Annotated in this window: 52 protein-coding genes and 1 tRNA gene (2 of these 53 running past the window's edge); 41 read left to right on the top strand and 12 right to left on the bottom strand. The window is 68.2% G+C overall.

Translation table 11 applies throughout. The features are described 5' to 3' along the window. The 7 genes from sctN to NX784_RS09715 form a co-directional block, all read left to right on the top strand. Window positions 1-20 carry the end of a type III secretion system ATPase SctN gene (gene sctN / locus NX784_RS09745; RefSeq protein WP_258816444.1) on the top strand. The gene continues 1,312 nt to the left of window position 1, outside the view, so the window shows 20 of its 1,332 coding nt (coding positions 1,313-1,332); its start codon lies off the left edge, out of view; its stop codon occupies window positions 18-20. Further along, window positions 17-526: a hypothetical protein gene (locus tag NX784_RS09740; RefSeq protein WP_258816443.1), complete on the top strand. Its 510-nt coding sequence runs from the start codon at window positions 17-19 to the stop codon at window positions 524-526. Before sctN ends, NX784_RS09740 begins: the two co-directional genes overlap by 4 nt. Beyond that, window positions 523-1,350 carry a type III secretion system export apparatus subunit SctT gene (gene sctT, locus NX784_RS09735; RefSeq protein ID WP_258816442.1) on the top strand — a complete coding sequence of 276 codons (828 nt, stop codon included), beginning with the start codon at window positions 523-525 and terminating at the stop codon, window positions 1,348-1,350. Before NX784_RS09740 ends, sctT begins: the two co-directional genes overlap by 4 nt. An 8-nt stretch (window positions 1,351-1,358) precedes the next feature. Beyond that, the gene (locus NX784_RS09730) at window positions 1,359-3,917 is read left to right on the top strand and encodes an ATP-binding protein (protein WP_258816441.1); all 2,559 of its coding nucleotides are present in this window, start codon (window positions 1,359-1,361) and stop codon (window positions 3,915-3,917) included. A gap of 64 nt (window positions 3,918-3,981) precedes the next feature. Continuing rightward, window positions 3,982-4,473, top strand: a complete 492-nt coding sequence (locus tag NX784_RS09725; protein WP_258816440.1) for an Hcp family type VI secretion system effector — start codon at window positions 3,982-3,984, stop codon at window positions 4,471-4,473. Further along, window positions 4,451-4,906, top strand: a complete 456-nt coding sequence (locus NX784_RS09720; protein WP_258816439.1) for a Rap1a/Tai family immunity protein — start codon at window positions 4,451-4,453, stop codon at window positions 4,904-4,906. Before NX784_RS09725 ends, NX784_RS09720 begins: the two co-directional genes overlap by 23 nt. A 14-nt stretch (window positions 4,907-4,920) precedes the next feature. After that, window positions 4,921-5,403, top strand: coding sequence for a T6SS effector amidase Tae4 family protein (locus tag NX784_RS09715; protein ID WP_258816438.1), 483 nt, complete (start codon window positions 4,921-4,923; stop codon window positions 5,401-5,403). 15 nt (window positions 5,404-5,418) lie between these two features. Here the strand turns inward: NX784_RS09715 and NX784_RS09710 are convergent, their stop codons facing one another. Then, a complete protein-coding gene (locus NX784_RS09710) occupies window positions 5,419-6,102 on the bottom strand; it encodes a response regulator (RefSeq protein ID WP_258816437.1) in 684 nt (227 codons plus the stop codon). Between the two features lie 201 nt (window positions 6,103-6,303). Between NX784_RS09710 and NX784_RS09705 the strand changes: the two genes are divergently transcribed. The 10 genes from NX784_RS09705 to NX784_RS09660 all read left to right on the top strand — a co-directional run bounded on the left by NX784_RS09705 (window position 6,304) and on the right by NX784_RS09660 (window position 21,327). Continuing rightward, window positions 6,304-7,698 carry a helix-turn-helix transcriptional regulator gene (locus tag NX784_RS09705; protein WP_258816436.1) on the top strand — a complete coding sequence of 465 codons (1,395 nt, stop codon included), beginning with the start codon at window positions 6,304-6,306 and terminating at the stop codon, window positions 7,696-7,698. 29 nt (window positions 7,699-7,727) lie between these two features. Next, window positions 7,728-9,467 (top strand): type III secretion system outer membrane ring subunit SctC, encoded by a 1,740-nt coding sequence (gene sctC, locus NX784_RS09700; RefSeq protein WP_258816435.1) that lies wholly within the window; start codon window positions 7,728-7,730, stop codon window positions 9,465-9,467. A 98-nt stretch (window positions 9,468-9,565) separates the two neighbouring features. After that, entirely contained in the window at window positions 9,566-13,285 is a 3,720-nt protein-coding gene (locus tag NX784_RS09695) for a hypothetical protein (protein ID WP_258816434.1), read from the top strand. After that, window positions 13,285-13,698, top strand: coding sequence for a lytic transglycosylase domain-containing protein (locus tag NX784_RS09690; RefSeq protein ID WP_258816433.1), 414 nt, complete (start codon window positions 13,285-13,287; stop codon window positions 13,696-13,698). The genes NX784_RS09695 and NX784_RS09690 overlap by 1 nt, the downstream gene beginning before the upstream one ends. Before the next feature lie 126 nt (window positions 13,699-13,824). Further along, window positions 13,825-15,081: a hypothetical protein gene (locus NX784_RS09685; protein ID WP_258816432.1), complete on the top strand. Its 1,257-nt coding sequence runs from the start codon at window positions 13,825-13,827 to the stop codon at window positions 15,079-15,081. A 62-nt stretch (window positions 15,082-15,143) separates the two neighbouring features. Continuing rightward, on the top strand, window positions 15,144-15,533 hold the full coding sequence (locus NX784_RS09680; RefSeq protein ID WP_258816431.1) for a hypothetical protein: 390 nt from the start codon (window positions 15,144-15,146) through the stop codon (window positions 15,531-15,533). A gap of 227 nt (window positions 15,534-15,760) precedes the next feature. Beyond that, window positions 15,761-17,032: a dicarboxylate/amino acid:cation symporter gene (locus tag NX784_RS09675; RefSeq protein WP_258816430.1), complete on the top strand. Its 1,272-nt coding sequence runs from the start codon at window positions 15,761-15,763 to the stop codon at window positions 17,030-17,032. A gap of 48 nt (window positions 17,033-17,080) precedes the next feature. Continuing rightward, a complete protein-coding gene (locus NX784_RS09670; protein WP_258816429.1) occupies window positions 17,081-18,076 on the top strand; it encodes a porin in 996 nt (331 codons plus the stop codon). Between the two features lie 29 nt (window positions 18,077-18,105). Continuing rightward, window positions 18,106-19,968: a sensor histidine kinase gene (locus NX784_RS09665; RefSeq protein ID WP_258816428.1), complete on the top strand. Its 1,863-nt coding sequence runs from the start codon at window positions 18,106-18,108 to the stop codon at window positions 19,966-19,968. 9 nt (window positions 19,969-19,977) lie between these two features. Next, window positions 19,978-21,327, top strand: coding sequence for a sigma-54-dependent transcriptional regulator (locus tag NX784_RS09660; protein ID WP_258816427.1), 1,350 nt, complete (start codon window positions 19,978-19,980; stop codon window positions 21,325-21,327). Here NX784_RS09660 and NX784_RS09655 read toward each other — a convergent pair. From NX784_RS09655 to NX784_RS09645, 3 genes are all read right to left on the bottom strand, one after another. After that, window positions 21,318-21,554 (bottom strand): hypothetical protein, encoded by a 237-nt coding sequence (locus NX784_RS09655; RefSeq protein WP_258816426.1) that lies wholly within the window; start codon window positions 21,552-21,554, stop codon window positions 21,318-21,320. The two genes, NX784_RS09660 and NX784_RS09655, sit on opposite strands and share 10 nt — an antisense overlap. Before the next feature lie 263 nt (window positions 21,555-21,817). Continuing rightward, entirely contained in the window at window positions 21,818-23,359 is a 1,542-nt protein-coding gene (locus tag NX784_RS09650) for a sensor histidine kinase (RefSeq protein WP_258816425.1), read from the bottom strand. An 8-nt stretch (window positions 23,360-23,367) separates the two neighbouring features. Then, complete coding sequence (locus NX784_RS09645) at window positions 23,368-24,066, bottom strand: response regulator (protein WP_258816424.1); 699 nt, start codon at window positions 24,064-24,066, stop codon at window positions 23,368-23,370. Window positions 24,067-24,240: 174 nt separating this feature from the next. On the opposite strand from NX784_RS09645, the gene NX784_RS09640 reads away from it, so the two are divergent. The 11 genes from NX784_RS09640 to NX784_RS09590 all read left to right on the top strand — a co-directional run bounded on the left by NX784_RS09640 (window position 24,241) and on the right by NX784_RS09590 (window position 35,885). Next, on the top strand, window positions 24,241-25,296 hold the full coding sequence (locus tag NX784_RS09640) for a porin (protein ID WP_258816423.1): 1,056 nt from the start codon (window positions 24,241-24,243) through the stop codon (window positions 25,294-25,296). 23 nt (window positions 25,297-25,319) lie between these two features. Then, window positions 25,320-26,282, top strand: coding sequence for a Bug family tripartite tricarboxylate transporter substrate binding protein (locus NX784_RS09635; protein WP_258816422.1), 963 nt, complete (start codon window positions 25,320-25,322; stop codon window positions 26,280-26,282). A gap of 49 nt (window positions 26,283-26,331) precedes the next feature. Further along, window positions 26,332-27,429: an ABC transporter substrate-binding protein gene (locus NX784_RS09630; RefSeq protein ID WP_258816421.1), complete on the top strand. Its 1,098-nt coding sequence runs from the start codon at window positions 26,332-26,334 to the stop codon at window positions 27,427-27,429. A gap of 76 nt (window positions 27,430-27,505) precedes the next feature. Next, window positions 27,506-29,305 (top strand): ABC transporter permease, encoded by a 1,800-nt coding sequence (locus tag NX784_RS09625; protein ID WP_258816498.1) that lies wholly within the window; start codon window positions 27,506-27,508, stop codon window positions 29,303-29,305. 18 nt (window positions 29,306-29,323) lie between these two features. After that, a complete protein-coding gene (locus tag NX784_RS09620; RefSeq protein ID WP_258816420.1) occupies window positions 29,324-30,391 on the top strand; it encodes an ABC transporter ATP-binding protein in 1,068 nt (355 codons plus the stop codon). A gap of 8 nt (window positions 30,392-30,399) precedes the next feature. After that, entirely contained in the window at window positions 30,400-31,434 is a 1,035-nt protein-coding gene (locus NX784_RS09615; protein WP_258816419.1) for an AbrB family transcriptional regulator, read from the top strand. A gap of 169 nt (window positions 31,435-31,603) precedes the next feature. Beyond that, window positions 31,604-33,499 carry an MFS transporter gene (locus NX784_RS09610; protein ID WP_258816418.1) on the top strand — a complete coding sequence of 632 codons (1,896 nt, stop codon included), beginning with the start codon at window positions 31,604-31,606 and terminating at the stop codon, window positions 33,497-33,499. 67 nt (window positions 33,500-33,566) lie between these two features. After that, window positions 33,567-33,643 (top strand) — tRNA-Pro (locus NX784_RS09605). Window positions 33,644-33,756: 113 nt separating this feature from the next. Then, a complete protein-coding gene (locus NX784_RS09600; RefSeq protein WP_258816417.1) occupies window positions 33,757-34,047 on the top strand; it encodes a nucleotidyltransferase family protein in 291 nt (96 codons plus the stop codon). Continuing rightward, window positions 34,044-34,421 (top strand): HepT-like ribonuclease domain-containing protein, encoded by a 378-nt coding sequence (locus tag NX784_RS09595; RefSeq protein WP_258816416.1) that lies wholly within the window; start codon window positions 34,044-34,046, stop codon window positions 34,419-34,421. The genes NX784_RS09600 and NX784_RS09595 overlap by 4 nt, the downstream gene beginning before the upstream one ends. Window positions 34,422-34,580: 159 nt before the next feature. Then, window positions 34,581-35,885 carry a GGDEF domain-containing protein gene (locus NX784_RS09590; protein ID WP_258816415.1) on the top strand — a complete coding sequence of 435 codons (1,305 nt, stop codon included), beginning with the start codon at window positions 34,581-34,583 and terminating at the stop codon, window positions 35,883-35,885. An 11-nt stretch (window positions 35,886-35,896) separates the two neighbouring features. Here NX784_RS09590 and NX784_RS09585 read toward each other — a convergent pair whose 3' ends face one another. Further along, on the bottom strand, window positions 35,897-36,370 hold the full coding sequence (locus tag NX784_RS09585; RefSeq protein WP_258816414.1) for a lipocalin-like domain-containing protein: 474 nt from the start codon (window positions 36,368-36,370) through the stop codon (window positions 35,897-35,899). A 119-nt stretch (window positions 36,371-36,489) separates the two neighbouring features. On the opposite strand from NX784_RS09585, the gene NX784_RS09580 reads away from it, so the two are divergent. From NX784_RS09580 to NX784_RS09560, 5 genes are all read left to right on the top strand, one after another. Beyond that, entirely contained in the window at window positions 36,490-37,341 is an 852-nt protein-coding gene (locus NX784_RS09580; protein ID WP_258816413.1) for a LysR family transcriptional regulator, read from the top strand. Window positions 37,342-37,458: 117 nt separating this feature from the next. After that, window positions 37,459-37,860 (top strand): BPSL0067 family protein, encoded by a 402-nt coding sequence (locus tag NX784_RS09575; RefSeq protein WP_258816412.1) that lies wholly within the window; start codon window positions 37,459-37,461, stop codon window positions 37,858-37,860. Beyond that, window positions 37,857-38,264: an STY0301 family protein gene (locus tag NX784_RS09570; RefSeq protein ID WP_258816411.1), complete on the top strand. Its 408-nt coding sequence runs from the start codon at window positions 37,857-37,859 to the stop codon at window positions 38,262-38,264. The genes NX784_RS09575 and NX784_RS09570 overlap by 4 nt, the downstream gene beginning before the upstream one ends. A 250-nt stretch (window positions 38,265-38,514) precedes the next feature. Beyond that, window positions 38,515-41,262 carry a phosphoenolpyruvate carboxylase gene (ppc, locus tag NX784_RS09565; RefSeq protein WP_258816410.1) on the top strand — a complete coding sequence of 916 codons (2,748 nt, stop codon included), beginning with the start codon at window positions 38,515-38,517 and terminating at the stop codon, window positions 41,260-41,262. Between the two features lie 186 nt (window positions 41,263-41,448). Continuing rightward, complete coding sequence (locus tag NX784_RS09560; protein WP_258816409.1) at window positions 41,449-43,101, top strand: methyl-accepting chemotaxis protein; 1,653 nt, start codon at window positions 41,449-41,451, stop codon at window positions 43,099-43,101. A gap of 19 nt (window positions 43,102-43,120) precedes the next feature. Here NX784_RS09560 and NX784_RS09555 read toward each other — a convergent pair whose 3' ends face one another. Further along, window positions 43,121-43,420, bottom strand: a complete 300-nt coding sequence (locus NX784_RS09555) for a hypothetical protein (RefSeq protein ID WP_258816408.1) — start codon at window positions 43,418-43,420, stop codon at window positions 43,121-43,123. Next, complete coding sequence (locus NX784_RS09550) at window positions 43,417-44,127, bottom strand: S24 family peptidase (RefSeq protein ID WP_258816407.1); 711 nt, start codon at window positions 44,125-44,127, stop codon at window positions 43,417-43,419. Before NX784_RS09550 ends, NX784_RS09555 begins: the two co-directional genes overlap by 4 nt. A gap of 130 nt (window positions 44,128-44,257) precedes the next feature. Between NX784_RS09550 and NX784_RS09545 the strand changes: the two genes are divergently transcribed. After that, window positions 44,258-44,470, top strand: coding sequence for a class II holin family protein (locus NX784_RS09545; protein WP_258816406.1), 213 nt, complete (start codon window positions 44,258-44,260; stop codon window positions 44,468-44,470). Window positions 44,471-44,575: 105 nt separating this feature from the next. Here the strand turns inward: NX784_RS09545 and NX784_RS09540 are convergent, their stop codons facing one another. After that, complete coding sequence (locus tag NX784_RS09540; protein ID WP_258816405.1) at window positions 44,576-45,673, bottom strand: glycosyltransferase family 9 protein; 1,098 nt, start codon at window positions 45,671-45,673, stop codon at window positions 44,576-44,578. A 152-nt stretch (window positions 45,674-45,825) separates the two neighbouring features. Continuing rightward, window positions 45,826-46,779, bottom strand: a complete 954-nt coding sequence (locus NX784_RS09535) for a hypothetical protein (protein WP_258816404.1) — start codon at window positions 46,777-46,779, stop codon at window positions 45,826-45,828. Window positions 46,780-47,082: 303 nt separating this feature from the next. On the opposite strand from NX784_RS09535, the gene NX784_RS09530 reads away from it, so the two are divergent. From NX784_RS09530 to NX784_RS09505, 6 genes are all read left to right on the top strand, one after another. Then, on the top strand, window positions 47,083-47,322 hold the full coding sequence (locus tag NX784_RS09530; protein WP_166861557.1) for a KGG domain-containing protein: 240 nt from the start codon (window positions 47,083-47,085) through the stop codon (window positions 47,320-47,322). 155 nt (window positions 47,323-47,477) lie between these two features. Then, on the top strand, window positions 47,478-47,879 hold the full coding sequence (locus NX784_RS09525) for a hypothetical protein (RefSeq protein ID WP_258816403.1): 402 nt from the start codon (window positions 47,478-47,480) through the stop codon (window positions 47,877-47,879). A gap of 102 nt (window positions 47,880-47,981) precedes the next feature. After that, window positions 47,982-49,106, top strand: a complete 1,125-nt coding sequence (locus tag NX784_RS09520; RefSeq protein WP_258816402.1) for a M14 family metallopeptidase — start codon at window positions 47,982-47,984, stop codon at window positions 49,104-49,106. Between the two features lie 12 nt (window positions 49,107-49,118). After that, window positions 49,119-49,595, top strand: a complete 477-nt coding sequence (locus NX784_RS09515) for a CYTH domain-containing protein (protein ID WP_258816401.1) — start codon at window positions 49,119-49,121, stop codon at window positions 49,593-49,595. A 93-nt stretch (window positions 49,596-49,688) separates the two neighbouring features. After that, window positions 49,689-51,398, top strand: coding sequence for an FAD-dependent oxidoreductase (locus NX784_RS09510; RefSeq protein ID WP_258816400.1), 1,710 nt, complete (start codon window positions 49,689-49,691; stop codon window positions 51,396-51,398). 110 nt (window positions 51,399-51,508) lie between these two features. Then, a complete protein-coding gene (locus NX784_RS09505; RefSeq protein WP_258816399.1) occupies window positions 51,509-53,581 on the top strand; it encodes a diguanylate cyclase in 2,073 nt (690 codons plus the stop codon). Window positions 53,582-53,594: 13 nt separating this feature from the next. On the opposite strand, the gene NX784_RS09500 is transcribed toward NX784_RS09505, so the two are convergent. The 3 genes from NX784_RS09500 to NX784_RS09490 all read right to left on the bottom strand — a co-directional run bounded on the left by NX784_RS09500 (window position 53,595) and on the right by NX784_RS09490 (window position 56,324). Beyond that, complete coding sequence (locus NX784_RS09500; RefSeq protein WP_258816398.1) at window positions 53,595-54,044, bottom strand: MarR family winged helix-turn-helix transcriptional regulator; 450 nt, start codon at window positions 54,042-54,044, stop codon at window positions 53,595-53,597. Then, entirely contained in the window at window positions 54,041-54,925 is an 885-nt protein-coding gene (locus NX784_RS09495) for an alpha/beta hydrolase family protein (protein WP_258816397.1), read from the bottom strand. The genes NX784_RS09500 and NX784_RS09495 overlap by 4 nt, the downstream gene beginning before the upstream one ends. A gap of 145 nt (window positions 54,926-55,070) precedes the next feature. Further along, the gene (locus NX784_RS09490; protein ID WP_258816396.1) at window positions 55,071-56,324 is read right to left on the bottom strand and encodes a DUF2863 family protein; all 1,254 of its coding nucleotides are present in this window, start codon (window positions 56,322-56,324) and stop codon (window positions 55,071-55,073) included. A 167-nt stretch (window positions 56,325-56,491) separates the two neighbouring features. On the opposite strand from NX784_RS09490, the gene NX784_RS09485 reads away from it, so the two are divergent. Further along, on the top strand, window positions 56,492-57,154 hold the 5' portion of the coding sequence (locus tag NX784_RS09485) for a TonB-dependent receptor (RefSeq protein WP_258816395.1). 1,707 nt of this gene lie beyond the right edge of the window; the window shows 663 of its 2,370 coding nt (coding positions 1-663); its start codon is at window positions 56,492-56,494; its stop codon lies beyond the right edge, outside the window.

The following is a 57,154-nucleotide window of genomic DNA, read 5'->3' as shown; positions in this document are numbered from 1 at the left end:
TGGCCGCGCTCGCATCATGAGCGGGGCCCGCCGCTCGCCCTGGCACACGCTGCACGGGGTCACGACGCGCGCCATCGGCCGCCTGGAGCGCACGCTGGCCACGCGCCGGGCGGCGCTGGCCGAGGCCGAGGAGGCCGCGTCGCAGCGCGCCGCCGCCGTCGCCGTGGCCGACGCCGCGCTGGCCGATCATGCCGCGCGGCTCGACGCGCTACTGGCCGGCGCGGCCGGCGTATCGCCGCAGCGGTACCTCGAGTACGACGCGTGGCGCGGCCAGCTCGCCGCCCGGTGGGCCGCGGCCGGCGCCGCGCTGGGTGCGGCGCAGCAAAATGTCTTGGACAAACGGGACGACATTCGGCAAACTCGGCAGGAAATCGCCGCGGCCACCGCGCGGCGCGACGACCTGGCGCGCCGCCTGGCCGACGAAGCCCGGTTTGCCGACGCGGCGCAGCAGGATGCGCAGGACGAGGAAGCGGCCGAGGCGGCGCTGGCGCGGCGCGGCGCGGGCAGGGCGGAGGCGACGGCATGAACGGCATCGACAACCTCGCCACGCTGTGGCAGGCGCACGAAAGCCTGTACGCGGTGGTGACCCTGCTGGCGCTGTGCAGCATCCGGCTGCTGGTGGTGTTCGTCGTGCTGCCGGCGACGTCGGACCAGGTGCTGCCGGGTGGCGCGCGCAACGGCGTGGTGTACCTGATCGGCTGGTTCATCGCGGTCGGCCAGCCGGCCGACACGCTGGCGCGGCTGGACGGCGTGACCGCGCTGATCCTGGTGGGGAAGGAGATGTTCATCGGCATGGTGATCGGCTATGTGGCGTCGCCGGTGTTCTGGATAGCGCAAAGCGTGGGAGTGGTGATCGACAACATGGCGGGCTTCAACAACGTCCAGACCAGCAATCCGCTGCGCGGCGAGCAGGCCACGCCCGTGTCGAACGTGCTGATCCAGTTCGCGATCGTGCTGTTCTATGTCTCCGGCGGCATGCTGTTCCTGCTGGGGGCGATCTTCGCCTCGTTCCGCTGGTGGCCGCTGACGGCGACTTTGCCGTCGCTGGACGCGCTGGCCGACAGTTTCCTGATCAGCCAGGTCGACGGCATCGCGGCGGCCACCGTCAAGCTGGCGGCGCCCGTGATGCTCGTGCTGGTGCTGATCGACCTGGGGTTCGGGCTCGTGGCCAAGGCGGCCGACAAGCTCGAGCCGACCACGTTGAGCCAGCCGGTGCGCGGCGCCGTCGCGCTGCTGATGCTGGTGCTGTTGACCGGCACCTTCGCCGAACAGGCGAAGACCTCGTTCACCTTCGAGCATTTCGAGCGCTTCGTCCGGCATGGCGTGCTGGGCGCGGCGCCCAACCGATGAAAGTCGTCATGTCCGTCCTGCGTTCCTTGTTCCTTCGTGGTGTGTGGTTGTCGTGTGTGGCGTTCAGCGGTGCCGGCACCGCGCAGGCGGCCGAGCCGCCGGAAACGCCCGTGCATGCGGAACTGATGCGGATCCACGGACTGTTCCAGACCGACCGCCAGGCGGCGCTGGCGCAGCTGCAGGCGTTGCACGACCATATGCCGGCGTCGTCCACGCTCGACGACCGCAGCAAGACGCTGAACACCCTCGTCAACTTCTACATCGAGGCACACGACGAGCGGGCGCGCCGCTACATCGACGAGCTGGCTGCGTTCGGCGCGCGCGAACACGATCTGCAGAGCGAGCTGTGGGCGCAGAACTACCGGGCCCGCGTGCTGTCGCTGTTCGACAGCCGGCAGGTCGAGTGCGTGCAGCTGATCGAGGTGGCGCTCGCGCGCGACGACGGCGCCGTGCACCGCACGAGCGCCGCCATGCACGACACGGCCGCCATGTGTTCCGAGCAGCAGGGCGACATGAAGAGCGCGCTGCGCCACCAGACCGCCGCGCTGGGCCTGCTGGACGGCCGCAGCCGGACCGACGTCCTGCACCGCGCGATCGCCCTGAACAACATCAGCACGCTGTACACGCAGATGGGCGACTACCGCCAGGCGCTCGACTACAACCTGCAGGCGCAGGCGATCGTCGACGCCCAGCACGCGCAAGCGATGCAGGGCACGCTGGCGGCGGGCCGCTGCGACTTGTACGATGCGCTGGCTCAGCCTGAGCGCTCCGAACGCGCTTGCCAGCAGGCGCTGTCGCTGGCGCGGCTGGTGGGCGACAAGCAGCTCGAGGAGAGGATGCAGCTCAGGCGCAGTCAAAACGCCTGGAAGGCCGGCCGCTACGCCGACTGCCTGCGCCTGGCCGAGGGCGCGCTGGCGCTGCTGCCGCCGAATCCCGGCGCCGGCGACAGCGCCGACGTGCGCGCGAACATCGGCCTGTGCCATATCGGACTGGGTGCCGTGCGCCAGGGCGAGGGCGAGGTGCGCGCGGCGCTGGCGGTGTACCGGGCCGGCAAGAACGACGAGGCCCTCATCGACACGCTGGACAGCCTGGCGAAGGCGTACGAGCGGGCCGGCCAGTTCCGCGACGCGTATGCCACGGTGCGCGAGCTCGGCACGTTGAAGGACGACGTCGCCGCGCACGCGCTCGATCGCGCCACGTTGAAGATCCGGTCCGAATTCGAATTCACGGCGCGCCAGAAGGAGATTGCGGCGCTGCGCGAAAAGACGCAGTTGCAGCAGGCCGAGTTGAAAAACGAGAAGCTCGAACTGGCGCTGGGCGTCGTGGTGGCGCTGCTGGTGGCCGTCGTGGGCTTCTTCAAGTTCCGCGACAAGGAACGGTCGCGCCGCCGCGCGCTGCACGAGAACCACAAGAAATCGCAGTTCGTCGCGGAGGCCGCGCACGACCTGCGCCAGCCGATGCAGGCCATCGGCAACCTGCTCGGTGCGGCCAGCCATGCGCTCGACCGCGGCGACGTCGCCCGCGGCCGCGAGCTGCTCGACACGACGCAGAAAGCGACGAACGCCATGCGCTCGTCGTTCAACGCGGTGCTGGAATTGTCGCGGCTGGAATGCGGCGCCATCGTCGCCGAGTACGGCAGCTTCGACCTCGGCGAACTGGTCGCCGAGACGGTGCTGGCGCTGCGCCCGCTCAGCGAGCCGCGCCAGGTGACCATCCGGCTGCGCATGCCCGCCGAGGGCTCGCTGGCCGTGCGCAGCGACCGCCAGATGCTGGGCCGGGTGCTCGCCAACCTGCTGTCGAACGCCATCAAGTACAGCGATCCCGCGCGACCCGGCGGTGCGGTCGTCGTCGTGGGCGTCGTGCGGCTGCGCCACCACTGCCGGGTCGACATCGTCGACAACGGCGTCGGCATCCCGGACGCGTTGCAGAAGCAGGTCTTCAAACCGTTCTTCCAGGTCGACAATCCGGGGCGCGACCGGAACCGCGGCATCGGTCTCGGCCTGTCGATCGTCGCATCGTCGCTGGCGCTGCTCGAACGCCACGCCCTGAAGCTGCGCTCGCGGGCCGGCGTCGGCAGCCGCTTTTCCGTCAGCGTACCCCGTGCCTGCGCAGGCGACGTGGCGGCCCCGGTAGCGGCCACCGTCGCGCCCACGGATGCGGCCGACGTCGCCGGCCTGTACGTGCTGTACGTCGAGGACGACGGCCTCGTGCGCCAATCGACGGAGGTGCTGCTGCGCGAATACCGGGTGCTGTACGAATCGGTCGAGTCGCTGGCCGCGCTGGAAGCGCTGCTGCCGGGACTCGAACGCATGCCCGACCTCGTGCTGACGGACTATTCGCTGCCGGGCGGCCGCACGGCGCGCGACGTCGTGCGCGTGGTGACGCGCGAATTCGACCGGGCGCTGCCCGTCGTCGTGCTGACCGGCGAGAGCGCGCGGGTCGCTTTGACGGACGAGCTGGAACACGCGACGGTGCTGCGCAAGCCCGTGTGCGCGGCGGCGCTGCTGGCCACCATCCGCGCCGCATGCGGCAGCACTGCGGTTGATCTGCCGTCAGCCGGAGGTTGATCGCCAATAACGCCTGCCGGCGCAGGGTTTGCGACGATGCCCCGTCAACTTCACGGAGGCAGCGATGGCAATCGACGTATATCTGCAGATCGACGGCATCAGGGGCGAATCGGCCGACGGCGAGCATCCCGGCTGGATCGAATGCGCTTCAGTCAACTGGAAGCTGCACCAGCCCAGGAGCGCGACGGCGTCGACGGCGGGCGGCCACACGGCCGAACGCGCGGAACTGTCGGAAGTGGCGTTCACCAAGCTGTGCGACCTGGCGTCGCCGCTGCTGGCCCAGCACTGCGCGATGGGCCGGACGATCCCGAAGGCGCGGTTCGAATTCTTCCGGGCGGACGGCCAGGGCACGCGCGTCAAGTATTACGAGGTCGAGCTGGACAACGTGGTGATCGGCGACGTGGCGCAGTCCGTGGCCGCGGGCATCGGCATGCTGGACCACGTCGGCCTGAAATTCTCCCGCGTGAAGTGGCGCTACACCCAGCAGCGCATCGCGGGCGGCGCGGGCGGCAATACCGCCGGCGGCTGGGACCTTGCCACCAACCGGGTCGCATGACATGGGCGCCCTGTCGAACGTGCGTGCAGCCGCCGCCGTGCTGGCCCTGATGCTGGCGGCGTCCTCCGCGGCGGTGACCCAGGTGCCGGATGACGAGCATCCGTTCATCATGCCGGGGACGCCGGCCAAGACGATTCCGGCGCCGTCGCCGTGGCTCACCGGTGCGCAGTTGCTGCACAGGCTGGAGCAGGGGAATGCCGACGCCGTCGAGTACATCAAGGGCGTCTATGACGCGACCGAGAGCGGGTTGTGGTGCTACACGGGTCGCACGCACGTCAAGCTGCACAAGCAGTCGCCCGAGGCCATGCGCGCGGACGCGATGGCTTACCTGCGCAAGTTGACGGCCGCGCAGCGGAAGGAGCGCGCATCGGATCATCTCGTGCGCATGTGGCAAATTCGCTGGCCTTGTCCGCCCGATGGCTGCTGCCCTTGACCCGGGAGGACTCGATGCTCAGGCCCACACCACCCTATGCGCTGCTGCGCACGCATTTCCCCGATCCGTACAACGTCCCGCCCGAAGAGCTGTGGCGCTGGATCGGACACACGGAAAAAATACTCGACTCGGACTGGCGCAACACCTGCGCCATCCGCATGAGCCTCGCCCTTCACGGCGCCGGCGTCCACCTCCCGGCCGGCTACCTGAGGATCGAAGCGGGCAAGTACCGTGGGAGGTTCATCGAGATCAAGCAGGAGACGCTGGCCAACTACCTGTGCACGATCTGGGGCGAACCCGAAAAATTCGGCGCCGCGCTGTTGCGCGAGCGCGTCGGCGACCGGCACGGCGTGATCCGCTTCGTCGGCCTGTGGGGGCCGTACGACCCGCAGGGACACATCGACCTGATCTGCCACGACTCGCATCACCGCCTCGCGTGCGAGGGCGGCCACGTGTATGTGCAGGCCGTCGAATGCTGGTTCTGGGAATGCCCGTGAAACCCGCCGCGCCGCTCAGTGGGGCAGCGGCGGGATGATGACCCCGCGGCGCGACACCTCGACCAGCAATTCGGTGCGGCGCGTGACCTGGAAGATGCGGAACAGCTTGGGCACGTAATCCTTGCGGATCGTGCCTTCCTCGACCTGCATCTTGCTGGCGATCGTCTTGTTCGGCAAGCCCTGGCACAGGTAGTACAGCACTTCGGCGCAGCGTCCCGTCACGCCCAGCTCGGCCGCGGGCACGCTGGGCAGCGGCGTGACGGGCGGCGTGTGCATGCCGTCGCGCGCCATCGCCGTCACCGGCACGAAGATGCCGCCCTGGAACACGGTGTCCAGCGCGCGCTGGAAGATGCCTTCGTGGTCCATGTCCTTCGGGATGTAGCCGCAGGCGCCGGCCTGGATGCATTCGAGGACCAGCGGCCGGTCGGCGCGGGCCGACAGCATGATGGCGCGGGTCTCGAGATTCTGTTCGCGCAGGTATTTCAGCACGTCGAGTCCCGTCTTCTCGGATTTCAGCGTGAAATCCAGGAAGGCGAGGTCGAACCGCTTCGTGCCGAGCAGCGCGATCGCGTCGTCGTAGGTCGCCGCCTCTTCGATGTGCGCGGCCGGCTGCGCGATCCGGATCAGTTCCCGCATGCCGGCGCGCACCAGGCCCTGGTCTTCCAGCACCAGGATCGTCAATTCTGCCACGTCGCTCATCTGTTCTCCGAGTTTGTTACTTGAGAATTGGAAACATTTTTACATTACCATAGACTAAATGTTTGCGTCGGACAATTGTCGGACGGGCTATCCGACATATGCGGGATCGTCAGCGTTCCGTTGTTTTGCGACCATGGTTGCACTGCAGACAGCCAACCCGGCGCTGCTCCCATCGCATGTTGCACGAACGAGGTGACGCCCATGTTTCAGATTTATCTCGCGCTGATTTCCGCACAAACCCATGACCAGGCCATGCCGTCCTATGCCCGCGCCATGCAGGAAGGAGATTTCGAGGCCGCCCACCGCCACGCGCGCCGGCTGGGCGGTGACGACGGGACGGCCGACGCGCCGGCGCTGCAGGCGCTGGCCGACGCGGCCCTGCTGCTGGGCTACGAAGAAGACGCCGAAGACCATTTCCGGCGCGCGCAAAAACTGCAGGGCTCGAACGATGCCGTGCGCCTGCTGTCGTGCCGCAATGCGGGCTGGCAGGCGCTGAACCTGCACCGCTACAGCGCCGCGCTGCACTGTTTCGCCCGTATCGTCCAGGACGGCGCCGCGACCGTGCCGCAGAAGGCCGAGGCGGTGCTGGGGGCGGCCCTCGTGCACCACCAGCTGGGCCAGCAGGCCGCGTGCGACGACGCGCTGCGCCAGGCGCGCGCGCTGGGCGAGGCGGCCGAGGACGGCCGTTGGCTGCTGCTGGCCGACCTGCTCGCGCTCGACTGCGCCGTGCGGCTGGGCGTGCGCTGCGCCGCCGGCCTGCGCGATCACGTGTTCTGGCAGTCGGCCGCGGTGCGCGGCGACCACCGCGAAGAGTGGCAGCGCTTCGCCGACGCGATGGCCGCCTGCGACGCCCGCCGGCCGGCGCCGGAACTGGCGGCACGGCGCCATGCGTGCCTGGCCCTGCTTCTGCGCCTGGCCGACGGCGAGCGCGACGTGATGAGCGTGCTGTATCGCCACTGCGCCGGCGACGTCGCCCTGCACGTCGAGATCGCGCTCGCGGCGCTGGCCGGCGACCACGTCGACCTGGCCGAGCAGAGCCTGCAGCGCGGCCGCCACGCCGACCCGCGCGACCGCCGCTGGAGCCTGGACCAGCGCTACTGCCAGGCCAAGATCGCGATGCTGAAGGGCGACAGCGCGGCGGCGCTGAAGGCGTATGCCGCCTACACGGCCGAGGCGCTGCAATGCCTGCGCAGCGAGACCCAGGTCATCAAGCCGCTGGACGGCATGGCGCCGCCGGCCGCCCAGCCCAGCGACGACATCAGCGCGCGCCTGCCGGCCAAGTACCGCCGCGCCTACCGTTACATCGCGGACCACTATCGCAACAACGACCTGTCCACGGGCGAGATCGCGGCGCATATCGGCGTCACGGAACGCGCGCTGCAACTGGCGTTCCGCGAGAACCTCGGCATGTCGCCGACCGCCGTGCTGCGGCGCATGCGGCTCGACGCCGTGCGCGCCGAGCTGCTGGCCGACGACGGCGCCAGTGACGGCATCCTCAAGACCGCGCACCGGGTCGGGCTGAAGAGCCGCTCGTCGCTGATCCGCGGCTACCGCAAACAGTTCAACGAAGCGCCGTCGGCCAGCGTCTGCCGCTGAACGCCGCCCGCCACCACCACAGGAGTCCCATGCACAAGTGTTCCCCGTCCGGCGCCGCGCTGCTGGCGCTCTGGCTCGCCTGCGCGCACCCGGCAAGCGCGGCACCCGCCGCCGCGCACACGATCCCCTGGCGCACCGGCAGCATCAAGTACGTCGCCGACCACAAGGACGTCAAGGAGATCCTGCGCGAACTGGCCGCGAGCCAGAACGTGATGGCGTCGATCTCGCCCCAGGTCGAGGGCAACGTCACCGGCAGCTTCGCCGAGCCGCCGCAGCGCTTCCTCGACCACCTGGCCGCGTCGTTCGGCTTCGTCTGGTACTACGACGGCACCGTGCTGTACGTGGCCGGCGCCAACGAGGTGAAGGGCGCGTCGATCGGCTTCACGCATGCCCATCCGGCCGACCTGCGCGCCGCCGTCGCGCGCCTGCGCATCGCCGATCCGCGCTTTGCGATCGTGTACGACGACCCGACCGACACGGTGCTCGTGTCCGGTCCGCCGCGCTACGTGGAGCTGCTCACGGAGCTCGCGCACAAGATCGACGTCGACCACCAGCAGCGGCGCACGCTCGAGGTACGCGTGTTTCCGCTGCGGTATGCGTGGGCGGCCGACCATCCGCTGCGCATCGGCGGCCAGCAGGTCACGCTGCCCGGCGTGGCCGGCATCCTGCGCAGCATCTACCAGAAAAACGCGGCGGCGCCGCCGCTGGCGCCGATGGCGACAGGACTCGTGGCGCGCGTCGCCAGTGCCGCGCCGAAGACCGGGCAGCCGGCCGCGCCGGGCGGCTTCTGGAGCGCCGCGCTGCCGGGCCTGGGCGGCGCCGACAACGCGCCGCGCAAGCCGCCGCTGCCGACGGGCACCGCGACCGAGCCCGCGGCGCCCGCGGGGCAGGGCGCCGCGCCGGCCGAGGACGACATGCCCACGATCCAGCCCGACCCGCGCACGAACGCCGTGCTGGTGCGCGATCTGCCGGAAAAGATGGCCGACTACGAACGCCTGATCGCCACGCTCGACACGCGGCCGCAGGTGCTGGAGATCAGCGCGAGCATCATCGACGTCACCGAGAACGCGCTGGCGCAGCTGGGCGTCGACTGGCGCTTGCACGGCAGCCACGTCGACCTGGAGACGGGCGCCGGCAACCTGGCGCAGGCCGGCTTCCCGGGCTCCCTGAACCCGTCCGGCTTCGGCACGCCCACCGCCGACAACACGCCCGCCATGACGCCCACCGGCGGCACGTTGACGGCCGTGCTGGGCGGCGCCGGCCGCTATCTGCTGGCCCGCGTCAGCGCGCTGGAGCAGACCAGCGAAGCGCGCATCACGGCGAGTCCGAAGGTCGCCACGCTGGACCACGTGGAAGCCGTCATGGACAACAAGACGACGTTCTACGTGCCGGTCGCGGGCTATCAATCGTCCGACCTGTACAGCGTGTCGGCCGGCACGTCGCTGCGCGTGCTGCCGATGGTGGTGCCGCAGGCCGACGGCGGAATCCGGCTCACGGTCCACATCGAGGACGGCCAGCTGACGGGCCAACTGGTGGGCCAGCTCCCGGTCGTGAACAACAGCGAGATCGACACGGAGGCGCTGATCCGCGACGGCGAAAGCCTCCTGATCGGCGGGTACTCGGTCGAGCAGATCACCACTGGCAACACGGACGTGCCGTTCCTCTCGAAGCTGCCCGTCGTCGGCGCCCTCTTCAAGAACAAGCAGGACCAGAAGCAGAAATTCCGCCGCCTGTTCCTGCTCACGCCGCGCATCGTCACGCCCACGTGACCCGTGCTTCGCCGCGGCGGCGACGCCTTCGCTTGCCGCGCGAAGGGGCCGTCCGCGCCCGCTAAGCTGACCCAACGCATCTTCTCAAGGAGTTCCGCATGATCCGCACCGGCAGCACTTCCCAAATCGCTACCCATCACGTCGACGACCATGCCACCGAAACGCCGTCGACCGCGCCGGCCGCCGTGCCCCGTGGCCGCCGCGGCAGCGCGCCTGCGGAACTGAACCGGTTGCCGACGCTTGCGCAACTGATCCGCAGCGCCAGCAGCGACAGCGGCAACCGCAGCAGCCGCAGGAGCGCGGCCGTCCATCCGGTGGCACCGTCCATCAGCGAGATCGAGGAAGTCGCGGAAACGCACCCGACCCCGCCGCCCGCCGCGCCCCCCGCCGCGCCCCCCGCCGCGCCCCCCGCCGCGCCCCCCGCCGCGCCGCCTGCCGCGCCGCCTGCCGCCCGCGCCACCCCGCGCCGGCCGACGGTCAACGACGTGGCCCACACGATACGCAATCCGGCTCCGAAGCACGTATCGACACAGACGTCGAGCCTGTTCACGCGCGTGCGCACGCGGCCGGCCAAGGGCGTGCAGCTGCCGCAGACCGGCCCCGCGCTGGCGCCCGCGAAGCTGCCCCCGCGCATGCGGCCCGCGCCGCCGCCGCCGGCGCCGGGCCAGCCCTTGCCGAAAGGCCCGCTCGGCGCCAACCGTAACAATTACCTCAAGACGATGCGCACTGTCGTCAAGCAGATCGCGCCCGAAGTACCGACGCCGGCCAAGACGGGCAAGCCGGCCGCGCCCATGGCGGCGCTGCACGACGAGGTCGCAATGAAGGACCACGTGTGGAACATGTTCGCCCATCCGCGCAACCAGATGCAGTCTGCGGCGCGCCTGACCGTGCTGGTCGAGCACCTGATGCCCGCGCTGGCCGGACCGGCCGCGCCCAGCGGCAGCCATCTGCCGGCCGACCCGCCGGCCACCAGCTTCCCGTTCACCCAGCACCTGCTGGTGGGCGAGCACCTGGCGCAGGCATGCGCGCGCGACCCCGGGCGCGCGACAGCCGCACTGGCCACCCTGTGCTCCGGGCCGCAAGTGGACGCGATGCTGCACGCGCTGAAGTCCGGGACGCTGGAAGGGGCGGGCGTCGACGCGCTGCGCACGGCGGCCGGCCTGGCGTCCACGCATGCGGGCTTCCAGGCGCTGCTGAAGATGATGCAGCCGCCGCCCGCGCCCGAGCGCCAGGCCGGCATGCAGCGGCTGCTGACGGCAGCCGCCAAGGTCTCGGAAGAGCTCAAGCTCGTACACGGCGACCCGTTGGCGCAGGCGGGCATGCACGCCACGCTGAAGGTGGCGACGGGTGCTCCGGCCACGCTGGCGGAAACCGTGCTTGCCGTCGAGCTGCGCATGCATGCGGCGCCTGCCGTCGCGGGCGCGAGTCCATATGCGGCACTGCCGCCGGCCGAGAAAGCGGCGGTGTTCGCGTGGAAGCAGGGCTTCCGCGCAAGCGGTCCGGGCACCGACCTGTCGAAGCTGCAGGGCCGTCTCGCCAAGTTCGGCAAGTACGTGGCGCGCGCGGCCAAGCACGAAAAGAACAGCGCGGTGAAGCTGGACGTGCGCAAGCCGGCCACCGCCGTGCCGTTCGTGAAGGCGCAGGCAAAGCTGGCGATGACGGGCCTGCACAACGCCTTCGGCCGCAAGAAGTCGCCGATCGATTCGCTGCGCTCGATGGGCGTCAACAATGCCGCGCAAGGCCACCCGGACGACAACATGACAGCGCTCGACAAGCACGTCGGCACCGCGATGAAGACGCTGAGCGAACACCTCGCGGCGCATCTGCCGACGACTGGCGTGGACGCGCACGCGCTGGCCACGCCGGGCACGCCGCTGCCGTCCGCGGTGGAGCGCAGCGCGCTGCTGAACCACGTGACAGGCACGATGGAGCAGACGCGCCCGCTCGGCCACGTGCTCGACAAGAACGCGCTGATGCAGGTGGCGCTCGACATCGCGGCGCGGCACGGCGTGCCGGAAAGCGGCGTGCAGGCGCTGGCCGCCAAGCTGACGCACTGGGAAGGCAAGAGCGTGACCCTGGCGAACGTGCGCGCGTGGGCCAAGGAAGGCGGCCTGCACGAGTCCGAGCCGGCGCCGGCAGGCAGCCCGACGGCCAACAAGGAGACGGCGTTCGGCGCGGCCATGCGCAAGGCCGCCACCCTCGTCGACCCGGCCAACACGAAGCCGGCCGACCTGACCCCGGAAGGCGTGCAGGCGTTCGTGCGCAGCTTCATGCAGGAACACCAATGGGGCGCCGTGGTCACCGCGTCGAACGGCGGCACGCTGGGCATCAACACCAACGCGGTGTCGATCGCGCTGAAGAAGGCATCCGAGCAGTTCACGGCGGCGATGTCCTGCTGGACCATGAAGGGATCGGTGGCGCCGGTGGCCGACGTGCGCGTGCTGCACGGCAGCAATGCCGTGTTCAGTTTCGGCACGAGCCATCACGGCGCCGAAGTGTTCCTCGGCACCCAGCGCCAGCTCGCCGGCGGCCTCGGTGGCGGCATCGCGGCGTCGGTGCGCAAGGGCTTCTCGAAATTCGGCCTGCAGGGCGGCGGTGCCGCGACCGTCACGCCGCTCGCGGGCGACACGACGCAGGTGCGCGGCGTGATGGTGCGCACGATGCGCGAGGAGAATCCGAACGGCGAAGGCTGGAATGCCGGCAAGTCGCGCGACGAGATGGTCAAGTTCATCGACACCATGTTCGCCCTGGCCAAGGGCCCGGACGGCGCCAAGCTGGACCCGGCGCGGACGTGGGAACACGTCGCGAGCGAATTCCTCGAAAGCGACACGCTGTCGATCGGCTGGCAGTCCCAGTCCGCCAACAGCGTGCACCACACGGCCACCGCGTCGGCCAACGCGCGCGCCGTGGGCATCGCGTCGCCCAAGCCGTTCGAGGCCGCGGGCGTGAGCGTAGCCAGCAGCATCACCGCCGACCTCACGTCGAAAGCCATGAACCGCCGTACGGAGACCACGGGCGACCACCGCATGATCCGCAATAACGAGTTGTCGCGCTTCCAGGTGAATGCCACGGTGAGCGGCTCCACGGTCATGCCGACGGTTCCCGTGGCCGGCGGCAGCGGCACGTTCGCGCCGGGCACCACGACGGACCCGACGTCCGAGACGTTGAACCGTCCGATCCCGATGTTCGGCAAGCAGATGAATCTCAGCCTGGTAGACAAGGGCGTCAACACGACGTTCCGCGCGCTCGTCGACAACGGCCGCCTGTCCGAGACCTATACGCTGCGCGAAGTCGATTACCGCGACCCCGCCCACTTCAAGGCGATGGTGGCCGAGCCGGGCCGCCACGAGCAGCTCGAGCGCGTGTTCGTGGCGGCGCACGGACCGGAAGAGGGACCGCAGGAGATGCAGAAGTTCATGTCCCGCGTCGAGAACTGGGCGGGCGCCGGCCAGCGCTACGCGGTGCGTTCGCGCCTGCGCGCCGACGTGCGCAAGGGGCTCGACGAGAGCGCCGCGCTGGCGTCGGCCATCCATGCGCGCAATCCGGACGATCCGCAGCTCGCGCAGATCTCGCAGCACATGATGGCGCGCCTGAGCGACGAGCATTCGTGGGTGCCAATGCAGATGCAGGCGATCGAGTCGCAGAGCGCCGCCGACGTGCGCGGCCTGAACTTCGGCCTCGTGTCGATGGCCAGCCGCACGGTGAACACGGACCGTGAACTGTACGCGACGGCGGCGCCGCCGGACGTCGTGCGCGCGTGGGCCCAACAGCCCGCGCCGCACGCCGAACCATCCGACCACGAACCCGGGGCCGTGTGATGCGCCGCCTCGCCGCGCTCGCCCTGTGCGTGGCCGCGTCGGCGCACGCCGACTGCTTCGACGATGCGGCCGCGTACCAGCACGTCAATCCGGCCGTGCTGCGCGCCATCGCGTGGCAGGAGTCGCACGGCCGCCGCGACGCGCTGCACCGCAACGCCAACGGCTCCGTCGACTATGGCCTCATGCAGATCAACTCGATCCACGCCGGCGAACTGCGGCGCTGGGGCATCGATCCATCGCAGTTGATGGAGCCGTGCGTCGGCGTCTACGTCGCCGCCTGGCACCTGCGCAAGATGATGCTCAAGTACGGCAACACGTGGGACGCGGTGGGCGCCTACCACTCCGAGACGCCGGCGGAGCGCGCCCGCTACCAGGCGTCGATCCGGCGCATCGTCGAAGCGCACGGCGGCTGAGCCGCTTCGCGCCGCAGCGCGCGGCTTCGTTCCGCGCGCCGGCCCGCCGCGCCGCGGCCGCTACGCTGGAAGGGGCGCTTCGCGGCCCGTGGGGAATCCAATTTCAACTCGCAGAAAGGCAACAACATGAGCTTCAAGAGCTTCTTCAAACATCTGGGCCATGCGATCGAGCATGCGGCCAAGGACGTCGTGCACGGCGTCGAACACATCGCGAAGGACGTCGTCCACGCCGGGGAGGCGGCCGCCCACATGGTGGACGACGTCGCCCACGGCAGGTTCAAGGCGGCCCTCAACGACGCGGTGCGCTGCGCGCAGTGCAGCGTCAAGGCATTCACCGAGCTGCCCAAGACCGAAATCGAGGCGATCTGCGACGCCACCACCGACATGCACCTGAATAAGTCGCTCGACAAGATGGCACAGAAGGTCAAGGGCTTCGAGGACAAGGCGGTCGACTTCGAGCGCAACGTGGCCGACAAGATGGTCCAGGACGTGGCCGATGCCGTCGAGGGCACGGTGAACGGCACGGTCAACGCCGCCAAGGACATCGCCTCGGGCGATTTCCGCAAGGCCTGCGGCGACGTCATGGGCGTGGCCGGCGATGCCGTGTCGCTCGCCTGCGACCTGACGCCGGAGGGCATGGCGGCGAACGCGGTGGTGGGCGCGATGGAGGCCGGCCACGTCGGCAATTCGGCGGTGCAGGGCTTCGTGGGCGACGTCGTCGGCGGTCCGAAGGGCCTGTTCAAGCGCGCGGCGGAAAGCGGCGCGGGACTCGCGGCCGGCGCCGCCGCGAACGAGGTGGCCCAGAAGGTCGGCGCGGGCGCGGGCGCCGGCGCGGGTGCGGCGGCGGGCGGCGCAGCGCTGCTGGCGGCCGGCGCGGCGGCCCCGCTCGCGGCGGACGCGCTCGCGGGCCGCCGCGGCCATCGCGGCGGCGGCGCGGACGCCGGCCATGACACGGCCGGCAAGCGTCCGGACACGGGCGCCCCCCACACGTCGGAAAAGCTGGCCGACACGAACGCCGGCAAGGACGCCTGCAAGGGCGCGGGCAAGACCGCCGACAAGGATGCCGGCAAAGGCACCGACAAGGTCGCGGACAAGGACGCGGGCAAGGGCACCGACAAGGTCGCGGACAAGGACGCCGACAAGCGCAAGGACAAGGACGGCGCCAACGGCGGCGGCGCCGCGCCGGGCGGCGCGGATGTCGCCGCCAGTGCCGGCACCTATGGCGCCGCCGGCGCGGACATCGCGGCCTCCGAGGCAGCGGCACGCGCCACGATGGCGGCCCAGGACGCGATCGCCCGCATCCAGAACGAGATCGCGCTCAACCAGGCCAAGAACCAGGTCGAGGACGAGCTGGGCAAGGGCGTCAAGGCGCTGTCGCAATAACGTCAACCCGTCCGGCGCGGTCGGCGACGTCCGTGCCGTCAATGTGAACCAGGAGAACCATCATGACCATCAATCGTATCGGCACGCCGTCCGCGGGGACGATCGGCGTGCACGCGACTGCGGCGCCAGCCAACGCGCCGGCTGCCGGCGCCGCCGCCGTCCGACCCGCGCGCGCGGTCGTCAACGGACCGCTGGCCAAGCTGGCGGCGCCCGCCGTCCGGACCGGCAACCCGGGAGGCGCCGGCGCGGCGCCACGCCAGCTGCGTCCGCCGCCGCGGGGACCTGCGCCGGCGCCCGCCGGCAACGACATGGCGGCCATGCACGCGTCCGCGATGGCCACCATGGCCGCGCAGAATGCGCTGGCCCAGATCCAGAACCAGATTGCCGTCAACCAGTCGAAGAACGCCGTCATCGAGGAACTGGGCAAAGGCCTGAAGTCGCTGTCGCAGTAACCCTTCCAAGTTTTCATACGGCGCCCTGCCGGACCCTCTGGATTTCGGTACGGTATGGGCCGCCATCTGCAAGTTTCTCTAGAAAAACTCCTTCCAAATCATAGGGTTGCCAGAACAAATTTCTGGTGGCCATTCTGGCATGTGTATTGCTGTTGTCCATACACCCGGTGCCCCGCCGGGTCATGACAACACGCGGCGCAGCAAGCGCCGCGATCTTGGAGATTAAATTGAAGAAGACACGCCCCCTGACCCTGTACATCCTGATCGCGATGGTACTGGGTGTCGCAGTCGGCTACGGTTGCCATGAGACCGTCGCGGACAAGCAGGTCAGTGCCGACATCGCGGCACACGTTTCCATCGTCACCGATGTGTTCCTCCGCCTGATCAAGATGATCATCTCGCTGCTCGTGTTCTCGACCTTGACGGTCGGCATCGCGCACATGGGCGACGGCCGCGCCGCCGGCCGCATCGGCGTCAAGGCCATGGCGTGGTTCGTGATCGCCTCGCTGACGTCGCTGAGCCTCGGCATGATCCTGTCCAACGTGATGCAGCTGGGTGCCCACCTGAACCTGCCGCTGCCGCCGGTCGACGCCGCCACCGGGCTGAAGACGTCCGCGTTCACCTTGAAGGACTTCGTCGTCCACCTCGTGCCGAAGTCGCCGATCGAGGCGATGGCCAACAACGAGATCCTGCAAGTGCTCGTGTTCTCGCTGTTCTTCGGCGGCGCGCTGGGCGCGCTGGGTCAGTCGGCAGCCGGCCTCACCGCCGTCGTCGACCAGCTGGCGCAGGTCATGCTGCGCATCACGGGCGTCATCATGAAACTGGCGCCGCTGGCCGTGTTCGCCGCGATGACGTCGGTCATCACCACGAACGGCCTGGGCATCCTCGTCACGTTCGCGAAATTCATGGGCGGCTTCTACCTGGGCCTCGTGTGCCTGTGGCTGCTGATGATCCTGGGCGGCTCGCTGTTCATCGGCAAGCGCGTGCTGCGCCTGCTGGTGCTGATCCGCGAACCGTTCCTGCTCGCGTTCTCGACCGCGAGCTCGGAAGCGGCGTATCCGAAGCTGCTGCTGGCGCTGGACCAGTTCGGCGTGCAGCGCAAGATCTCCAGCTTCGTGCTGCCGATGGGGTACTCGTTCAACCTGGACGGCTCGATGATGTACTGCACGTTCGCCGTCCTGTTCATCACGCAGGCCTACGGCATCGACCTGGCGCTGAGCACGCAGATCACCATGCTCCTGCTGCTGATGCTGACGTCGAAGGGCATGGCCGGCGTGCCGCGCGCGTCGCTCGTCGTGATCGCCGCCACCTTGAACCAGTTCCATATCCCCGAAGCGGGCCTCCTGCTGCTGATGGGCATCGACCAGTTCCTCGACATGGGCCGCTCGGCCACCAACGCGGTCGGCAACGCCATCGCCACGGCCGTCGTCGCCAACTGGGAAGACGCGCTGGAGACGTCGCCGCAACAGGTCGCCCCGGTCGCCGCGCAAGTCGGCTGACCCTCTGCACGACCGCACACAACGATTACACAACCAACGGAGACTTGATTGAAATATCGATATATCGCCGGCGCCTGCGCGCTGAGCCTGACCGCTGCCTGCGCCCACGCGCAATCCCTGGTGAAAGTCTATGGTGTCGCCGATGCTGGCATCGTGCTGGAACGGGGCGGCCCGAACGGCTCGATGGACAACATCAGCAGCGGCGTGGCGTCCGGTTCGCGCCTGGGCTTCAAAGGCAAGGAAGAGCTCGGCGACGGCTTGAACGCCTTCTTCGTGATCGAAAACGGTTTCGCGATGGACACCGGCAAGGCGGGGCAGGGCGGCCTGCTGTTCGGGCGCCAGGCCCTCGTGGGGCTGTCCGGCGCCGCCGGCTCGATCAGCCTCGGCCGCCAGTACGCGCCGTACTACAAGGCCTTGCGCGACATCGCCGATCCGTTCTGCACGGGCCTCGCGGGCAATGCGCAGAACCTGTTCTCCACGCTGACCCGCGTCGACAACTCGGTCGATTACCAGTCGCCGAAATGGCACGACCTGCAGGCCGAGGTGCTGTACGGCGCGGGCGAAGTGGCCGGCGACACGGCCAAGCACCGCACGATCGGCGCGTCCGCCACGTACGACGCCGGCCCGCTGACCGTCGTGCTGGCGCACCACCAGCAGGGCGACATGGCCGGCACCGCGCACAGCCGCAACACGATGCTGGTCGGCCGCTACCGCTACGGCGACATCGTCTTCCACGGCGCCTACTCGCGCAACCGCGACCTGCTGGGCAACCCCAGCCGCGATGCGCTCGTGGGCGTGGCCGTGCGTGTCGGTCCGGGCCGCTGGCTCGCGTCGCTCGCGGCGCACCGCGACGACTACGGCCGCGACGCGCAGGCCCGCCAGGCGGCGATCGGCTACGAGTACAACCTGAGTCAGCGTACGGACCTGTACGCGGCCTACGGTCACATCGTCAACCGCGACGGCGCCGCCTTCCACGTCGGCAACGCCACCGATGACGGTACCGGCACCACCGGCATCAACCTTGGGGTCCGCCATGTGTTCTAATTGCACTAGCTAAACCTTCCAGGATCCCCATGCCAGCAGCCGACCCCATCGTCACCCCACGCCGGGCCGGCCGCTGGCCACGTCGGCGGGTGGCGCTGTGGGCCGCTCTGCTGGCCGGGTGCCTGCTGCTCGCGTTCGTGGTGTACCGCTATGCCGAGGACGCGGCGATCGGGCGGCTGCGGGTGACCGGCACGCAGCGGCTCGACACGGACACGTCGAGCCTCGAGCACCTGCTGTCGAAATACGATTTCCTGCCCGGCACCTTCGAGCTGAACAAGGACGTCATCGCCATGCTGCAGCGGCCCGGCGACGAGGCGCTGCGGACGGAAGTCAACGTCTACCTGGAGCGCGTCAACCGCCTGGCCAGGTCCACCACCATCTACATCGTCAACCTGAACGGCGTGACGCAGGCCGCCAGCAACTGGCGCGAGCCCGACAGCTTCGTCGGCGACAACGTCGCGTTCCGGCCCTATGTGCGCGACGCGATGCGCGGCGCGCCCGGCGGCTTCTACGGCGTCGGCACGACGCGCGGCGAGCCGGGCTATTATTTTGCACGCGGCATTTATCGCGACGGCCGCATGCTGGGCGTCGCCACCGTCAAGGTCAACATCGAAAGCGTCGAGGGCAGCTGGGCCGATGCCGGCGGCAAGGTCTTGCTGGCCGATGCGCACGGCGTCGTGTTCCTGAGCTCGGTGCCGGCATGGAAGTACCGCACCTTGGCCCCGCTGGCGCCCGCGGTCCGGCAGGAACTGGAACAGTCGCGCCAGTATTTTTCCCACGCGCTGACGCCGCTGGGCCTGCGCGAGGTGCGCGTGCTCGACAGCAGCACCCGCATCGTCGCCGTGCCCGGCGTGCCGGGTACCATGCTGAGCCAGTCGCGCGCGCTCGTCACGCGCAACTGGCAGATGGTGTACTTGTCCGACCTCGCGCCCGCCCGCGCGAGCGCACGCGCGGCCGCGTCGCTGACCTTGCTGTCGGAAGCGCTCGTGATCATGCTCGTGCTGTACGCGCGCCAGCGTCACCGGCTCGGGCGCCAGCGCCTGCGCGCGCGCGAGGACTTGCAGCGCGCCTACGACAACCTGGAAAGCCTCGTGGCCGAGCGCACCGCCAGCCTGCAGCAGATGACGCACGAGCTGCGCGAGGAAAACATCGTGCGGCACCAGACCGAGGAGCAATTGCGCAAGACGCAGAGCGAGCTCGTGCAGGCGGGCAAGATGGCCGTGCTGGGACAGCTGTCGGCCGGCATCACGCACGAGCTGAACCAGCCGCTGACGGCGCTCCGCACGATGGCGGACAACGCCCGCGTGCTGATCGAGCGGGGCCGCATCGACGACGCGCGCGCCAACCTGGCGACGATCGCGCAACTGGTCGAGCGCATGGGCCAGCTGACGGGGCAGTTGCGCCAGTTCGCGCGCAAGGCCGACGCCACGCTGAGCGCGGTGGCGGTGGCGGACGTCGTCGCGGCCGCGCTGTTCCTCGTCGAGCGCCGCATCGCGCAGGAGCGCGTGGGCTTCCGCATGTCGACGCACGCGCGCGACCTGTACGCACTGTGCGACAGCAATCGGCTGCAGCAGGTGCTCGTGAACCTGTTCAGCAACGCGCTCGACGCGATGGAGATGGCGGGCAGCACGCAGCGCCAGCTCGTCGTCGACGCCGAGCCGAGCGGCACGCGCGTGTTAATCACCGTGATGGACAGCGGTCCCGGCATCCCGGAGAACATCCGCGCGCATTTATTCGAACCCTTTTTTACCACCAAGCCGCAAGGGAAAGGGCTGGGCCTCGGGCTCGCCATTTCCGAGCAGATCGTGCGCGAGTTCGGCGGCCACCTGCGCGCCGAGCCGGCGCCGGGTGGCGGCGCCCGGTTCATCGTCGATCTGCCGCGGGCGGAGTAGGATAACGTCATGTCCACGTATGAAACACTGAAAGTCCTTCTCGTCGAAGACGACGCCATCGTCCGTGCGGGCAGCGCCCAGGCGCTCGACCTGGCCGGCTTTGCCGTCGATGCCTTCGACGCCGCCGAACCCGCGCTGGCGCAGGTGGTCCCCGGTTTTGCCGGCGTGATCGTCAGCGACGTGCGCCTGCCCGGCATGAGCGGCCTCGACCTGATGGCCGCCGTCAAGGCCATCGACCCGCAGATCCCCGTCCTGCTCGTGACGGGCCATGGCGACATCTCGATGGCCGTGGGCGCGATGCGCGGCGGCGCCTACGATTTCATCCCCAAGCCCTATTCGTCGGAGCAGCTCGTCGAAGCCGTGGGCCGTGCGCTGGAAACGCGCCGCCTCGTGCTGGAAGTGGCGGCCCTGCGCGACCGCATCGCGAACGGCGCCGGCATCGAGGCCTTGCTGCTGGGCGATTCGACGCCGATGCGCAACCTGCGCCGCCTGATCCTCGACCTCGCCGACGAATCGGCCGACGTGCTCGTCTACGGCGAGACCGGCACCGGCAAGGAGATGGTCGCGCGCTGCCTGCACCAGTTCAGCAGCCGCCGCGCGCACAACTTCGTCGCGCTGAATTGCGGCGCGATCCCGGAAAACATCTTCGAGAGCGAAGTGTTCGGCCACGAGATGGGCGCGTTCACGGGTGCGGCCAAGCGCCAGATCGGCAAGATCGAGCATGCGCACAAGGGCTCGCTGTTCCTGGACGAGATCGAAAGCATGCCGATGTCGCTGCAGGTCAAGATGCTGCGTGTGTTGCAGGAACGCTACGTCGAACGCCTCGGCTCGAATAACCCGGTGCCCGTGGACGTGCGCGTGATCGCCGCGGCCAAGGTCGACCTGAAGGAATGGTCGGACCAGGGAAAATTCCGCAGCGACTTGTACTACCGCCTGAACCTGATCGTGCTGAACTTGCCGCCGTTGCGCGAGCGGCGCGAGGACATCCCCCTGCTGTTCGAGCACTTCATGCTGGGCGCCGCCGCGCGGTACAAGCGCGCCGTGCCGACGGTGCCGGGCCCGTTGATGCAATCGCTGATGGCGCACGACTGGCCCGGCAACGTGCGGGAACTGCGCAACATCGCCGAACGCTATGTGCTGGGCCTCGCGAGCGGTGCCGACGGTCTGCTGTCGGCCCGCAGCGCGACGCCCGTGCCGCTGGCCGACCAGGTCGGTGCGTTCGAGCGCGCCGTCATCGAGCAGGAACTCCGCAGGGCGGCCGGCAGCATCGCGGAAATCAGCGTGACGCTGGGCATGCCCAAGCAGACGCTTTATTACAAGATGCAGAAGTACGGCCTGTCGCCGGACGATTACAAGTAACCGTTCGGGCGGTACGCCGCCAGCTGGCGCGCCAGCTGCCGTGCCGGCAACCCCGGCCCGCCCGTGTAGCCGAGGAAGCCGTCCGCGAATTCGTCCACGCAGCGGCTCGGGACGGCGGACGGCGGGTGCAGCGACGCAGTGGTGAGCGCGCGCAGGCGGCGCTCGATGTCGTCGAACAGCGCATCGTCGGCGCCGGGGAACGGGGATGGGGTGTCGGTCGTTTTCATGCGGCTAGTGTAGCGGTGCTGCGGCGCACAAGATTCACGTCTCGCAGGCCCCTTGCTGTCGCTCAAAAACGCCGGGTGGGTGCCGCATTGCATGCTTATCTGCGCGCAATATGCGTAGAAAAACAGCTTTTTGGAGTCGCATGGCGCCGTACCGCCGGGATCGCCGGATGGTGCGTGAACGTGCAGGTGGCCGTCGTTTGCGCATCGACAATGCATGGTCGGCATTTGAGGCCCGGGGGCCTCAAATGAAACGTGCCCACCGTTCAACCGGCGTTGAACCGGCTGCGGTCGTCCGTTTCCATCGACGCCGGCAACTCCCGCGCAGGAAACGTCACGCTGACCTTCAACCCGCGCCCGCCCTCCGCGCGGTCCAGCGCCAGCGTCGCGCCGTGCACGGTCGCGATGTCGCGCACGATGGCGAGCCCGAGCCCGGTGCCGCCCGGATTGCTTTCCAGCGCCGCCTGCGCCCGGTAGAACGGCATGAACACCTTGTCGTATTCGGACGGGTCGAGCCCCGGCCCGCTGTCCTGCACGTCGAGCACGACGACGCCGATCAGCCGCCGCACGCGCAGCAGCACGGTGCCGCCCGGCGGCGTGTAGCGGATCGCATTGTCGACGAGGTTGCTCACCAGTTCGTGCAGCAGCAGCGCTTGGCCGTCCACCGTCGTGGCGCCGTCGTCCTCCGCTTCCAGCGCGAGGTCGATGCCTTTCTGGACGGCGGGCAGCGCCAGTTCCAGGCCCACTTGCCGCGCCACGTCGGACAGCCCGACGGGCGACAGCAGCGCGTTGGCGCCGCCGTGCTCGATGCGCGCCAAGGTCAGCAGGCGGTTCGCCAGGTGCACCGTCGAGTCCGTCGTCGCCGCGATCGAGCGCACGATGGCCTGCATCGCGGCCGGATCGTTTTCGCGCAGCGCCAGCTCGGCCTGGGTCTTCAGCACCGTCAGCGGCGTGCGCAGTTGGTGCGACGCGTCCGCGATGAAGCGGCGCTGGCTCGCGATCAGGTTCTGCATGCGGGCCATCGTCCCGTTCATCGCGGCCACGAGCGGGCGCACCTCGCGGTGCACGAGCGCTTCGTCGACGTCGGACAGGTCGGTGACGGCGCGCGTCTCCACGACCTGCTTCAGGCGCATCAGCGGCTGCAGCACGAGGCGCACGGCGAACCACACGAGCGTCGCCACCGCGAGCACCAGGAGCGCCTGGCGCAGCAAGGTGTTCAGCAGGATGCGGCGCGACAGCGCGCGGCGCGCGTCCAGCGTCTCGCCGACCTGGATCAGCGCGATGCCGCGCATGGAATCGTCGTACACGGGCTGCAGCAGGGCGGCAATGCGCACCGGCTCGCCGTTGTAGTCGGCGTGGTAGAAGCGCACGAGGGCAGGATACAGCTCGGAGCGGGGCGTGTCCTTCGGGACGGGCGGCAGGTCGTCGTAGCCGGACACCGTCTCGCCATGCAGGCCGCCCACGCGGTAGTAGATGCGGCCCAAGGTGTCCGTCTCGAAGCTGTCCAGCGCCACGTAGGGCACATCGGCCACGACCTTGCCGTCGCGGACGGACACGCGCTCCGCCAGCGCGCGCGTGGAGGCGAGCAGCGAGCGGTCGTAGGCGATGTCGGCGGCGTCGAGGGCGTCGCGGTACAGCGACACCGCGTTCGCGGCGACGAGGATCACCAGGGGCACGATCAGCCAGCGCAGCAGCTGCCCGCGCAGGCTGCCCAGCGGTGCCGCGGGCACGTCGTCCGCGCCCGCGCGCCGGCCCGCGCGTGGCCACAGGCGCGCGAGGAGCTCGGACGGGGCGAAGGACGAGGGCATCGCGGGATTCAAGACCCGGCGGGCGGGCGCTCCTGCAGCAGGTAGCCGATGCCGCGCAAGGTGGCGATGGCGGCGCCGCCCTCGGGGCGCTTGTCCAGCTTCTTGCGCACGCGGTGGATGTACAGCTCGATGGCGTCGAGGTTGGCGTCGTCGTCCAGCGCGAACACTTCGTCGAACAGCTTTTCCTTCGACACGGCACGGCCCGGGCGCGAAATCAGCGCTTCCAGCACGGCGTGCTCGCGCGGCGTCAGCGCCAGCGGCTCGCCGCAGTAGGTGAACATGCGGGCGACCGTGTCGAAGCTGAGCTGCCCGCAACTGTGCACGGGCGCCTCGTTTCCGACGCTTCGGCGCAACAGTGCCTTTACGCGCGCCTCCAGTTCCGCAAGTTCGAACGGCTTCGCCAGGTAGTCGTCGGCGCCCAGGTTCAGGCCTTGCACCCGTTCTTCCAGGCCGCCGCGCGCCGTCAGGATCATCACGGGCGTGCGTCCGCGCGTGCCGCCACGCGCGCGCAGGCGGCGCAGCACGTCCAGGCCGTCCATGCGGGGCAGAGTGAGGTCCAGGATGACGAGGGCGTAGTCCTGGGTGTGCAGCAGCGCGTCGGCGTCGGCGCCGGTGGCCGCGCATTCGACGGTGAGATTGGCGTCGCGCAGGGCTTTCGATACCCAGTGGGACAGCTCGACGTGGTCTTCGACTAACAGGATTCGCATCGTGCCAGTGTAAGCGACGGAGCGCGCCGTGTCTCGGCTGCCCTTGCACTGTTACGTGATTTCCACAATGTTGCGATTGAAAGGATTAATGAAAGCTGATTGAAAGCTAAGGGAACCTATCCTTGGCTTCACGAGGCGGCTCACGACCGCATTGATTACAACAACGGAGACATTATGAAGAAATCGGCCCTCGCGCTTGCCGTCCTGGCAGCGCTTTCCCTGAACGCATCCGCGCAAACCAACGTCCAGGTCTACGGCATCGTGGACGCCGGCGTCGAATACGTGAACCATGCCGCCGCCAACGACGGCAGCCAGGTGCGGGTCATCTCGGGCGGCAAGAACACGTCGCGCTGGGGCTTCCGCGGCAGCGAAGACCTCGGGGGCGGCCTGAAAGCCATCTTCAACCTGGAAGGCGGCATCCTGATGGACACGGGCGCCCAGGACGGCAACCTGTTCAAGCGCCAGGCCAACGTCGGCCTCGAAGGCGGCTTCGGACAGGTCATCATCGGCCGCTCGTTCACGACGACCTACGACCTGGTCATCAAGTTCGACCCGATGGGCTTCGCCCCGAACTACTCGTGGGCGACGTCGGGCAGCGCCACCGGCCCGTCGAAATACGGCATGACGACCGCGTTCGACAACCTGATCAAGTACACGGGCCACACGGGCGGCTTCACCTACGGCGCCACCATCGGCATGGGTGAGCAGGCCGGCAACAACGCGGACAGCCGCAAGTACGCCGTCGGCGGTTCCTGGTTCGGCGGCGGCTTCGGCGCGATGGCCGCGTACGAGCAGGTCAACGGCAACACGGTCGTCGCCACCGGCAACCGCGACAAGACGACGGCATTCCACCTGGGCGGCGAGTACAAGGCGGGCCCGATGAGCTACCAGGTCGGCATGCGCGGCTACAAGCTCCAGGCAGGCAAGGCCAATACGGCCGACCTGCGCGGCGACACCTACTGGGCCGGCGCGACCTACCTGGTCTACCCGTGGACCCTGACGGGCGCCGTCTACCACGTCAACACGAAGAACCTGCCGTCGGCAAAGGACGCCGACCCGACCATGTACGTGGCGCGTGCCATGTACTCGCTGTCCAAGCGCGTCTGGCTGTACGCCGCCGTGGCGCATGCCACGGCCGACCACGGCCAGCTCGTGGGCCTGTCGCGTGACGACCCTGGCTTCGGGACGACGCAGACGGGCGTCACCACCGGCATCCAGTACCGGTTCTGACCCCACGCCGAGGCCGCGACATCATGATCCGCGCGCTTCACATCCTGTTCGCCGCGGCGTTCGCCGTGGCTTCCCTGCCGGTGTCGGCGGTATCCGCCGGCGCCGAATGCGTGGTGCCGTCCAAGCCGGGCGGCGCCATGGACCTGACCTGCAAGCTGGCCCAGAAGGCCTTGCCGGACGCGAAGTTGAAACTGGCCTACCTGCCGGGAGGGATCGGCGCCGTCGCGTGGCACACGCTCGTGTCGCAGCGGCGCGCCGAATCCGACACGCTCGTCGCGTTCTCGGGTGGTTCGCTGCTCAACCTCGCGGAAGGCAAGTTCGGCAAGGCGACCGCCAGTGACGTGCGTTGGGTGGCGGCGCTGGGCGTCGACTACGGGATGATCGCGGTGCGTGCCGATTCGCCCTGGCACAGCCTCGGCGAATTGATGAACGCGATCAAGCGCAATCCGGAGCAGGTGCTGATCGGCGTGTCCGGCACCATCGGCAGCCAGGACTGGATGAAGGTCGCGCTGCTGGCGCGCCGCGCCGGCGTGGAGCCGCGCCGCCTGCGCTTCGTGGCGCTGGAGGGCGGCGGCGAGACGTTCACGGCGATGAGCGCCAACTACGTGCAGGTGATCTCGGGCGACGCGTCGGAAGCGGTGCTGTACGCCGGCCCCGGCAACGTGCGCGTGCTGGCCGTGCTGGCCGACCGCCGCCTGCCCGGCGTGCTGGCCGCCGTGCCCACCGCGCGCGAGCAGGGCTACGACATCGTGTGGCCCGTGATCCGCGGCGTGTGGATGGGGCCCGGCGTGCCGGATGCCGACTACCGCCGCTGGGTCGACGCGTTCGCCCGCGCGCAGGCGACACCCGCGTTCACGCAACTGCGCGCGGCCACCGGCCTGTATCCGTTCTCGCTGACGGGCGACGCCCTGACGCGCTGGGTCAAGCAGGCCATCCTCGATTACAACCGACAGGCCAGGGAATTCAACCTGGTTCGCGAGCACTGAGGCCGGCACCACCGGCCGACAACAATACCTACCCTAGGAGACAACAACCATGAACTTCAAGAAGACCCTGATCGCAGCAGCTGTCTTGGCATCGGCCGCATCGTGCGCATCCGCACTGGCCGAGGTTCCGGCAGGCTATCCGGCCGGCTACCAGCAACTGGTCGACGGCGCGAAGAAGGAAGGCAAGCTCGTGATCTACGGCGCCACCGACAGCAAGGCCGCCCAGCCGCTGATCAAGGATTTCAACGCGCTGTACCCGAACATCACGGTCGAGTACAACGACATGAACTCGACCGAGGTGTACAACCGCTTCTTCTCCGAGAACGCGGCCGGCGGCGACACGGCCGACGTGCTGTGGTCGTCGGCGATGGACCTGCAGATGAAGCTGGCCGCGGGCGGCTACGCGATGCAGTACAAATCGGTCGAAGCGTCCAAGCTGCCGGCATGGGCCGTGTGGAAGGACACCGCGTACGGCACCACGTTCGAGCCGGCCGCCTTCGTCTACAACAAGCGCCTGCTCAAACCCGAAGAAGTGCCGCAGACGCACGCCGACTTCGTGCGCATCATCCAGCAGCCGAAGTTCCAGGACAAGGTCACCACGTACGACATCGAGAAATCGGGCGTCGGCTTCATGTTCATGACGCAGGACTCGCGCGACTTCGCGCAATACAAGCAGCTGGAGCAGGCGTTCGGCGCCGCGAAGGTGCGCGTGCAGTCGTCGACCGGCACCATGCTCGAGCGCATTTCGTCGGGCGAGAACCTGATCGGCTATAACGTGCTGGGTTCCTACGCCCTCGTGCGCGCCAAGACCGACCCGTCGCTGGGCGTCGTGCTGCCGAAGGACTACACGCTGGTCATCTCGCGCGTGACGTTCATCAACAAGGTCGCCAAGCACCCGAACGCCGCCAAGCTGTGGACGGACTACATCCTGTCGCACCGCGGCCAGACCGTCATCGCCAACGCATCGAAACTGTTCGCGATCCGGTCCGACGTGACGGGCGAGACGACGTCGAGCGAATTGATCAAGGAGATCGGCGAGAAGAACCTGAAGCCGCTGCCCGTCAGCCCGGCCGTCGCGGAATACCTGGAGCCGGCCCTCCGCCTCGCGTTCCTGAAGGAGTGGAAGGCCACCGCCGGCAAGAAGTAAGCAGTCATCAAGCCGTACACGGCGGGCCAGGGCCCGCCGGCTTCATTCGATCGGATATCCCATGCCTACTTCAACCATGCCACTCGACACCAAGGACGCCGACGGCGTCGGCAGCCTGCCGGCCGTGCGCGCGCCGCGCTTCAACTGGACGCGCGGCGTCGTCGTGCTGCTCACCTGCGTGGCCATCTTCCTGCCGCTGTTCCTCGTTTTCTACCAGAGCTTCCTGACGGCGCCATTCTTCATGCCCGACAAGATGCTGGGCCTGGACGCGTTCCGCTTCATCTTCGACGACCCGGACTTCTGGCTCGCCTTCAAGAACGGCATGCTGCTGGCCACCGGCCTCGCCGCCATCGCCGTGCCGCTGGGCGGCATGCTCGCGTTCCTGATGGTGCGCACCGACCTGCCGGGCCGCGGCTGGATCGCGCCGCTGCTGCTCGTCCCGATCTTCGTGTCGCCGATGGTGATGGGCTTCGGCTACGTCGTCTCCATGGGCCCCGTCGGCTTCTACACGACGTGGATCCACGAGATGCTGGGCTTCGTGCCCTGGAACGTGTATTCGTTCACGAGCATCGTCGTCATCGCCGGCCTCACGCACGTGCCGCACGTGTACCTGTACGCCTCGTCCGCGTTGAAGAGCCTCGGCTCCGACGTGGAGGAAGCGGCGCGCGTCTCCGGCGCATCGCCGTGGCAGGTGATGTTCAACGTGTCGCTGCCGATGATCATGCCGGCCCTCGCGTATGCGGGCGTGCTCGTGTTCTTCCTCGGCTTCGAGGTGTTCGGCCTCGTCCTCGTGCTGGGCGACCCGGAAGGCCACCTCGTGCTCGCGACGTACCTGTACAAGCTGACCAATAAACTGGGCACGCCGTCGTACCACCTGATGGCCGCCGTCGCCGTGTGCCTCGTCGCCGTCACCTTGCCGCTCGTGATGCTGCAGCGCTGGCTGCTGAAGTCGGCCAACAAATACGTGTCGATCAAGGGCAAGGGCGCGCGCCAGAAGCCGCTGTCGCTGGGCAAGTGGAAGTGGGCCGCGCTCGCCGTGCTGGCCGCCTGGATCCTCGTGACCATCGTGCTGCCGCTGTCCGGCATCGTGCTGCGCTCGTTCGTCCAGTACTGGGGCGAGGGCGTCAAGCTGGCCGATGTGCTCACCCTGCAGCACTTCCGCGACATCTTCCAGGAACCGTCGCTCGTGCGCGGCATCGTCAACACGATCCTGATCGGCGTCATCGGCGGTGCGCTGGCCGTGGCCTGCTACACGGCGATCGCGCTGGCCATGCACCGGAAGAACGACGGCATCACGCGTCTGCTGGACTACAGCGTGCTGGTGCCGCGCGCCGTGCCTGGCCTGCTGGCAGGCCTGTCGTTCCTGTGGGTGTTCCTGTTCGTGCCGAGCTGGCTCGACGGCCTGCTGCGCGGCATGGACAACGGCGTCGCCGCCTGGCTGTCGGAGCACCTCATCCCGCAATTGCGTCAGATCCGTTCGACGATCTTCGCGCTGTGGCTCGCGTACTCCGTCGTGTGGCTCGCGTACGGCATGCGCCTCGTGTCGACGTCGCTGCTGCAGGTCGGCCCGGAACTGGAAGAGGCGGCACGTGCCGTGGGCGCGAGCCGCGGCCGCGTCACCCGCGACGTGACGCTCCCGTTGATCAAGTTCGGCATGCTGGGCGCCTGGCTGATGGTCTTCCTGATTTTCGAACGCGAGTACTCGACGGGCGTGTACCTGCTGTCGCCCGGCACCGAGGTGATCGGCGCGATGCTCGTGTCGCTGTGGGCCGGCGGCTCGACGGACCTCGTGGCCGCCCTGTCGTTCATCAACATCACGCTGGTGGCCATCGGCCTCGGCATCGCGTTGCGCTTCGGCGTCAAGTTACACAATTAAAAAAGCGAGACAACCATCATGAACGTTTTGACCGTCAACGACCTGCACCTCGACTACGGCCACGGCGCCACCGCCAACCCGATCCTGAAGGGCGTGTCGATGCATTTGCAGCGCGGCGAAGTCGTGGCGCTGCTGGGCCCTTCGGGCAGCGGCAAGACCACGCTGCTGCGCGCCGTCGCCGGCCTGGAAAGCCCGAAATCGGGCACCATCGACATCGGCGAGCGCCGCGTGTTCGACGGCAGCAAGAAGCTGGAGCTGCCGGCCGAGGCGCGCAACCTGGGCCTCGTGTTCCAGTCGTACGCACTGTGGCCGCACAAGACCGTGTTCGACAACGTGGCCTATGGCCTCAAGCTGCGCAAGCTGGCCGCGCGCGACATCGAGCCGAAAGTGCGCGAAGTGCTGGCGCAGCTGGGCCTCGGCCACCTGGGCGAGCGCTTCCCGCACCAGCTCTCCGGCGGCCAGCAGCAGCGCGTGGCGATCGCCCGCGCGCTCGTCTACAACCCGCCCGTCATCCTGCTCGACGAGCCGCTGTCGAACCTCGACGCCAAATTGCGCGAGGAAGCGCGCGCCTTCCTGCGCGAGCTGATCGTGCGTCTGGGCCTCTCGGCACTGATGGTCACGCACGACCAGGCCGAGGCGATGGCGATCTCGGACCGCATCCTGCTGCTCAACAACGGCAAGATCGAGCAGCAGGGCACGCCGCAATCGATGTACGAATCGCCGGACACCCTGTTCACGGCGGAGTTCATGGGCAGTAACAACCGCCTGCCGGCCAAGATCGTGGCCCGCAACGGCGGCGGCGCCCGTTTGCAGGTGGAGGGCATGGCGCTGAACGCGACGGCGCGCGGCAACGGCGCGCCGGACGTCGAGGGCACGGCGCTGATCCGGGTGGAAGAAGTCCGCATCGGCCGCGACCCGGTCGACAACGGCATCAAACTGCCGCTGTCCACGTGCATGTACCTGGGCGACCGCTGGGAATGCCTGTTCAAGCATGGCAGCGCGAGCGTGCGCGCCTATTCCAAGCACCGCATCGATCCGGGCAATTACTGGCTCGAGATGCCGGCCGAGAAGCTCTGGGTGTTTTGATCCGGATTTTGATCGGGACTTTTCTGCCCGCGCTGGCGCTGGCCTTCGTGGCCGCGCAGGCCTGCATCGCCCTCGACACGCCGCTGCCGTGGATGATCGGGCCGCTGTTCTCGACCGCGATCGCGTGCATGCTGGGCGCACGCCTCTCCGCACCCGTGCAGGCGCGCGAGGCGGGGCAGTGGGCCATCGGCACGGCGCTGGGCCTGTACTTCAGCGCGCCCGTGCTGGCGGCGCTGGCACGCAACGTGGGCTGGATCGCCTTGGCCGTCAGCTTCGCCGTGTGCATGGGCATGGCGGCAGGTGCGCTGCTGCGCCGGCTGTCCGGCAGCGACGATGCCACGGCGTTCTTCGCGATGGCCGTCGGCGGCGCGTCCGAGATGGCCGTGCAGGCCGAACGCCATGGCGCCGTCGTCGAACGCGTGGCGGCCGCGCACAGCCTGCGCATCATGATGGTGGTCGGCACGATACCGTTCGTCGTGCGCTGGCTCGCATCGCATGGCTGGGGAGCGGGGCTCGACGCGTTCGTGCCGCTCGCGGGCCGGGTCGACGTGGCCGGCTTGAGTGTACTGATCGCCGTGACGAGCGCCGCCGCGCTGGCGCTGAAACGCCTGCGCCTGCCGAACGCATGGGTGATCGGCCCGCTGCTCGTCGCGATGATGTTGACGGCGGCCGGCGTGCAGCTTTCACGTTTGCCGGAATGGATGATCCGCACGGGCCAGCTGTTCATCGGCGTCTCGCTGGGTACGCGCTCCACGCCCGCGTTCGTGCATACCGCGCCGCGTTACCTGGCCAGCGTGGCCGCGTGCACGGTCGTCACGTTGCTGCTGGCCGGCGCGTTCGCGTTCTGCGTGGCGGCGATCACGGGCATGCATCCCGGGACGATGGTGCTCGCCACGTCGCCGGGCGGCATCGCCGAGATGGCGCTGACGGCGCGCGTGCTGCACCTGGGCGTGCCCGTCGTGACGGCGTTCCACGTCGCGCGCATGGTGGTCGTCGTGCTGGGCATCGGGCCGCTGTACCGGGCGTGGACGCGGGTGGCTTGACCCGGTTGGGGTGACGTTTGCCGCAACGTCGGCCGCTGAGGGCGCAGTTTAAGCCCGTTCGGGTAGCGGAATCCACGACTCTTGATTCAGGTGGAGAAACATCCTGTGTTCAACGTGCCGGTTGTGTTGTAGATTGTCGCATCCCTGACATCCGCATCGACCGACAAGCATGAGCCACCCGACCCACCGCAGCCAGTTTGCCCTGCTGACCGAGCGCCGCTTCGGCCCGTTCTTCTGGACCCAGTTCCTGGGTGCCTTCAACGACAACCTGTTCAAGACGGCGCTGCTCGTCGTGCTCACGTACGACGCGCTGGCGTGGACGACGGTGCCTTCGTATCTGTTGAACCAGTTGATCCCGGGCCTGTTCATCCTGCCGTACGTCGTGTTCTCGGCCACGGCGGGCCAGATCGCGGACAAGGTCGAGAAGGGCCGGCTGGCGCGCTTCGTCAAGCTGCTCGAGATCGGCATCATGGCCGTCGCCGCCGCTGGCTGGTTGACGCACACGCTGTGGCTGCTCGTCGCGGCCGTCGTCGGCATGGGCGTGCACTCGACCTTGTTCGGCCCCGTGAAATACGCGTACCTGCCGCAGCATCTGAAGGCCGAGGAACTCGTGGGCGGCAACGGCGTCATCGAAATGGGTACGTTCGTCGGCATCCTGCTGGGCGAGGTGGTGGGCGCGGTCCTGGCCGGTCACGGTGCCGCGGGCGTGCACCTGGTCGCATTCGGGACATTGGCCGTGGCCGTGCTGGGCCTCGCCACGAGCTGGCGCATCCCGCAATCGCCGGCGCCCGCGCCGACGCTGAAGATCAGCGCGAACTTTGTCGCGGAGTCCTTCCGCAACCTGGCCTTCTCGCGCAAGAACCGCACCGTGTTCCTGTCGATGCTGGGCAATTCGTGGTTCTGGTTCTACGGCGCCCTCGTGCTGGCGCAATTCCCGCTGTACGCGAAGGACTACCTGCACGGCGACCACAGCGTGTTCGTTCTGCTGCTGACCGTGTTCTCGCTGGGCATCGGCACCGGCTCGCTGCTGTGCGAAAAACTCTCGGGCCGCAAGGTGGAGATCGGCCTCGTCCCGTTCGGCGCCATCGGCCTGTCGCTGTTCGGCATCGACCTGTATTTCGCGAGCATCGGCTACACGAACACGGCGCCGGTCGATGTCGCGGGCGTGCTGGCGCAGGCGGGCATCGTGCGGATCCTGGCCGACATCCTGTTGCTGGGCGTGTTCGGCGGCTTCTTCATCGTGCCGCTGTTCGCGCTGATCCAGACGCGCTGCGACCCGGCCCACGTGTCGCGCACGATCGCCGGCATGAACATTCTGAATGCGCTGTTCATGGTGGCGTCGGCCGGCGTGGGCGCCGTGCTGCTCGGCCATGGGTTCACGATTCCGCAGGTGTTCCTGACGACCGCGCTGCTGAACGCCGTCGTCGCCATCTACATCTTCTCGCTCGTGCCGGAATTCCTGATGCGCTTCCTGGCCTGGCTGCTGATCCACACGATCCATCGCGTGTCGACGGTGGACGTCGAGCGCATCCCGGAAGAGGGCGCCGCCGTCCTCGTGTGCAACCACGTGAGCTACGTCGACGCCATCGTCATCCTGGCCGCGAGCCCGCGCCCGATCCGCTTCGTGATGGACCACCGCATTTTCAAGACACCGCTGCTGGGCTTCATGTTCCGCACCGGCAAGGCGATCCCGATCGCGCCCGCGCAGGAAAACCCGTGGCTGATGGAAAAGGCGTTCGTCGACATCGCGCAGGCGCTGCACGAGGGCGAGCTCGTGTGCATCTTCCCGGAAGGTAAGCTGACGCGCACGGGCGAGATGAACGAATTCCGCGGCGGCATCGCCAAGATCGTCGCCCGCAGCAAGGTGCCCGTGATCCCGATGGCGCTGCGCGGCCTGTGGGGCAGCGTGTTCTCGCGCGATCCGTCGAACGTGTTCGAGCGTTCGTTCGCGCGCGGCCTGCGTTCGCGGCTGGCGCTGGCCGTGGGCCGGCCGGTGCCGCCGCAGGAGGTCACGCCGGAGGGGCTGTATGAAGAGGTGCTGGCGCTGCGGGGGGAGTGGAAATAATGGCAACATGCTTCATGACAAAAGGGCTAGTCATCCTGCGTGCCTCTGTTATAATTGTCGCCCAAGTCGGGGCGTAGCGCAGCCTGGTAGCGTACGTGCATGGGGTGCACGTGGTCGGAGGTTCGAATCCTCTCGCCCCGACCAATGAATTCGACGAATTGGGCCAGCTTTCGAGCTGGCTTTTTTCGTTTATTTCGGCCGTACCGACAAGTCATGGGGCGTGTACGTCGAGCGGTGAACGGTGTAGACTGTCGTTCATGAAGCCGTCCGATGCCCTCAATTCGAATCGCGCTGCAATTCGTTCTGTGGTCGAGTCCCACCGTGCTCGCAATGCGCGTGTGTTCGGCTCTGTCTTGCATGGCAATGACACGGACTGCAGCGACCTGGATATTCTTATCGATCCAACGCCGGACACGACACTGTTCGACATCGGTGCCATTCGGCACGAACTGGGTAAGCTGCTAGGCGTCCCTGTCGATGTACTGACTCCCAACGCGCTTCCCGACAAATTTCGAGCGGTCGTGCTGGCGGAGGCCGCACCCGTATGAGCTGCGACCAGCAACGTCTGGGCGACTATCTTGCGCATATCCTCGAAGCCATCGAGCGGATCGACCGCTACACGGAAGATATGGACGAGGTCGCTTTCCTGGGTAACAGTCTGGTTCAGGACGCCGTCGTTCGCAACCTCGAGATTATCGGGGAGGCCAGCAACAACATCGGGAAGCACTATCGTGAGTTTGTGGTCGCGCATCCCGAGCTACCGCTGGCGTTCGCGTACCAGATGCGTAACGCTGTCGCGCATGGGTATTTCACGGCGGATTTTGAAATCGTCTGGAAAACGATCCACCGCGATCTCCCGACGTTTTATGTGGCCGTTCGAAGGTCGGCCGAGTCATCGCCCAGCAGTGGCACGCCTGATTAAGCAAAAGCCGATCATTGTTTCGCATCGCGGGCTTCTGTGAATGAGATCAGCTTCTGATCTGACCTTTTCGTTTTTTGCGCGATTTCCGCACGGAAACTATCGCCACTGCATGACGTTTTCAGTATATTGATCGCCAATCAATACATGAGCGATCTCCCAATGCTTCGTCGACCCGCGCGCGCCGTCACGATAGTCCAGTTCCTGGTTGGATTATTGCTGATCCTGACCCCCACGCTCCTGGTCTGGCAGCACCTCGGCATGACCCGTGTCTTCGAGATATCGCCGCGGCACCCGTACGGCGTCACCGTCGCCGACGACCGTCACGAAGACGGCAATTCCGTCGCGACGCTCGTGCGGTCCGACGACGCATTCGTCATGCGCTGCGACCTCGGCGCCGCATTCGCCTGGCCGTTCTGCAAGCTGCAATTCCACCTGGGAGAGGGGGGCAAAGGCATGGACTTCAGCCAGTTCGACTCAATCACGTTGAACATGCGTTATTCGGGCACGGCCCAGCGAAAAGTCCGCCTTCACTTGACGAATTTTGAGCCGGAATTCTCCACCGTCGGCGACTGGAATTCGCAGCGGTACGACTCGGTCGAATTCGACGTGCCTGCGCAGCCCACGTTCACGATTCCCGTCAACGTCCTGCGTACGGCGGACTGGTGGATCACGTCGAACCACGTCCCCCTGGAAAAAACCTACAGCAGGTTCGATAACATCACGGCGGTGGAGATCTCGACGGGATCGGTACCATCGGGCCAATCGGTCACGATCGAGGTGCGCTCCATCGAGTTCCGCGGGAAGTGGATCTCCACCACCAAGCTGCTGACCTATCTGGTGGCCGCGTGGATCGCCTGCGGCGTGTTCGGATTGTCACTGAGCCTCGTTCACGTGCGCTCCAATCTCTCGGCCAGCAATGCGCGCGTCGAACTGCTGGCCGCCATCAACAAGGCGCTGGAACTGGAAGCGCGCGACCTCGCCAACCAGGCCCATACCGACCCGCTGACCGGTGCATTGAACCGCCAGGGCCTGAGGGAAGTGCTGATGCGGCGCCTGCACGTCGCGGGCCACGTCGACGAGGAGATGGCGGTCGTCTTCATGGACATCGACCATTTCAAGCGGATCAACGACCAGTACGGCCACGATGCCGGCGACGAGGTGTTGAAGCGCTTCGCCGGCGTGATCCGCGGCGAAGTCCGCTCCAGCGACAAGCTGGTGCGCTGGGGCGGCGAGGAATTCCTCCTGCTGTGTCCCGAGACCGACGTCCCGCACGCCGTGGCGATGGTCGAAAAGCTGCGCGCGGCGCTGACGGCGCGGGCGTGGCCGCACGGCTTGCGCGTCACGTCGTCCTTCGGTGTGACGTCGCTGAAGCCGGACGAGGACTTCGGCGCAGCGATCAAGCGGGCCGACGGCGCGTTGTACCGCGCCAAAGCGAACGGCCGCGACCGGGTGGAGATCGCCTGACGGGCGACCCGTCACGGCATGCGGCGCCAGACCGAAATCGGAATGCCGCCATCCGGGCGCGCCGGCACGCGGTAGCGCAACTCGTCGCCGTGCAGTTCGAAGGTGCGGCGCTGCACCGTGCCTTCCCAATTCGGGAACGAGGCGGCCTCGATGCGGAAGACCAGCTGGCCGTCTTCCAGCGCGACGGTGCCGTAGTGCGTGCTGGATCCCAGCATGGCGGCGCGCAATTCGTCGACTGTGCCCGCAGCCTTGTCGGCGGACGCGAAGCGCGGACGTTCCGCCTTGAAGATCTGCAGCGCGTAGCGGCCCCGCGCGTCGATGAAGAGACGGCCTTTCGGTGCGGCGCCGTAGTCGCGTTCGATGCTGCCGTCCGGACGCTGCACGTCGGCAGCGACGAGGGTCCAGGTGCCCGCGAGTTCGGGCACCGCGGCGTGTGCGGCGGGGACGGCGCTGGCCAGCACCATGCCGGCGATCTGTTTGTTCATGTCGTTCTCCTGTCGATGAAAGCGTCAGCGTAGCCGCGCGGCCGCCTGAACGGAATTCCCGAAAGGTGCACGCGTTCCGTGCGTAATTGCACAACGCACGTTCCGTGCATAATGGCACAATGCAAAACCCTGACTGGGACGACCTCCGCTTCTTCCTCGCGCTGTGCGACGCGGGCACGCTGTCGGGTGCGGCGCGCGCGACGGGCGTGGAGCACACGACGGTGGCGCGCCGCGTCGACGCGCTCGAAACGGCGCTGGGCGCCCACCTGTTCGACCGCTTCCCGAAGGGCTGGTCGCTGACGGCCGCCGGCACGGCCCTCGTGCCTTACGCGCGCACGCTGGAAGACGGCATGCATGCGCTGCTCAACGCGGCGCGCGGCGCGAGCGAGGTGGCGGGCGTCGTCCGCGTCTCCGCACCGCCCGCGCTGGCGGCGTGCCTGCTGGCCCCGCGCCTGCGCGGGCCGCTGGCGCGCCTGCCCGGCGTGGAAATCGACTTGCGGGCCGAAGCGCGCACGTCCGACCTGATGCGGCGCCAGGCCGACATCGCGCTGCGGTTCGCGCGGCCGACGTCGCCGGGCCTCGTCGCGAAGTTGCTGACGCACGTCGATTACGCGCTGTACGCGCACGTAGACTACGTGGCGAGCCGCGCGCCCGCGCATTGGGAATTCCTCGGCTACGACGAATTGCAGCGGGACGCGCCGCAACAGGAATGGCTGGACAAGCTGCGCGGCGCCCGCCGCCATGCCCTGCGTTCGAACGATCTGCTGACGTTGCTGCAGGCGGCCGTCGCCGGCTGCGGCGTTGGCGTCTTTCCGCGTTACGCGGCGGCCGGCGCACCGGGGCTCGTCGTGCTTGCGCCGCCGTGTCCCGTGCGGCGCAAGCTGTGGCTCGTCATGCACGACGACGTGCGCCGCTCGCCGCACGTGCGCGCGGTGGCGGACGAGATCATTGCCATGTTCGAGCAGGAATAGGCGGTCTGTGGCACGTCCACGCATGTCCCTTGACTTGCCGCACTCTCGACATTGGCTGTCGTTAATTTTGCCTCGCTAAACGCTGACAAGATGTGCTCTTCACCGACGGGAGGGCATATGCCACATGTGTACAAAGGCGTTAGAGAGTTGGCCGGGCACGAGCTCATTGGTACCGGCGATTGCGTCGAACTGGTCAAAGCCTATGCGCCCGGATTGAAGGGTGTGCCGACGACTGCGTGGCGGCCCGGCGAGCGCGTTGTCGATGTCGCTCACAAGCTTGCTCCCGGCACGGCGATCGCGACGTTCGAGAACGGCCGCTATCCGCATCGTATCTCGGGACAGCACGCCGCGTTCTTCGTATCGTCGGCTGGCGCGGGAATATGGGTGATGGACCAGTGGAAAAACGATCCGCACAAGCCGGTGGTATCGTTGCGTCACATCGAGCGCAAGGGCAAATCCAAGGAGGGCAAGTGGAGAGATCCAAGCAACAATGCCGAGGCGTTCTCGGTCATCGAATGATGCGGCCGCTGTTCCTGCTCCTCGTTGCGACGCCGGCGGTCGCCGCAGCGCAGCCCGCCGCATGCCCGGAGACCGTTCCCGGCGCGTCGATCGACGTCAAGCATCCGCCTGTCGGGTGGGTTGCGTCGTCACCCGTCGTCCTGCGGTTGGACGGTGGGGGCATGTTGAGCGGCGATCCGAAGCAGATGCAATATCTGGTGCCGGCAAGCTCAAAGAAGGTCAAGGGCGACGCCATCTCGACCTGGAACTTCGATCGTGGCGAGCAGAAGTGGCTGTACTGCACCTACGGAAGGATGGCCGTCCAATTGGCGAAGCGGATGGACGACCAGGCGACGCGCTGCGAGGTCACGGTGCGGTATGAACGGAAGGCCGCGATTTCCGGAATCACGGCGGTGTGTCGCTAATCAGGTCCCGACGCGTGGCGTTGGCCGCCGCGCCCCCGTTTTCAATCTGTAGCATTTTTTCAACCTCTCCCCCGAACTCGACAATGTTTGTAGTAAAATTTCATAACATTGCACTCCCCGCTATGCCAAGCCCAGTTATATCGGCTGGTATATACAAGGAGTTGCCCGCCAACGCTGATCGGCAGGTGCGTGTTCTGTAAATTATTTACATTTTTGCGTCGCCCCGCGACGACTGATCTGGAGAGTTTGAATGAGCGTTGAAGAGGCACGGAACTTCAAGGAAGAGTTGCTGGGACGGGATATCCGCCAGCTGGGCCGCATGCTGGGCGAAACCATCCGGGCCCAGGAGGGCGACGGCGCGTTCGAGCGCATCGAGTCGATCCGTAGAAGCAGCATCGGTTTCCGCCGCGACGAGGACGGCAGCGCGCACGAGGAACTGGCGGCGATCCTGGCCGGCATCTCGTCCGACGAGCGCACCCAGCTGATCCGCGCCTTCACGTATTTCTCGCTGCTGGCGAACATCGCGGAAGACCAGCACCACATCCGCCGCAGCCGCGCGCACCTGTCCGCGGGGTCGGCGCCGAAGAAGGGCAGCATCGCGCATGCCGTCGACGGGGTGTTCGACGCCGGCCGCATGGGCGACCTGCCCGCGTTCTTCGACAACGCTCACGTCAGCCCCGTGTTCACGGCGCACCCGACGGAAGTCCAGCGCAAGAGCGTCCTCAATTGCCAGATGGCGATCGCGCGCCTGATCGGCGAGCGTGACCGCACCCAGCTGACGCCGGACGAAGAGCAGGACAACGACGAAGCGCTCGCGCGCGCGATCCTCACGTTGTGGCAGACGCGCCTGCTGCGTCCCGCCAAGCTGTCGGTGCTGGACGAAGTCGAGAACGGCCTGTCCTTCTTCGACTACACGATGTTCAGGAGCCTGCCGCGCCTGTACTGCGCCCTCGAGGACACGCTGGCGCAAAAGGACGCCGCGTGGGCCGGCACCGAGCTGCCGTCGTTCATGAAAGTGGGCAGCTGGATCGGCGGCGACCGCGACGGCAACCCGTTCGTCACGGCCGACATCCTGCGCGCGACGCTCCGCGCGCAAGCCACGCGCGCGCTGGATTTCTACCTGCCCGAAGTGCACACCCTGGCGTCGCAGCTGTCGCAGGCGCAGTCGCTGTGCGGCAGCACCGAGGCGCTGCATCGCATCGCCGAGCGCGCGCCGGACAACTCGCCGCACCACCAGGACGAGCCGTACCGCCAGGCGCTGCACGGCATGCATGCACGGCTCGTGGCGACGCGCGAGTGGCTCGTGTCGGACGCGCTCGAGCCGCAAGCGGCGGCCTACGCCAGCGCGGCCGACCTGCTGGCCGACCTGGACGTCATTCATGAATCGCTCGTCGCGCACGGCGCCCGCCAATTGGCGCGCGGGCGCCTGCGCCTGCTGCGCCGCGCCGTGAAGGTGTTCGGCTTCCACCTGGCGCCCGTCGACCTGCGCCAGAACTCCGATGTGCACGAGCGCGTGATCGCGGAACTGATGGCGCAGGCGCGCCCCGGCGTCGACTACCTGGCGCTGGCCGAAGCCGAGCGCTGCACCGTGCTGCTGGAAGAACTGCAGTCGCCGCGCCTGCTCGTGTCGCCGTTCGAGACCTATTCCGACGAGACCGCGTCCGAACTCGCGATCCTGCGCGAGACGAAGCACGCGCACGTGAAGTACGGCCGCGACGCCGTCACGAACTACATCATCTCGAAGGCGGCCTCCGTTTCCGACCTGCTGGAAGTGGCCGTGCTGCTGAAGGAAGCGGGCCTGCTGCATCCGACGCTCGGCACGGTCGACGTCAACATCATCCCGCTGTTCGAGACGATCGACGACCTGCGCGCCGGCCCCGCCATCATGGCCGCGGCGTTCGGCCTGCCGTTCTACATGCGGCTGCTGCAGTCGCGCGATCGCCTGCAGGAAGTCATGCTGGGCTACTCGGACAGCAACAAGGACGGCGGCTACGTCACGTCGGGCTGGGAGCTGCACAAGGCGGAGCTGGAACTGATCGCCGTGTTCCGCGCCCACGGCGTCAAGCTGCAGCTGTTCCACGGCCGCGGCGGCTCCGTCGGACGCGGCGGCGGGCCGAGCTACGAAGCGATCCTCGCGCAGCCGCCGGGCGCCGTGCAGGGCCGCATCCGCCTGACGGAGCAGGGCGAAGTCATCACGGCGAAATACGCGAACGCGGACGTCGGCCGGCGCAACCTGGAGGTGCTCGTCGCGGCGACGATGGAAGCGACCCTGCTCTCGCACGCCCAGCCGCAGCCGGACGCGGCGCAGGTGGCCGCCATGGACCGCCTGTCCACGGAAGCGCTCGCCGCGTACCGCTCGCTCGTGTACGAGACGGACGGCTTCGAGACCTATTTCTGGGAGTCGACCGTGATCTCGGAAATCGCGGGCCTGAACATCGGCAGCCGTCCGGCATCGCGCAAGAAGTCGCGCTCGATCGAAGACCTGCGTGCGATTCCATGGGTGTTCAGCTGGGCCCAGTGCCGCCTGATGCTGCCGGGCTGGTACGGCTTCGGCACGGCCGTGGAGCGCTTCATCGCGGACGCGCCCGCGGAGCGCCTCGCGCTGCTGCGGATGATGTACAAGGAGTGGCCGTTCTTCACGACCCTGCTGTCGAACATGGACATGGTGCTGGCCAAGAGCGACATCGCGATCGCCGGCCGCTACGCGGCGCTGGTGGCGGATGCGTCGCTGCGCGACCGCATCTTCGGCCGCATCAGCGCCGAGCATGCGCGCACGGTGGCCATCCTCAAGCAGATCATGGAGCAGGACGAGCTGCTGGACGGGAATCCGCAGATGCAGCGCTCGCTGCGCAACCGTCTGCCGTACATCGACCCGCTGAACCACCTGCAGGTGGAGCTGCTGCGCCGCTACCGCGCCGGCGTGGACGACGATGCGACCCGCAACGGGCTGCACATGTCGATCAACGGCATCTCGGCGGGCCTGCGCAACAGCGGCTGAGCGACGCGCAAGCGGGCGACACGGCCGGCCTTCGCGCCGGCCGTTTTTTCGTCCCGTTGACGCCCCACAAGCCATCGATGTCCTATCCAAGAAATGATGTCGGTTGGTGCGCGGCGCGTGTCCCTGCCGGACAGATCAGGCGGCATGCGCGCGGCGCTGCGTCGTTCGATCGAGTCCGGAGACCCAATGAAATTCACCCACCTGCGCATCGCCACCCGCCTTCACCTGGCCTTCGGCCTGATCATCGCCTTGATGGTCGTCCTGTCGGCGGTCGGTATCACCCGGTTGAAGAGCCTCGACCGCATCACAAGCCATATCGCGGACGTCGAGTGGGCGAAGGTCGAGGCGGCGCTCACCGTGAGCGCGCTGACCCGCGCCAATGCGCAGGGTGCCAACGAACTGTTCCTCGCGGCCGATGCCGCCCATGTCGACCGCATCCTCGCCCAGATGGCCGCGAACCGCGCGAAGGTGGCGGACTACCTGCGCACGCTCGACCGGCTCGTCGCATCGAAGGCTGGCCTCGACCTGCTGGCGCACATCAAGGACGAGCGCGAAGCGTACGTGGCGTCGCTGGACAAGGTCACGCAGGCAATCACGTCCGGCCGGCGCGACGACGCCACGCGCACGATGCTGGGCGAGACCTTGCCCAGGCAGGACCGCCTGCTGGAACGCTACCAGGCTCTTGTCGACCTGCAGCGCGACATTGCCCGCACGCAGCTCGAGCTGGGACGCGAGGCCGTGGCGTCCGGCACGACGGCGCTTTTGGGCTTGGCCGCGGTGGCCGTGCTGGCCGCGGCCGTGCTCAGTTATTTCATCACGACGAGCATCACCGTCCCGCTGGGCAGGGCCGTCGCCGTGGCGCGCGACGTGGCCGCGGGCGACCTGACGGGGAGTGTCGAGGCCGGCGGACGCGACGAGACGGGACAGCTGCTGACCGCGCTGAAGGACATGAACGGCAGCCTGCTGCGCATCATCCACAAGACCCGGCAAGGCGTCGACGCGATCGCGACGGCGTCCAGCCAGATCGCCGCGGGCAACCTCGACCTGTCGGCGCGCACGGAGCAGCAGGCGACGGCGCTGGAACAGACGGCGTCCTCGATGGAAGAGCTGATGGCGACCGTCAAGCGCAATGCCGACAGCGCGCTCGAGGCGAGCCGCATGGCGTCGCAGGCTTCGGCCATCGCGACGCAAGGACACGATGCCGTGTCCGGCGTCGTGGCGACCATGGGCGACATCCGCACGGTGGCCGGCCAGATCGCCGACATCATCGCGATCATGGACGGCATCGCCTTCCAGACCAATATCCTCGCGCTGAACGCGGCCGTCGAGGCGGCCCGCGCCGGCGAACAGGGCAGGGGTTTCGCCGTCGTGGCGGGCGAGGTTCGCGGCCTGGCGCAGCGGTCGGCCAGCGCGGCCAAGGACGTCAAGAGCCTCATCGAGTCGTCGCTGGCGCGGGTGGAGGCGGGTACGGTGCAGGTGACGGGCGCCGGCCGGACGATGGCCGAGATCGTCACCAGCGTCCAGCACGTCACGTCCATCGTCAACGACATTGCCGAGGCATCGCGCGAGCAGGCGGCCGGCATCGACCAGATGCACCGCGCCGTGGCCGACATCGACCAGGTGACGCAGCAGAACGCCGCCCTCGTCGAAGAAGCGGCCGCGGCCGCGAGCGCACTGGACGAGCAGGCGGCGGCCCTTGCAGACACGATCGGCCATTTCCGCTTGAAGGAGGAGCATGGCGCGCGGGCCGCCGTCGCCACGCGGCCTGCGCTGCCCGCGCAGGGCCGGCGCACCGCGGTTGCCGCGCCGGCCGATGCGCAGGCGTGGCAGGCGCTCTGAGTCGGGAGGCGCTGCTCGGCTAGAACGGCGGCGGCAGCTCCGGCGGCGCGGGCGGCACGTCGAGGTCGATGACCGTGCGCGGCAGGTGCGCCAGGTCCTCCAGGTCCTCGCTGTCGACGAGCGCCTGCGCCTGGAACGCCGCATGTGCGCGCACCTCATGCCGGTGCACGGCGACGAGCATGATGGGCAGCGCGGGAAAGTACGGGCGCAGCCGGTCGAGCAGCACGTCGCCGACGCCGGGCGCGACCCACGACGGCGGCGGAAACACAAGCGCGACGCGCACGCCCTTCAGCTCGGCGACGGCGACCTCGACCTTCATATGCGGTCGCTTTCCTTGCGCACGACGCGGCCGATGACGAGGCAGGCATTCGTCTGGCACAGCTTGCGATGGTACTTGCGCTGGTCCGGATTGTCCGACGTGAGCCACCACTTGCCGGCATCGCGCGTCAGCCGCTTCACGACGGCTTCGCCCTCGTAGTTGAAGGCGTACACGGCGCCGTCGACGAGCTTCGTGTCCAGCGTGTTGATGATGACGATGTCGCCCGCGTACAGCGACGGTTCCATGCTCTCGCCCTTGACGAGGATGGCGATCAGGTGGTCGGGATGGTAGTTGTGCCGCTCGATCCACGTGCGCCGCATGCCGAGCGTGCCGCCGTCGCGCCGCTCGGGCTCCGCCTGGAAGCCCGTGATCCCGGCCGACAAGCGCAGCTTGACCATGCGGATCTGGACGAATTCGGCATCGTCGTTCTCAGCCGCGCGGATGGCCAGCCCATCCTTCACGTGGTGCAGCGGGGCCTGGCGCGGATCGCCGTCGCCCGTCATCAACCAGATGTGCGAAATGCCGAGCTCGCGTTCGAGGTTCAGCGCGTAGCGGATGTCCATCGACTTGATCTTCCCCGTCAGCCACTGGTTCACCACGCTTTTCGAAGCACCCGAAGCCTTCACGAGGCCGGTCTGGCCCCGCTCGCCTTCCAGCTGCGGCAAGGTGCGGTGGACGTAGTCGAGGCGGTCGGATAAGAGGTTCATGTTTAGCGTCCTAAACTCGATTGAAGTTTAGCGTTCTTGACGTTGATCAGTTTAGAGTTCTATACTTTACGCGACGGAACGGCCCTTGTGAAGGGGAGACGGAAAAAATCGTGGACGGGGGAGAACAGCTATGAGCAGACCAAACATTTTCGGCGTGGTGAGCTACGTCGCCGGCATGGCGTCGATCGGCGCGTCGTTGACCCTGGCGGACGTCGGCACGGCGGTCGGTATCGCGACTGCCGTGCTGACCTGCCTGACCAACACCTTCTACACGTACCGCCGCGACCGGCGCGAGCAGCGGGAATGCGAGGCGCGGCTCGCGCAGTTGGAGCGGCAGGCGTGAACGCGTGCGGCGGGGCGCACACAGGCGCGGCGCGCGGCCGCGCGCATGCGCGCACGCGACCGTGGCCGCTGCGGCGCATGCGGTGCGGCAGCGTCGCGACGCCCGTCAAATGACCACGGACTCGTCCGATGCGCCGGACGACACGCACGCCGCTGCCGTCCCCGGCACCGGCACGCTATCGAGCAGCTCGCGCACGGCATCCGCGACGCGCTCCGGTGCGACGCCGTCGAGGCAGGCGTGGTGGCCTTGGGGACACGTGCCGCGGTAGCAGAAGCCGCATGGCACGTCGTGGAATAGAACGCGGCTGCGCACGTGCCACGGCGTGTGCTGTGGATGCGTCAGTGCATACAGGTCGACGACGGGCGTGCCGACGGCGGCCGCCAGTTTCAGCGCCGCGCCCAGTTCGCCCAGCGACAATCGCCCCGCGAGCGATATGATAGGCACGGCGGCATGATGCAGGACCTCGTCGACCAGCTCCGCATCCGCCGCGCCGCCCGTCAGGACGAGCGGCACGCGCGGATCGTCCGCGAGCAGGCGTAGTGCCTGCGCCCAATGCCCGGCCGGATAGCGGCGCGACGCGGCACCGGCACCGGGATGCAGCAGGATCCACGGCCGCGCGGGATCGACGCCGGCCGCACGCAGCCGTTCCGCCACTGCCGCGGTGTCGCTTGTACGGGGCACGAATGACAGTCCAGCGGCGCCCCCGCGGCACCCGATCCGCTGCACGAGGGCGAGCTGTCTCTGGACTTCGTGACGCACGAGCGTGGCCGGTTCGGGATCGGGAATCCAGTCGGTCAGCAGGTCGTGCGGATTGTCGCGGCAATGTGCCAGCTGCAGCGGGATGCCGGCCAGGTGGCACAGCAGCGCGGCCGGCAGCGCGCTCTGCGTGTACGACGTGAAGATGACGGCGGCGTCGAAGCCGCGCTCGGCCAGCGTGCGCAGCGGTGCCTGGCTCGTCGTGTGCGGCCGTTCGTCGGCGACGTTGGCTGCCGGCGCCCAGGGCGCTGTCCACGGGATCGCATCGTCCAGTTCCGGAATGAACGGTTGCGCGGCCGCGCCGGACGGGCCGGCCAGCAGCGTGAGCGCGCGTCCCGGCACGGCCTCGCGCAGCGCGCGCATGGCTGGCGTGCTCATCAGTACGCCGCCGAGCGAGTCGAGACGCACGCACAGGATGCGTCGCGCGTGGTGCCAAGGCGCGGTCATGGTCGTCCTCAGTGGTTGCCCGTGCATTGCAACGGATGGCAATGTGACGGTTCGACCGCGCAAGGAATGGCCGGGTTCCGGACCTCGGCCGGCACTTGGATGTGGATCAAGAAGCGGGGAAGCGCCGGCCGCGTCCGGGCCGGCGCGGGGACTCAGGGCTTGCTCTTGAAGCCCGTGTCGTCGTCCATGTTGTCGTCGCCGTGCAGCTTGTTGGCGAAGCCGGGGCTGCGCGGGTAGCCGCCGGCGGCATCGTTCGACTTGTGCACGGACGGGCCGCCGGCCGATGCGGTGGAACCCGTCTGCGAGCCCTGGCGGTCGGTGCTGTCCGCGCCCGTGTTGCCCGGCGAGCGGGGCAGGCCGCCCGCCACGTCGTTCGACTGGTGCACGCCGCCGACGTCCGAATTCTGGTTGGACATCGAGCGCGAGCCCGTCACTTCCAGCTGCGTGTTGCCGCGCTGCGCTTCGCGGCCGCCGGCGGCGCCCGGTCCCGGCATGCCGCCGCCCTGCGTCGACGACGCGCCCGACTGGCGGTTCCCCATCGAGCCGCCCGGCGGCTGGGACGGCAGTTCGCTGCGCGGGCCGTGCATGCCGCCGCCGTACGTCTGAGCGGACCCTTGCAGGTTGCCGCGTGAATCGGAGAGCGAGCCGCCCTGCAGATCGGGTTGCGCCGGGTTTTGCGACGCCATATTGCCGCGCACGACGTCGCGGTGCATGTCGCGCTCGTGGACCAGGTCGACGCCCGAGTCCTTTGGACGGTGGCCGACGGCTTGTTCCAGCAAGCCGTAGGCACCCGATTTCTGCTCCATCTGGCGCTGGTGGCTGTCCGTGATGCCCTGCACGGCGCCGGAGCCGCCGTTGATCTGCGTGTCCATCGAGCCGCCCGGGATGCCGGCATCGTCGCCCGTCGGGTGGGCGCCGGCACCGCTCTGCTGGGTGCCCATCATGTCGCGCTGCTGGTTGCCCTGCTGTACGCCCAGGCCGCGCGGGTAGGTGTGGTCGAGCGGCTGGCCGTGGTCGGCGCTGGCGCCCTCGGACCCCGGCGTCCATTTTTCGTTGGCGCCGTTGTTCGTCTGGTTATTCGCTTCGCTGCGTTGATTCGCGTCCATGGTCGTCTCCTTTCGATCTGGAACAACATTGACATGATGCGCGTCCGGTGCAAACTTCAGTATAGGAAGACGCACCGGGTATATGTAGGACGAATACCGAAGAGTTATTTACAACCGGAAGTAGAATTTCAATATTGCATTTTCTGTCTCATGTTGTCCTACAAAGTCATCTGAAATGGTCCTATAGTCTCATCCAATATCGGTGCCTAACATGTCTTCCGACCGAGCGCTCATCGGTGCATCGATGGCATCGGCCGGCCTGCCGCAGGACGCGGCGGTTTCAACTGTAACGAGGAGAGAACCATGGCATCCAGCAATCAAGGCAACAAACAGAGCAGCGGCACGAAAAACCGCGGTTTCGCATCGATGGATCCGGAGCGCCAGCGCCAGATCGCCAGTGAAGGTGGCAAGGCTGCCCACCAGAAGGGCACCGCCCACGAGTTCACCTCGGAAGAGGCACGCCGCGCCGGCAGCATGAGCCACGGCAACCGCCAGTCGGCATCGGGTTCGTCGCGCAGCTCGTCCAAAGGCAATAAGCAGTAATGCCGTGCAGACGGGACGGTAGCGGCGCCGTCCCTCTGCCTTCGATTCCACACGGGGAGCGCAGACTCCCCGTTTTGCATTTCTTTAACACACCACGAAAAAGGAATGCGATAGAATCCCCGGGCTTTCAACCACTCTGCCCATAGGAATTCGTCGTGAAATCAGCGGTCATCCGTCAAGTCAAGAGCATGTCCATGTCGTGCGACCGGGTCGGCAACCTCCTGCTGACCAAGTTCTCTGCGCACGGGGCGAGCGACGTCGCCATCTTCGTGCCGGCGTCGGTCGTGTTCTGGCTCCTGAAACACCTGCCGGTCAACCAGGACCCCGCCCTGCAGCCGCCGCCCCCGGGCCCGGAGATCACCCAGTGGGACTGGGACCATCCGAACATCCCGCGCGCCTTCACGGTGCAGTGCAAGGTCTTGCCCGGCAAGATCAGCATGACGTACAACCTCGACCGCAAACCCGACCTCACGGTCGTCCTCGACCGCAGCAACGTCGAGCTGATGCGCCAGATCATGCTGGCCTACAGCAAGGACTTGATCGACCTCGACGCGTAAGCGGCAGCGCCGGTCCGCACGGCCCCGCCGCGCCGGACATGGCCGGCGGGCGTGGGCTCGGCTATCATTCCTTTTTCGACCGTTTTTCCAGGAAACCGCCCCATGCCCATCAAGATCAGCCAGCTTTTCGATTCCGGTGCGATCGACGTCGTCCAGGCCACCGACCCGCGCCAGATCGATCTGAAGCTGCGCAAGGATTCGCACGCCGACATCCACCAGTGGTTCCACTTCCGCCTGCAGGGCGCGCGCGGCAAGGCGTGCACGATCCGGTTCCTGAACGCGGGCCAGGCGACGTATCCGAAGGGCTTCGAGGGCTATCAGGTGGCGGCCAGCTACGACACGGAGAACTGGTTCCGCGTGCCGACGTCGTTCGACGGCCAGGTCATGACCGTCAACCACACGCCTGAACTCGACAGCATCTACTACGCCTATTTCGAGCCCTACACGTGGGAACGCCACCTGCGCCTGCTCGGCGAGGTGGCGGAAAACCCGGTGGCGCGCGTGCACGACATCGGCACGACCGTCGACGGGCGCGACATGAACCTCGTCGTGATCGGCAATCCGCAGGCCGAGAAAAAGATCTGGGTGATCGCGCGCCAGCATCCGGGCGAGACGATGGCCGAGTGGTTCGTCGAAGGCATGATGGATGCGCTGCTCGACAATTCGAACCCGGTCGCGCGCAAGCTCCTGCAGCGCGCCGTGTTCTACATCGTGCCGAACATGAACCCGGACGGTTCCGTGCGCGGCAACCTGCGCACGAACGCGGCGGGTGCGAACCTGAACCGCGAATGGATGACGCCATCGCTGGAACGCAGCCCGGAAGTGCTGTGCGTGAAGAACAAGATCCACGAGACGGGCGTCGACATGTTCTTCGACATCCACGGCGACGAGGCGTTGCCGTACAACTTCGTGGCGGGCAGCGAGATGCTGGCCGACTTCACGCCGGAGCGCCTGGCCGCCCAGAACGCGTTCATCGAGCGCTACATGGCGTCCAGTCCCGACTTCCAGAACGTGTACGGCTACGCCGCCAGCAAGTACAACGAGGAATTGCTCACGCTGGCCTCGAAATACATCGGCCACACGTTCAAGTGCCTGTCGCTCACGCTGGAGATGCCGTTCAAGGACAACGCCAACCTGCCCGACCCGTACGTCGGCTGGAACGGCGCCCGCAGCAGCGCGCTCGGCGCCGCCATGCTGCAACCGATCCTGCAATCGCTGGACGACTGACCGGGAGCGCACATGGGCGTCGAGATCGAACGCAAGTTCTTGCTGGCCAATGAAGGCTGGCGCGGGCAGGGCATTGCGACGCGCATGCGCCAGGGCTATCTCGTGGCCGACCCCGTGCGCACCGTGCGCGTGCGCATCGAGGGCGGGCGCGCCGTCATCACCATCAAGGGCAAGACAACCGGCGCCTCGCGCGGCGAGTGGGAGTACGACATTCCCGTCTTTGATGCGACCGAACTGCTGGACGGCCTGTGCGAACAGCCGCAGGTCGAAAAAATCCGCCACCGCATCGAGCACGCGGGCCACACGTGGGAAGTCGACGAATTCCTCGGCCTGAACGCGGGGCTCGTCGTGGCCGAGATCGAGCTGGGCGCGGAGGACGAGGCGTTCGAGAAGCCGGACTGGATCGGCGTCGAAGTCACGGGCGACAAGCGCTACTACAATTCCAGCCTGATCCGGCAGCCGTATTCGCAGTGGCCCGACAAGACCTGACCCGACCTTAGGCCAGGCCACACGGCGCGCGAATTGCGCTAGGATGCGGTGGTATCGATCCCAACCACGCAGCAAACCACGAGGCGGCCGACCATGTCCGAACACGTTCCCGAGCTGATCCCCGAAAGCCTCATCCCCGATGGCGAGGCACGCGCCGCCGTCGACCTCGCGACGCGCGCCCACCAGATCTATCCCGTGCTGAGCGCCGACGACATCCAGCGCCTGCGCCGCTTCGGCACGTGCCGCCACTGGGCGGACGGCGCCACCGTGTTCCGCGCGTGCGTCGATTCGCCCGGCATGGTCGTCGTGCTGGCCGGACGCCTGTCGTGCAGCCGGACCGATGCACTCGGCAAGCGGGTCGAGGTCGTGGAATACGGGCCCGGCCAGTTCGCCGGCGAAGTCGCGCAGCTGTCGGGCCGGCCGCCGCTGGCCGACGGTGTCGCCGTGGGCGACCTCGAGGCGCTCGTGCTCGACGCCGAGTGCCTGCGTGCCGTCATCGTGGCCGAGGCCGAGCTGGGCGAGCGCCTGATGCGCGCGTTCATCCTCCGCCGGGTGCAACTGATCAGCAATAAGCCGGGTGGCCCCATCCTCATCGGGCCCGCCGCGCATGCGGGCCTGTTCCAGATCGAGAATTTCCTGTCGCGGAACGCCTACCCGTACACGCGGCGCGATCCGGAGACGGACCCGGAAGCGGCCCAGCTCGTGCGCGAGCACTGGCGCAACGAGTCCGACTGGCCGCTCGTGGCGCTGCCGGACGGCTTCGTGATGAAGAACCCGAGCCTGGCCGAAGTGGGCCGCTGCCTGGGGACATTGCCCCGCATCGAGCGCGGCACCGTGTTCGACGTCCTGGTCGTGGGCGCGGGCCCGTCCGGCCTGGCGACCGCGGTGTACGCCGCGTCCGAAGGTCTGCGCGTGATGGTGCTGGACCAGCGCGCATACGGCGGCCAGGCGGGCGCGAGCGCGCGCATCGAGAACTTCCTCGGCTTCCCGACGGGGATCTCAGGCCGCGCGCTGGCCGGCCGCTCGTACGTGCAGGCACTGAAGTTCGGCGCCGAGGTCGCGATTCCCGCGCAAGCCATGCGCCTGCTGTGCGACGAGCGCCCGCTGAAGGTGGAACTCGACGACGGCACCTGCCTGCAGGCGCGTACGGTCGTGCTGGCGGCGGGCGCACGCTACCGCAAGCCGGACCTGCCCGACATCGGCCGCTACGAAGGGCGCGGCGTGTACTACTGGGCGTCGCCCGTCGAGGCGCGGCTGTGCCGCAACGAGCCCGTCGTGCTGGTCGGCGGCGGCAATTCGGCCGGCCAGGCGGCCGTCTTCCTCGCGGCACACGCATCGGAAGTGCATATGCTCGTGCGTGGGCCTGGCCTGGAAGCGACGATGTCGAGCTACCTGATCGAGCGCATCGCGGCGACGCCCAACATCCACCTGCACGTGCGCCGCGAAATCGTCGGCCTGGACGGCGACGACGACGGCCTGACGGGCGTGCGCTGCCGCAGCCGCGACGGCGGCGACGAACGCGCGTTCGCCGTGCGCCGGCTGTTCCTGTTCATCGGCGCCGACCCGAACAGCGACTGGCTGCACGAGTGCGGCGTGGAGCTGGACGACAAGGGCTTCGTGCTGACCGGTGCCGACACGCGCGCCGAACACGGCGCGCGCACCTTGGAGACGAGCGTCGACGGCGTGTTCGCCGTGGGCGACCTGCGCGCCGGATCGACGAAGCGCGTGGCCGCCGCGGCGGGCGAGGGGGCGGCCGCGGTGGCGCAGATCCACGGCTATCTGGCCACACTCGCCGAGCGCTGACAGCGGCCGTTGTGCGGAAGGTACGACCGTTCGGTTGAACCTTCTAGACGACAGCGGGCATAATGGCGCGCACGCGGCCGTACGCCGCCCGGCCTGGCCCGAGGAGAGCAATGGCATTTCCCGTACCGTCACCATCCAGCACGCGCAGCCGCGCCACGATCCTGCGCGGCTGCGCCGTCGTCCTGTTGCTGTGCCCCTTGCCGGCCCGTGCCGACGAGGCGCAGGCGACCCGCCTGCGCGAGGTGGGCAGGATGGCCAAGTTCGTGCCGGACGTGGCGTCGAGCCGGCTGCGCACCATGGAATGGCAAATGGCCGGCGCGCCGGCGCCGCTGCGCACGGACTTCCTGTATTACTACAGCACGGCCGAACGGGGCATCGGCGACTTGACGCATGCGCTGGACCTCGCGGACCAGCTGATCAGCTTCGGCCGCCGCAACAACGACAATGTGGCGCTCGCCAAGGGCCTCGTCGCCCGCGCCAACGCGCTGTACGTGCGCGAAGACCTCGCGGGTTCGCACGCGACGGCGTTCGAGGCGGAGCGCGTCGCCGGGCTCACCACCGACGTGCCGACGAAGGTGCTGGCGATCGTCGCCGCCGGCCAGTCGTTCGAGGAGCAGGGCGATTATCCGGCGGCGCTGGCGAAGTTCCACGCCGCCGTCGACCTGGCGCGCCAGGTCACGACGGACGCTGCCCCGCTGGCCGGCGCCCTGCACGCGCTCGTGCTGCTGTACCTGAACATGGGAGATCTCGACAAAGCCGCCGAGGCGCAGCAGGAATCGCTGGCGGTGGCCAGGAAGATGGCGTCGCCGGGGTACGTCGCGGCGGCGCTGGGCGACGAATACGCGCTGGCCGTCGAGCAGAAGGCGTTCGAGCGGGGGCGTCGTGCGCTGTTCGAGGAGCTCGGCCTGGAGCGCGGCATCGGCGCCCGCCAGATGGCCGTGACGACGCTCGTCAACCTCTCGGACTGCTACCTGAAGGAGGGCCGCTTCCGCGCCGCGCAGACCTATGCCGCGCAGGCGCTGGATGCGGCCATCGACGCCAGGAGCAACAACGACGTCGCCACCGCGCGCGTCAACCTGGGCCAGGCGCTGCTGGGGCTCGGCCAGCTGGCCGAAGGCAAGCGCCAGTTCGAGGCGGGCCTCGGCACGTATGAAAAACAGGGCGACAAGCCGGAACTGCTCGGGGTGCTGCGCGAGTACGGGCGCGCGCTGGAACACGCCGGCGACTACAAGGGCGCCGTCGACGCCTACAATCGCGAGCGCAGCATCTCCAGCGAGATCTTCGCCGAAGAGCGCCAGAAGGCCGTGCTGGAACTGCAGCAGAAGTACGAGGCCGAGAAGAAGCAGCGCCGCATCGACGCGCTGCGCCAGGAGAACCGGGCCGCGAAAGCGGAGCTGGACAACCGCCGCCTGCAGCAGCGCGTGTGGTGGCTGCTGGCCGGCGCGTTCGCGCTGGCGGCGGTCATCGTCGGCATGCTGTACCGGAAGGTCCGGCGCGCGAACGCCGAGCTGGAAGAAAAGAACGTGCAACTGAAACGGCAAGGCGCGCTCGATCCGCTCACGCTGCTGTACAACCGCCGCCACTTCCAGGACGTCATGGCGCGGGCCGCCCACGAGCGGCGCACGGGCGGCGACGCGGCCGCGGGCGCGCTGTTCCTGCTGGACGTCGACCATTTCAAGGCCATCAACGACTCGCTGGGCCATGCCGCCGGCGACACCGTGCTGACGACGGTCGCCCAGCGCCTGCGCGTGGCACTGCGCGACACCGACCTGATCGTGCGCTGGGGCGGCGAGGAATTCCTCGCGTTCGTGCCCGCCGTCGTTCCCGGCGAACTGGAGGAGGTGGCGCTGCGCATCATGCGCGGCGTGTCGGCGGAGCCGATCGAGTACCGGCACGGATCCGTCCCGGTGAGCGTGTCGGTCGGTTACGCGCCGTTGCCGCTGGCGTTCGGCACCGCGGCGCTGACGTGGGAACAGGTCGTCAACCTGGCGGACATGGCCCTGTACCTGGCCAAGTCGCACGGCCGCAATTGCGCGTACGGCGTGCGCGGCTTCCCCGCCGTCGTTGCCGCGTCGCTGGATGCGATCGAGCGGAACCTGGAGCAGGCATGGCGCGCGGGCTGGGTCGACCTGGCGGCCGTGCGGGGCGATGCCGGCGACGCGGACGTGCCGCTGCCGGCGTAGGCCTGGCGGCGCGTCAATCGCGCGGCAGGTCGTCCTCGAGCGCCGCGACCTGCATCAGCCAGCGCGCGACGATGTCCAGTTCGTCCGCCGTGAACCCGGCCGTCAGCCGGGCGTTCAATCCCTTCAGCACGGCGCCGGCCTGACGCGCGGCGTCCTGCCCGTGTGGCGTGAGGCGCACGCGCGTGACGCGGCCGTCGGCCTCGTCGCCGACCCGCTCGATCAGCTCCGCCGCCTGCATCCGCTTGGTGAGGTTCGTGACGGCGGCCGGTGCCACCTGCAGGCCCTGCGCGAGCTCGCCGACGGTGGCGGGGCCGTCGCGCGACGCGAGCAGGAACAGCAGGCCCGCCTGCGCCGAGCTGATGCCGTCCCATGCCTGCGGGCGCGTCTCGATCCAGCGCTGCAGAATCTTCTGCGCGCGGTTCAACAGGAAGACGAAGCGCGGCGGCTTCTTCCCGGCCGTCATGCCTCGCTGCCCGTGCGCACCGGCGCCCGCGCGCACTGCGCGAGCAGCCAGTCTGCCACTTGCGGCCACACGCGGTCGGCGCACTGCTTGCGGAAGAATCCCATGTGGCCGATCGCGGCCAGGCCCGCGTCGCGCGGCACGAGGTGGCGCCGGTCCACGCGGGCATTGACCAAGGGTCGCAGCAGGATGTCCATCGCGTCCGGATTCGCCCACGGGTCGTCGGCGAAGCCGAGCACGAGCACCGGCAGCTGGACGCGCGCCATGCGGCGCCACGCGTCCATCGCGGGGTCGTCGAGGAAGTAGCCGGGCAGCGTCGTCCAGCGGCTCCATTGCAGCATCACGGTGCGGGGCAGGTCTTCGCCGAGGCCGATGCGGCGGCCCGGCATATAGCCGAACGCGGCGCACATGATCGGGGCCAGCACGCGCATCACACACCACACGCGCAGGCGCTCGGCGGCGCCACGCACGGTGCGCGTGACACCCGCATGCGACGCCACGAGCACGGCCGCCGTCAGCGCCTCGCTGCACGACGACAGCGCGATCGCATGCCCGCCCACGCTGTGCCCGACGGCGAGCAGCGGCAGACCGGGAAAGCGGGCCGCGGCCCAGCGCGTGACGGCCGTGTTGTCGTCCTCGATCCACTCGGCCATCGTCACCGTGCACTGGCGCAGGTCGGCCGGACGCGAGCGGCCCGTGCCGCGGTAGTCGTACGTCAGCACGGTCATCCCGAGGCCGTGCAGATAGCGCGCGAACGCTTCGTAGTAGCGCTGCGTGACGGCGGTGGCCGGGTGCACCAGCACGACCGCGCGCGGATCGGCGGCTTGCCACAGCGTGGCGCCTATCGTGCCCTTGTCGGGCAGGAGAATGGTGACGGGTTCCATGGTGGCGGCGATTTAGTTAACGTGTTAACCAATTTAGCGACCGGAGCGGGGGGCGTCAATGAAGAAAATTAGAGTCCTGCGTCGACTTGGCGGCCAAAACAAAACCCGGCGCATGGCCGGGTTTCGTGGGCGGGCAATGCGCGCGTCAGTGGAAGTGCTCGTTCCCCGCCGGCGTGTCTTCCGGCATTTCGGCGTGCACGAGTTCGCCGGTCGGGTCGGCGAACAGCGGGGCGCCGCAGTCGTCGCAGTATTCGGCGACATAGCGCTCGCCGATGCGCTTGACGTGCGTGATGCCGACGTCGTTCAGGTGCTTGACGATCTCGTCCAGCGGCGCGAGCGGACGGTCGCCGCCGCCGGCCGGGCCTTCCATCGGCGTGCCTTCCTCGTCTTCCTGGCCGTACAGGGGCCAGACGATGCCGTACACGACGTCGGGCGACTGGCGCAAGGTGAAGCCGACGCGGTATTCGTCGACCTGGCTGTCGTTGATCTCGTCGCCGAAGCCCGCGACGACGGCGCGCAGGTCGTTCGGTTCCACGCCCAGCGTGTTCGTCAGGTAGTGGACGGCGGCGCGGATCGACACCGGACGGATCAGCTTGTCGGCCTCGCGGCACGCCACGTAATACGCTTCCGGCAGCAGCAGCTCGACGCCGCAGCCCGGCAGCAGGCGCGCGACGTTCGGGCCGGCCTGGGCGCGCCATTGCTCGAGCGCATTCTCGCGCTCCGCTTCGAAGTTGATGTGGTGCTGCGGCTCCTGCCAGCGGAACAGTGGGGCGCCCACGGGGGCGACGACCGCGACGAGCAGGTAGCGCGTGTCGGCCAGGAATTGCGACGTGTCCGGGCCGGGCGCGGCCGGCTTCACCGTCGCGCCCTTGTGCGCGGACTGCGCGAGCTTGTGCGTCAGCGCATAGGTCTCGGCGTGGGTGCGCGGCAGCTGGTCGATCGAGTACAAGGTCGGCGCGATCGCGACCTTGGTGTTGTCGGCCAGCAGGTGGGCGCCGAAATGTGCCGTCAGCGTGTTCAGGATGTCGCCGGGGATCGTGCCGGACGCGATCGAGAAGCGGGTCCAGGCGAGGATGGGCGCCGCGACGAGCAGGGTCTGCCACGTGGTTTCGGCGCCGTCGGCGGCCTGTTCCGTCATCGTCGACGACTCGCTGATCGCCTCGACGCCATCCATCAGCACGTCGTACACCGCGAGGTCGCCCTTGAACAGGACGTTGAGGGCGGCGTCGATGGTGTCCTGGTGGTTCGTCTTCAGCAGCTTCTGCAGCTGGGCGTCGAGGTTGCGTTCCCACGTCCGTTCTTCAACGCGGCTGGCGGCCTGCACGATGGCGCTGCTGATGCTGATGAGACGCTGGCTTTCTGCCGAAAGTTTGGGTGAGTCTTTGGAAGGGCGACGCATACGCTTGGGGAGTCTTTACGGTAAGGGTGATCGTGTTCTGGGTTCGGGCTGTGGGTCATGATAAACCCTTATCCCCGTTATTGTAGTTGATTCGGCCACACCCCAGTAACACGGCGGCAATATTGGCGCCAGCGTCGAGCTTGTCAAATATGTCAATAGGAACGATAATGCGAATCGTTCTCATTAATATTCATTCGACAGGCAGCGCGCCGAAACGCCTGCCGGGCCAGCCATCCACCATGACCATCAAGCACAACGACACCGTCACGCCGACTTCCTTCATCACGAGCCGCAAGCATGCGCGCCCTCTGCCGGCGCACACCTTGGCCATGCTGGCGTCGCTGGCGCTGCCGGCCGCCGCCCATGCCGCTGCCGACGTGACGCCCGACCCGGCGATCCCGAGCGTGCAGGTGACGGGCACGAGCCAGCCGCAGCAGGCTTCGGCCAACGAGAAATTCACCGCGCCGCTGCTCGATACGCCGAAATCCGTCACCGTCGTGCCGGCCGAGGTCATCGCGCAGACGGGCGCCACGTCGCTGACGGATGCGCTGCGCACCGTGCCCGGCATTACCATCGGCGCGGCCGAAGGCGGCAATCCCGTGGGCGACAATATGTTCATCCGGGGCTATAACGCGCAGACGGACACGTATGTCGACGGCATCCGCGACGCCGGTTCGCAGTCGCGCGAGATCTTCGCCGTCGAACAGATCGAAGTGGTGAAAGGGCCGAACTCGGCACTGGGCGGCCGCGCGTCGGCCGGCGGCGGCGTCAACCTGATCACGAAGACGGCGCTGGCCTACGACTTCAACCGTGCCAGCATCGGCATCGGC

The sequence above is a fragment of the Massilia pinisoli genome (assembly GCF_024753285.1).
Taxonomy (GTDB): Bacteria; Pseudomonadota; Gammaproteobacteria; order Burkholderiales; family Burkholderiaceae_D; genus Telluria; species Telluria pinisoli.
The sequence above is the reverse complement of the archived record's forward strand: the minus strand, read 5'-3'. Positions and strand labels throughout refer to the sequence as shown.

Coding starts and splice junctions, on each gene's coding strand:
- NX784_RS09740 (WP_258816443.1), top strand. CDS start 17: ATGAGCGGGGCCCGCCGCTCGCCCTGGCACACGCTGCACGGGGTCACG.
- sctT (WP_258816442.1), top strand. CDS start 523: ATGAACGGCATCGACAACCTCGCCACGCTGTGGCAGGCGCACGAAAGC.
- NX784_RS09730 (WP_258816441.1), top strand. CDS start 1,359: ATGTCCGTCCTGCGTTCCTTGTTCCTTCGTGGTGTGTGGTTGTCGTGT.
- NX784_RS09725 (WP_258816440.1), top strand. CDS start 3,982: ATGGCAATCGACGTATATCTGCAGATCGACGGCATCAGGGGCGAATCG.
- NX784_RS09715 (WP_258816438.1), top strand. CDS start 4,921: ATGCTCAGGCCCACACCACCCTATGCGCTGCTGCGCACGCATTTCCCC.
- NX784_RS09710 (WP_258816437.1), bottom strand. CDS start 6,102: ATGAGCGACGTGGCAGAATTGACGATCCTGGTGCTGGAAGACCAGGGC.
- NX784_RS09705 (WP_258816436.1), top strand. CDS start 6,304: ATGTTTCAGATTTATCTCGCGCTGATTTCCGCACAAACCCATGACCAG.
- sctC (WP_258816435.1), top strand. CDS start 7,728: ATGCACAAGTGTTCCCCGTCCGGCGCCGCGCTGCTGGCGCTCTGGCTC.
- NX784_RS09695 (WP_258816434.1), top strand. CDS start 9,566: ATGATCCGCACCGGCAGCACTTCCCAAATCGCTACCCATCACGTCGAC.
- NX784_RS09690 (WP_258816433.1), top strand. CDS start 13,285: ATGCGCCGCCTCGCCGCGCTCGCCCTGTGCGTGGCCGCGTCGGCGCAC.
- NX784_RS09685 (WP_258816432.1), top strand. CDS start 13,825: ATGAGCTTCAAGAGCTTCTTCAAACATCTGGGCCATGCGATCGAGCAT.
- NX784_RS09680 (WP_258816431.1), top strand. CDS start 15,144: ATGACCATCAATCGTATCGGCACGCCGTCCGCGGGGACGATCGGCGTG.
- NX784_RS09665 (WP_258816428.1), top strand. CDS start 18,106: ATGCCAGCAGCCGACCCCATCGTCACCCCACGCCGGGCCGGCCGCTGG.
- NX784_RS09660 (WP_258816427.1), top strand. CDS start 19,978: ATGTCCACGTATGAAACACTGAAAGTCCTTCTCGTCGAAGACGACGCC.
- NX784_RS09655 (WP_258816426.1), bottom strand. CDS start 21,554: ATGAAAACGACCGACACCCCATCCCCGTTCCCCGGCGCCGACGATGCG.
- NX784_RS09650 (WP_258816425.1), bottom strand. CDS start 23,359: ATGCCCTCGTCCTTCGCCCCGTCCGAGCTCCTCGCGCGCCTGTGGCCA.
- NX784_RS09645 (WP_258816424.1), bottom strand. CDS start 24,066: ATGCGAATCCTGTTAGTCGAAGACCACGTCGAGCTGTCCCACTGGGTA.
- NX784_RS09640 (WP_258816423.1), top strand. CDS start 24,241: ATGAAGAAATCGGCCCTCGCGCTTGCCGTCCTGGCAGCGCTTTCCCTG.
- NX784_RS09635 (WP_258816422.1), top strand. CDS start 25,320: ATGATCCGCGCGCTTCACATCCTGTTCGCCGCGGCGTTCGCCGTGGCT.
- NX784_RS09630 (WP_258816421.1), top strand. CDS start 26,332: ATGAACTTCAAGAAGACCCTGATCGCAGCAGCTGTCTTGGCATCGGCC.
- NX784_RS09625 (WP_258816498.1), top strand. CDS start 27,506: ATGCCACTCGACACCAAGGACGCCGACGGCGTCGGCAGCCTGCCGGCC.
- NX784_RS09620 (WP_258816420.1), top strand. CDS start 29,324: ATGAACGTTTTGACCGTCAACGACCTGCACCTCGACTACGGCCACGGC.
- NX784_RS09610 (WP_258816418.1), top strand. CDS start 31,604: ATGAGCCACCCGACCCACCGCAGCCAGTTTGCCCTGCTGACCGAGCGC.
- NX784_RS09600 (WP_258816417.1), top strand. CDS start 33,757: ATGAAGCCGTCCGATGCCCTCAATTCGAATCGCGCTGCAATTCGTTCT.
- NX784_RS09595 (WP_258816416.1), top strand. CDS start 34,044: ATGAGCTGCGACCAGCAACGTCTGGGCGACTATCTTGCGCATATCCTC.
- NX784_RS09590 (WP_258816415.1), top strand. CDS start 34,581: ATGCTTCGTCGACCCGCGCGCGCCGTCACGATAGTCCAGTTCCTGGTT.
- NX784_RS09585 (WP_258816414.1), bottom strand. CDS start 36,370: ATGAACAAACAGATCGCCGGCATGGTGCTGGCCAGCGCCGTCCCCGCC.
- NX784_RS09580 (WP_258816413.1), top strand. CDS start 36,490: ATGCAAAACCCTGACTGGGACGACCTCCGCTTCTTCCTCGCGCTGTGC.
- NX784_RS09575 (WP_258816412.1), top strand. CDS start 37,459: ATGCCACATGTGTACAAAGGCGTTAGAGAGTTGGCCGGGCACGAGCTC.
- NX784_RS09570 (WP_258816411.1), top strand. CDS start 37,857: ATGATGCGGCCGCTGTTCCTGCTCCTCGTTGCGACGCCGGCGGTCGCC.
- ppc (WP_258816410.1), top strand. CDS start 38,515: ATGAGCGTTGAAGAGGCACGGAACTTCAAGGAAGAGTTGCTGGGACGG.
- NX784_RS09560 (WP_258816409.1), top strand. CDS start 41,449: ATGAAATTCACCCACCTGCGCATCGCCACCCGCCTTCACCTGGCCTTC.
- NX784_RS09555 (WP_258816408.1), bottom strand. CDS start 43,420: ATGAAGGTCGAGGTCGCCGTCGCCGAGCTGAAGGGCGTGCGCGTCGCG.
- NX784_RS09550 (WP_258816407.1), bottom strand. CDS start 44,127: ATGAACCTCTTATCCGACCGCCTCGACTACGTCCACCGCACCTTGCCG.
- NX784_RS09545 (WP_258816406.1), top strand. CDS start 44,258: ATGAGCAGACCAAACATTTTCGGCGTGGTGAGCTACGTCGCCGGCATG.
- NX784_RS09540 (WP_258816405.1), bottom strand. CDS start 45,673: ATGACCGCGCCTTGGCACCACGCGCGACGCATCCTGTGCGTGCGTCTC.
- NX784_RS09535 (WP_258816404.1), bottom strand. CDS start 46,779: ATGGACGCGAATCAACGCAGCGAAGCGAATAACCAGACGAACAACGGC.
- NX784_RS09530 (WP_166861557.1), top strand. CDS start 47,083: ATGGCATCCAGCAATCAAGGCAACAAACAGAGCAGCGGCACGAAAAAC.
- NX784_RS09520 (WP_258816402.1), top strand. CDS start 47,982: ATGCCCATCAAGATCAGCCAGCTTTTCGATTCCGGTGCGATCGACGTC.
- NX784_RS09515 (WP_258816401.1), top strand. CDS start 49,119: ATGGGCGTCGAGATCGAACGCAAGTTCTTGCTGGCCAATGAAGGCTGG.
- NX784_RS09510 (WP_258816400.1), top strand. CDS start 49,689: ATGTCCGAACACGTTCCCGAGCTGATCCCCGAAAGCCTCATCCCCGAT.
- NX784_RS09505 (WP_258816399.1), top strand. CDS start 51,509: ATGGCATTTCCCGTACCGTCACCATCCAGCACGCGCAGCCGCGCCACG.
- NX784_RS09500 (WP_258816398.1), bottom strand. CDS start 54,044: ATGACGGCCGGGAAGAAGCCGCCGCGCTTCGTCTTCCTGTTGAACCGC.
- NX784_RS09495 (WP_258816397.1), bottom strand. CDS start 54,925: ATGGAACCCGTCACCATTCTCCTGCCCGACAAGGGCACGATAGGCGCC.
- NX784_RS09490 (WP_258816396.1), bottom strand. CDS start 56,324: ATGCGTCGCCCTTCCAAAGACTCACCCAAACTTTCGGCAGAAAGCCAG.